The following is a 48,790-nucleotide window of genomic DNA, read 5'->3' as shown; positions in this document are numbered from 1 at the left end:
CCGCTAGCGCTAAATTCTGCGCGTTGCGCAGAATGCAAACCACGGAATTCCGCTAAAGCGGAATTCAACTGCATTTTACCACACTGCCTAATTCGCTTCGCGAATTAGGAGGCGAAAGGAAAGGAATAGAGATTTCCTTTCCTTTCGCCTCTCTTTGGAATTAGGCTACCCGTTTCGGCGGACTGCCATCAGGAGATGCCTGTACCTATCCCCGGAAGGGCTCGGTCCACTGGTGAACAATCCAGGCTTGAGCGGCTTCTGGATTTCTGTCTGCTGAAGGTGGAGCGTGACAGTCTCTCCAGTCACAGATTCCAGAGCGTCAAGCAAGAAATCTGGATTAAACGCGATGCTCTGGAGGTTCAGATCCTCCACCGAGCCGTAGACCACGGTTCCCGCCACGCTCACGCCCCTGGCACGGCTACGCTCTGCCTGCTCCAGGTCCGGAATCACGGTGACACCGGTAGGCCCGTACGCGACGGTGCAGGGAACGTTCTTGAGCCCCTTCGCCTGGAGGACGGCGCGCGCCTTCTTGACCGCGCGCACCATAGCCTCTCGATCAAGGCTGAGTGCAGCGTGGCAGGTCTCCGGGAACAGCTTGCTGTACTTCGGCAGGCAGTCCGGGAGGGGTGAGCCGGTGACCTGTACGTCTCCGAACGTCAGGGTCACGTACTGGTGCTCCTGCTCTACCCCGATGGCAACGGGGCCCTCGTAGTCACGCATCCGCTTGATGAGAGGCCTGAGGGTGTCCGACGGGAACATGCCCGATACCGGCTCCTTCGCTGCCTGCCCGTCCGTCTTCGCGTCGAGCTCCGCCACTGCGAAGCGGTATCGGTCGGTGGCTGCTAGGCGCAGCGTGGTGCCATCGAGCGTCATCTGGACGGCCATGAGTCCAGGGAGGGTGTAGTCGGCACCGGCCGCGGGGGTCACGCGCGCGAGCTGGGCCAGGAACTCCTGTCCCTCGACGACGGCGAGAGTCGGCGCTGCGGTGGAAAGGCTGGGGTACTCCCTCTGTTCGTAGGCCGTGACAGGCGCGGCCATGTCGGGACTGGCCAGTAGGCCGCCCTCGACGGTGACGGGCATCCGAGCTGCTGCTGTCGGCTTCTCCCCAGCTACGGTCGCGGCAAGGATCTTCTTGAGTTCCGCGTAGTCGAGCAGGCTCGTTCCTTGGCCTACCGTCTCCGCTTCCGGAATTGAGACCGAAACGACGGTCTCAATATTGGTTGCCTGGAGAGTGACGCCACTTTCGCCGGTTGAGATGAGTACCCCTCCGAGTGCCGGACGGTTCGGGCGTGCGGGAACTCCGAACTCAATGAGCTTCAATGCTCGGGTCAGGCTCTTGTGTGAGGTAGTGAATTTAGCCGGTTCCGTGGATGCGTGCATTTTTTCCCTGCCTGGAATTTGGGTTCTTGGTTCGTCGGCGGCCTGCCACTGGCCTACCGACTTAAGAACAGTATAGGGGTTGAATCACTGATTGTGGGGCGGCACTCCGAAATTGGACAACAAAAATCCGCGCTCCCTGGGGCGCGGCCCGTCGGGCGCCCGGCCCGTTTAGTGCGGAGCACTTACGGGCTGCGACCCCGGCAGCGCGGAGCGCTTCAAGTCGGGTGCGGAGCGCCCGACTTGAATGCCGGGGGCGCCGTGCGGAGAGCGCGGAGCGCTCGCTCGGGCGCGGAGCGTCCGGCCGCACAGTGAGCCGCGGAGCGGCTCACCCGCTGGCGTCCGACGGGCCGCGCCCCAGGGAGAAGGTCACCACCCGCACGTGACCGCACTCTGAAAGCCGCTATTTGGTAGATATCGGCCGATATTGGCTTGACATCGTGACCGAAACCCTATACTGTTTTCCTGTTGCTTCGCTATGTCTCATGCGACTCTTGGAATATGGGCGTTAGCATGAACGGCCATTGGCGGGCCACACCATGACCATCCGTCACGGAGGAGGTAGGGATGCAGGCCAGCGAACAGCCGACCATCGTCGGGGGTCCGCCTGAGGAAGACCCCCGCCCCAGCTGGAGCATGCCGACGCTCGCACGGACTGAGTGGCTGTTCCTCGTCGCCGTCATCCTCGGCGCTATGGCAGTCGGCGGCATCGGCCTCTACTCGTCCTTCGACAACGTCACCAAGCACATGGCGCGAAAGGGCTTTGAGCACCCCCAGCTCGTGCCGATCGCCATCGACATCGCGATCCCCGTTTTCAGCGTGGCCTACCTCTTTCTGGTACGCCTCAACATGTCACTGGCCTGGGCCAGGTGGATCTCCTGGGCCCTCACGGCCGTGACGATCTATCTCAACGTCACGAGCACCACGGAACTCGACGCCCAGATCGCACACGCCGCGCTGCCCTCTCTGTGGATCGCCTTTACCGAGATCCTCGCGCACGTCTATCGCGTCCAGATCGGCGAAGCCACCGGCACCCGCCACGATCCGATTCCTGCCATCAACTGGGTGCTCGCCCCGGCCGCCACCGCCCACCTCTGGCGGTACATGCGCCTGTGGAAGGTCACCTCGTACGACGCGGCCCTCAAGAAGAAGCAACAGCGCGTGCGGGCCATCACCGCACTGCGCCGTTGCTACGGGCGGGGATGGCGCGCCAAGGCCCCCTTGGAGCTCAAAGCTGAGCTGCGCCTTGGTGCGCTGACCGCGCGGCAGGTGTACGCCATGTACGAGCTCGGCGATGACCCGAAATCTGACGACCTTCTCGCGCTGGCTGTCGAGCGCGACACCGAGACCGCGAACCCCACTTCCATCGCTCCCCTCCCTGTACAGCGTCAACTGGAGATCCCTAACGAGCCCACGGCACTTCCCGTCGGAGCACACAACGTCTCCGTTCCCGACGGTGACGTCCCGTACGTCGCCAGCCACGACGTGCCCATCCACGACATGGACGGGTGGATCTCGGCAAAGGCCCGGGAAGAGCGCGAAGCAAAGGCCACGGAAGAGCCTCCGGTCGAGACCCGTGACGAGCGGGAGCAACGGGAGCAGACCGAATTCGACGACCGTCGCGAAGCCAACTACCAGGCCGCTGTCGCCGTCGTACGCGAGTACATGTCCTTGGGCGTGGAAGTAACGGGGCCTGCGATCGCCAAGGACCAGCGCGTGCCTGTCGGAGCCCGCACCGTACAGCGGTACTTTCCCCGCATGCAGAACGAGGGCATCCTCCCCCGTCAAAGCACCTCTTCCGACGCTCACCAGTAGGCCACCCCACTGCCAGACAGCGGTAGGCCCGGCGCAGCACCTGCGCCGGGCCTACCGCTGTCTGGCAGTGCCCAGCGGGATCCCCTGCACGGTCGGCGAGATGTCCCGCAGCAGCTCCAGCACCTGCCGGAAACGCGGCTCCGGCAGACCCGCCGGACAGCGCACATGCATCACGCTCGACGCCCCAGTCCCTCGCTCGGTCACAGCCCTCACCTCCACCCCCACATAATCGAACACGCGAGACGCGGGAGGCCCCTTCCGGACAATTAATGTCCAGTCACTAGACATGTCTAATAACTGGACGCAGCATAGTGGGGTGAGTACCGCACGAGAAACCGCGCTCGCCGCTCTGCGCGAGTGGTCCGTCCCCGGCCGCCGCGCCGACCTCGCCACAGCCGCCTTCGCCGCTGGCGCCACCGTTATCGAGATCACCGAGGCCGCCCGCGTCGGCAGCCGCCAGACCATCTACGACGACCTCAAATCCCGGGGCATCGACCCCCGCCACGACCGGCCCAAGGAGCAGCTCGCCATGACCGCACCCCTGACCATCGACGGCCTCACCGGCCTGGACGGCGACGCCGACGGCCGCGTCATCCTCAACGCCACCCACCGCTACCTCGACGAGCACCCCACCGGCGACGGCATCGGCGACTTCGAGGGCGGCCTGGTCCGCCTCCACGAGGCGCTGCGCGTCTACAACACGCTGCGCCCGCTGCTCGCCGCCGAGCAGCGCGCCCGCCAGGAGCGCGACCGCGCCCTGCACCTCGTCGACATCCGCTGGGAGGCGCTGAGCAGCGCCGCGAACTGGCACGCCGCCCACCACGCCTACGTCCTCGCCGTCGACAACGCCCGCACCGCCATCACCACCTGGACCCAGCACGCCACCACGGCCAGCGCGGACCTCCCGTTCCCCGGCCACGCAGTCCACGCGTACACCGACCGGATCCTCGGCGCGGGCCACCCGCCCCTCGAACCCCTCGACATCGACGTCACCGACGTCGCGGACGACCTGCGCGCCCAGCTCGACCAGACCCACGAGCACCGCCGTACGCTCGCCGCCGAAACCCTCGGCCTCACCCAGGCAGGCACCCGATGACGAAGCATCGCCACCAGCTCCCCGCCCTCCTCGACGCCGCCGCCAGCCTCCTCGACCGCCTGGAGGACACCGCCGGGTTACGTGCCGGGTTCCACCCCACCCAGGCCGAGGGGGTCCGCCTGCACGTGAAGACCGGACTCCCCTACACCGACGAGGTCGGTGCCCTGGACCGCATCGGCGCGGCGCTGAGCGCCCCCGTCGACCACACCCGCAGCGAGTTCATGGGCCGCGCCACCGTGACCGGCACCTGGTGCGGCATCGCCGTCCACGCCATCCACCTGTACGCCGACACCCCGCACATCGACAAACCGTGCACCCAGACGGCCGCCGAACTGGCCCGCCGCGTCCGCGCCCTGATCCCCTGGGTCCGGCACGACTGGACCCAGCACGCGCAGAGCGTCCACGTCTACGACGAGAACGGCACTCCCTGCGTCCACGTGGTCCTCGCCTCCGACGGCGACCTCGACGAGGCCCTCGCCGCGCTCCTCGACACCACCGGCCCCCTCCAGTACCGCCACGAGCGCAAGCACGACTACGTCGCGCACGGGTCCGTACTCCTCGACGACGGCACCGTCGTCACCGCATCATCGATCGAATCGCAGAGCACCCCGAACTGACCGCCACAGCAAGGCCGTTCACCACCACCCGCTCCGGAAAGCGACATACCGTGTTCGACCGATTCGCCATCGACGACGGGCGGCATCTACTGACGATCGTCATCGACGAGGACGCTTCCACGTCCTCCGGGACGGCCCGCTACCGGGCCCAATGCTCCTGCCACCGGATGCCCGCGCACCCCGCAGGAACCCGTGACCAGGCCCTCACCGCCCACCTCGCGCACCTCGGCACCCGCCTCGGGCCTCCCCGCGGCCCGGCCTGGCTCCCGCTCTGGGCCCGCCTCGCCATCCTGACCGTGGCCATGCTCGCGATCTGGGGTGCCTGCTACGCCACCGGGCGGATCATCGCCCACGACGTCACCGGCGCCACCAGCACGATCATCATCGGCGGAGCCCACCTCGCGGGCCTTGCCCTGGCCTTCGGCCTCATGGTCGCCGCCCGGCACTTCATCGCACCCACCCGCGCCTGAGCACCCGCGCAAAAGGGCGGTCGCAGCCATTGCAGCTGGCTGCGGCCGCCCTTCGCCGACTCTACGCACAACACGCCGGATCAGCTCCGCCCCGGTGCCGCCGTGTCCACCACCACCGCAGTCCGTTGACCGGCCATGGACCTTCTCGCCGAACTGCACGCCGAGCTGGAGCTCGACGTCGCGATCATCTGGGTGTGCCGCGCCTGCCCCGTACAGGGCCGACTCACCCACGCGTCCGTGGACGCCGCCCGCCACGACGCCGCCGCCCACGCCATCTGGTGGCACCGCGACACCCTCGCCCTCACCGAGATCGTCCTCCGCCTGATCCCACAGCGGGAAAAGGACCTCCGCGCCCGGGTGTCCCTCCGGGACTCCGGGTTCACCGGCGGCGACACCGCCGAGCCGGAGCTCGCGCTCGCACCCCCTCTGGAACCCCTCTACGAGGGCCAACTCTCCCCGATTCAGCAGGAACTCGTCTGCCGCGCCGTGGGATGCCCGGAGGACTCCCGCCACCGCCGCCGCCACCGGAACACCGGCCAGAGCACACCCCTCGCCACCCCGTGACGAGGCGGGCGCCTACGCTTGCCCGAACGCAGCCGGACGAACGAGGAGGACCGATGGCCAGTCGCGGCAGCGCTCCGGACACCGCCCCGCTGTGCATGATCCCGTGGGGCATCTGCCCCGACCACGGACCCACCCTCACAAGCAGCCGCACCGAGTCCTGGTGCCACTTCCCCGACTGCGGCCGCCGCTGGTCCTACGACCGGCTCGACCAGCCATGCGCCGAGCTCGCCACCCACACCATCACCGACCGCCACAGCGACGCCATCACCGCCTGCGCCGTCCACGCCTCCGAGGCGACGCAGATGCTCGACGGCGCCACGGTCGAACCCCTCCCCTAGATCACCGCCCCGGGCCGTCCTCCCCGACCGGCCAGGTGGCCACGAACCGCGCCAGCGCGGCACGCTGCCGCGCCTCCTCGACCAACACCTCGGCGAGCGCCTGGCGGTCGACATACGCCTCGACGGCGGCCAGGACCAGGCGCTGCAGCTCGTCCGCGTCCAGCGCCTCGACCTCCCACTGCACCGGGGCCCGCGAGTCGTACCCGTGACGGCGCGCCCAGGCCGCCCACCGCGGATCCGACGCCTTCCCCACCGTGGGTGGCAGCCCGTACTCCTCGACCTGAGCGCGGGTCAGCAGCACCCGCTCCACCCGCGCCCAACACCCCGTACGCGCCACCCAGTCCCGCTCGACGTCCTCGCCCGAGCAGTCCCAGTCCCCCACATACAGCAGCACCGCCGGACGCCGGTCAGCCGCCGTCCGCTCACGGACAAGCTGCGCGTACGGCTCACTCGCAAACCCCCGCACGACGAGCACCGGCACCCCCAACTCATCGACCCAATCGGCGATTTGGGCGCGCAGCGTGTCCTTCTCGCAGCACACATACAGCGCCACCGCCTGGCCTCGCGTGCGGTCCAGGCGGAACGATGCGGGCAGCGCGGCGAGCAGCTCGCCGGCCTCCGCCCACGCGGGCGGCACATGCACCCTGCGCGTGCTGTCGACGAGGTCGGGGCCCAGCCCCGCCCGCCGGGCGGCCGCGAGCTTCGAGGACAGCTTCCGGTACGCCCACGGGCGGTTGGGGATCACTCCCTCCCGCGCCGCCAGCGTGTAGAAGAGCTGTCGCAGCGTGACCGGAGTGCCGTACTCGGCCGCCACCACCCGCGCCCGCTCCACCACCTGATCCCACACGATCGCCACACAGGTACAAGTACCCGCCCCGAGGGGCCTCTTCGGCCCGTCCCGGAGCGTTCCCGCCGTTCCCTCTTGCGGGTGACGTCGCGCGGCGCTGCCGTGCGGAAGCCTGGGACGCTGTGACTCAGCGCTTCAAACGGAGTGCTCACTGCCTGGAAACGATCCACCGAAACCCGTCAGGGGGCCGCGCGTCACGGCTGGCCGAATCCCAGGGCGGCGTAGCCGTTGATGATGTCGAGGGCAGTGTTCACGGCCGCGCGTCGTTCGGTGGGCGGCATCCGCTCGCACTCGCGGTACATGCCGTCTGTGGTCCTGCCCTGGGCTGCGCGGGCCAGGCGGCGGAACTCCGGACTGCTGGCTTGGTTAGGCAGGTCGGGGTCGGTGTGGGAAGGCGGAAGATGACCTTCAACGTTGATGATCACGCCGCAGGCGAGTTCCACCACACGCGCCGTGGTCACTGCGTCTTCGACCAACAGCGTCAGCGTTACGTCCTGACACGAGACGCAGCCCTCGAAGACCGCACCGGTCACGGCCTCGAACAACGCACTGTCAGCCTGCCAACCGGCAGGCTGCGGCACAGCTTCCAAGCTCCACCCGCGATGCGCGTGCTCCTCCTGAGCACGCGGCTGACGCGGCTTACCCGGCTTCTCACGTCCCATGATGACCCCCCAGTGCGCACGGACAGACCATCTTGTCACCGTAGGACACCGCGCAGCACAGCACGGGCTATACCGCTCAACCCCAACTAAAGGAGGGCGGCCCGTGCATGGACCATGCCGCCATGCACGACGCCTGAGAACTCCTCTTTAGACGCGCTGCGTGCACGTCACCGGAACCTGGCCCCCGCGCACGAGCCTCCAATCCGAGCCGCTGCGGCCGCATTTGGTATAGGTGTCCCCGCCCCGATTGAACGTCGTCGCGCACGAGGTCACCTTGTCGCCACGGTGCAGGACATGGTCCACCGGATCACTGACCGACGCCGAGGAGGCCCCGCCGGACGGCCTCCTCACCGCCACCCGCTTCCCTGTGATCTTGTACGTGTGGCACTTCCGCGCCGCGACGGACGACACATCAACGGTGGCGTGCGACGCGGTGACGGGCACGGCCACCGGAGCAGCAACGGCGGCTGGAGCGGACAGGACACCGGCGGCGAACGCGGCGGCAACAGCCGCCCTAGTGATGATCTTTCGCATACCGCACCAACTCAGTGCCGGGGCGCCCGACACGGCCACACCGTCACGATCACTCCCACGCGGGACCCGCCTCAACGGTGCACCTTGATGCACGGGTTCCCGTTCGCCTTGATCGCGGCCGCGCACAACCACGTCCCGTCCTGGAATCGCCGGTCTAGCCGCCACGTCGCTGCGGCGCGGCCGCCGTACGCCTTCGGCTTCTTCCACCTGGTGCTCGACATCGTGACCACGCTGCCCGTGTGCGCGTAGACCTGGAACCGCTCGCCCCGGCGGATCCTCTCGCTGGACACCGTCACCCTGTCGACGTGCAGGCCCTTGCCCCGCACGTCGATCGTCACGCCCTCGGCGCTATCGCTCGCGCTCATCGGCGGCAAGGCCGACGCGGGAGCGGCGAGGAAGACAACAATGGCCGCAGCGGCGGCGGCCTTGATCACAATTCGCATGATCGGCCAACTCCCCCGCCAGCCAACAGTCACGGCCCCCCGCGCCGATCACCCGGACTAGTGGACCCACCGTGCGCCCACCACCCACACCGGCCCATCTAGGACACCGTGGGGGCCATGCACCGCCTGCTCACCCTGACCCTGGGACTCGCCGCCCTGACCATGTGCGGATGCGTGGCCGTCCCCCACCACCCCACCGCGCCCCCGCCCACCCGGTCCGCGGCCGCCACCACGCCGAGCCCGACCCCACCGGCAACACGCCCCGCGCAGCCCGCCGCGCGCGAGGCCCTTGTCACCATCCGGCGCCCCACCAGCCACCGCACGACCAAACCCGCCACACCACTACATCCGGCACCGCCACCCGCCACACACCGGACGGAAGCACCCCAGCCCGCACCAGCCCGGCCGCGCCCCGCAGCCCACCCCGCCGCACCGCCCGCCGCCGCACCACCGCCACGACGGCGAACTCCCACCCCGCATCACCAGCCAGCCCCCGCACGCCGCCCCGCCTCCACCCCCCGCTACGACATGAGCGACGTGTGCGCAGCGGCGGCCCGCGCCGGAGTCGACCCCGCGCTGGCCGCCATGTGCCGTAACTCCTACGGCAGTTGAGGAGCCGCGGCGTATGTTCAGCCCGGATCGATGAGGCAGGCCAGCTCGCGGCTGCCCTGCGTACAGACAGCCCGCAACGGCGAGCTCGTGGGGCACGAGCGGCTCCTACCGGTGCGCCCGCAGGCGCTGGCCGATCCACCCGGGCAACGGTGCCACTGGCACGTCGCGGACGACCACGTACGGCAGACCGCCGATGACGGAGCCGGGCCCGACCAGGTAGCCGCCGCTGCGGCGACCAGGACCGCGCACATCGATCCCGGGACCGAGCTCCGTGCGCCCGCCCGAGACGCTGCCGATGGTGCAGCCCGCAGGCGCCCGGAAGTACAGATGCTGACCCCCGCTCGGGGTGGCCACGGTGAACGTCTCGGGCACCGCCTCCCCGAGCCCGTCGGCCAGGGAGGCGAGGACACCAGGGCCGTCGTCGTCGCCGTGGACATCGAGATCCAGGGCGACGACGTGGGAGGCCCGGCACCCGACGCCGACTCCCCGCCCGGCCAGCAGGTCAGGCAGCCGCTCGGGGAGCAGGGTGGCCTGGCGCTGCCACCCGCGCTCGGGGACCCGGCCGCCGATCGGGAGTGGGAAGACCGCCAGGCCCCGCGAGACCGCCGTACGCGCGGCGGCGAGGACCTGCGGGCACTCAGCGGACCAGTGCCAGAGCTGCGCCGGGTTACGGCGGTGCTCGGGGCAGTCGTCGCGCTCGCCTCCCTCGGCGACCCCTCCGCAGCCGACCTTGGGGCAGGTGCAGGCTCGGAAGGCGCTGCCACCGAACGGCCTGCCGTGCCGCGCGTACCCGCTCGCGCTGATGACGGCCTGGACGTCGCGGACGTTCACGCGGCCTCGACCTCGTCGTCGTCCTCGTAGCAGCAGCACTCGCCGTACGGGTCGCCGCGACCCCCCGCCCCGCACTCCGGGCAGCCGTACGGGTCGTCGTCCTCGTCGTAGTCGCCGGTCGCGGCCCGCATCTCCGCATGCCGCCAGCCAGTGCACTCGTACTCGCACCCACAGCCCTTCTCGCACTCCGGGCAGACCATGCCCATCAGCCAGCCGCACCGGCCGCACAGGACCTGGTTGCGCGGGTCGGCCTGCTCCTGACGGAGGTAATCAACGGCCTCCTTGTACGTGTTGATGTCCACGTACTCAGCGAGGTACCGCTCCAGCGTCTCCCGCTCGTCGGCGTCGGGATGGTCCAACAACGCGATGGCACAGGCATGCTTGATGCCCAGCTCGGTCTTGAGCTCAGCAAGCTTCTTCTTTTTCGCTGCCATCTTCGGCATCTCAAGCTCTTTCCCGCGGCTCGCGGTGATCCCAGACTCACCGGCCGCTCAAGAGCGAGACCAGCGAAGGCGAAGCGTGGAGAGGGCGGCTCAGCCCCGAGGACCTTCGGTGTCGCTCGTCCGGTCTGGGCCAGACGAAACCGGGCCACGAGCCGGGCCCACGGTCAAACGACCGCAGACCCAACCCTAGCGGACTGGCCCCGTTCAGCGTCCGCGATCCACGAGGCGCGTCATCCCTCCACGCTTCGCTGCACGCTGTCATCGACGCCCAGCTCGAGGACGTCGGTGCCGCTGTCAGACTCGATGGTGACCTCGATGAATTCCTCCCCGTCGTCGGTCTCCCCGAAGTGGATATCGAGAACCTCGACGAGTTGGTCTCCCCCGTCGGGGAGCACGTGGTCGCCCACGTTGAGCTCGTACACCCCGACGGGCTCGACTTCAGGCTCCCCTGCGCCGAGCTCGTCGTCCTGGTCGACGTCGTCGAGGTCCGCGTCTTGGTCGACGTCATCGACGACGTCGGCCGGGGCGATGGCGAGCGCCGTGCCTCCGGACACGGGGCCGTGCGGTGGCTGCCCGCCAGTCAGCTCTCCGATGTTCCCGAGGAAGTCGAACGGGTCGGTCTGGTCGGCGTCCGCCTGCATGCGTGCAACGAGCTGCTCCCACACCTGACGGTCTTGGTCGGTGTAGTCCTCCTCATCGGAGGGTGTCAGGAGCCGAAAGACCTGTACTTCGCCCGGGCCGTGGTCCGTGGTGGCTGTGGCGCGGCCCGCGATGCTGGGGAGGTCGCGGCCGATGCGGCTGTCGTCCCACAGCATCGCCGCGGCTTCCTTGGTGGTGCGGTCCAGGCTGATCCGCATCCGCAGGGAGTCGCGGGCGAGGCCCGTCAGGAATTCTGCGTCGGGGCGCTGGATTCCCAGCACGATGTGGATCTCAGCGGTACGAGCCAGAACGACCATTTGCTTCCATTTGGAGAGACAGGGGTGCTCTCGCCCCTTGAGTTCCTTGTCCGCAGCTCGCATGGCCTGCCAGGACGCCTGAATCAGCTCCTTGAATACATAGAACTCATCCAGGACGAACAGAATTTTTCCGAATTCGCCCTTCCGTGCCGTCCGGTTCTTGATCTTCCAATAGCGGCTCATCATCTCGCCGTGTGACCGCGTGATCGCCATGGCGATCTCGTCGACTTCTGTGATCACTCGGACGCCCGGGGTCCCGACGAAATCGAGATACTCGGTCATCTTCGGGTCGCAGATGACAACCGGAACACCAAGGACTCGCGCGCCGACGACGAGATTTCGGATGAATACTGTTTTGCCGCCGCCGGTGGGACCGATGACGAGACAGTGCGGTTTCTTGCTGCCCAGCTTCCACGATTCGATCTGATTGTTTTCCAGGACCGCATAGGGAAGTTCATGCTTTCCAGGCTTGTGGAGCAGAGGGTAGGGCACATTGCTGGGAAATTCGGGGCGCAGCGTGAAACGCACACAGTCGTTTTCGAAGTCCCAGATGTCGCGCCATTCTCCGGGCAGTTTGGAATCGAGCTGCATGAGGACGCGCTGTCGGAAATTCAGCGACAGGTCGCGCGACGTCGTCGGGTAGCGGACTTCGATCATGGTGGGGGTGTCGCCGTCGAACGCGACATCGGTGACGCGGGCTGACGCGCCCATGATCGAGCAGACGACATCGGATGTGCGGCCGCGCAGGCGGGTGCGCTCGGGGGTGTCGTCGGCGGCGGCCGCGGTGACCGCAGTGTCGCTGTCGATGATCTGTGTCGCGTCAGGGGTCTGCTCGACGACAGCGACAAGGCGCCGCTGTGTCGGGTGCCATGTCGCGACAACCTTCCCGCCGAGCCGCTTGGCGATGATGTCGCGCACCTCTTGGCGGGCCTTGTCGTCGCGCTCCTTGAATGTGGCCGGGTAGCGGATGACGATCCGGGTGGCCAGTCCGCGCTGGCGCCTGGACCCCTTGATCTGGTCCGGCCGGAACTCCGGGCCGAACGCGGGCACGAGAGCGGCGTGCAGGTCGCGGATCGGGCGGGTGCGGCGGGCTCTGCGCACGGCGATGAGCGAGCCGAGTACGGCCACCAGCGCGCTGGTGATCAGTCCGGGGAGCCGGTACTGGGGTTGGTGCAGAAGCTGGGTGGCGGCAACGCTGATCATGGCGAGTCCCACGCCGTACATGACCGGACCGATCACGGGTGATCGGTCCGGGTCGGCGGTGGTGCTGGGCGCGGCCATGCGGGTTCCTCCTGTCGGTGACCTGGGGCGACGGCGCGCCCCTTCTCTTCGGGCTTGACAGCGGATGCTAAGCTGAGGCTCTGAATCGCAGCGAAGCGAGACTCTAAGGACTCAGCTTCCATCCACTTCCCGCCCTTTCGAGGCGGGATTTTTTCGTCACACGCTGCCCTCCTCCCCCTTCCCCCCTGCCTTGGGCCGCCTGGCTCGCGCGGGCTTCCTCGGGGGCTCTGAAGGAGTGCCTCCGGCCCCCTGGCGGCGCTTGAGGGCCCGCACCTGGGCGCCCCTCTGGGCACCTGTCGGGCTGGGCCCGGTGCGCAGCTTGTCGACGGCCGGGAACGGCTGGCCGCGGTTGTAGGTCCGCTCGAGGTAGCCCACGGTCGCCTCGATCGAGGCACGGACGAGCTCGGAGAGGTTGTGATAGCCGTCCGGCTTGAGCTGGGTGTGGTGCTGGGCCGCGCGCAGCCGCGTGATGAGCGAGGGGGGCAGGCTGAACGAGGCGGACTTCATCGCCTCGACCTCGATGCCGGCCTCTTCTCCCTCCGCCTCTGCGGACGGTGTCGTGGTGCGCTGTCGCCGCGCCGGTGCTGTCGCTGTCGCCGCGGGTGTCATGTCGCCCTGCCCTGTCGCTGTCGCGGCGGCGGGTCCGGTGTCGCTGTCGCCTCTGTCGCCTGTCGCGACACCCCCCTCTGTCGCTTGTCGCTGTGTCGCCATGTCGCTGTCGCGCGTCATGTCGTCATGTCGTCCGGGTCGTCGCTGTCGCGTGTCGCTGTCGTGGGAGGGTGTCGCCGGTTCCGCTGTCGCCTGTCGCCCTGACGCGTCATCGGACATGTCGCTGTCGCCGTCGGGCGTCCTTGTCGCGACGCCCGCGACGATGACGTCGACCGGGTCGGGTTCACGTCGTGGCTGGATTACCGCAGGCGCTTTCCGCATTTTGCTGTGCCTCGCTGTCGTTTCGTTTTCCTCAGCCCCCATCAAATACCCTCCGTCTTTTTCAGCAGACCGTCGTAATAGCTCTGGTAGGAGTCGGCGACGTCCTGGAGGTCTGTTCCGTACTCGCGGCACGGAGCGTGATAGCTCTCGATCGCCTCGGATACTCCGACCTTGCGCGGCACCGGAGGAATCAGCAGCTTGTCACCGAAAGCGTGTCCCATTTCTGCGAGCACTCTTTCGGCGTCCCTGTTTTTTTCGTAGGATGCGACGATAAAGCCCGCGATTGTGAGATCCGGATTTCCTTTTCGGGCAATTCTCTGCGCCGTGTAACGCATTTCTTCGGCCCCTTGCGCACCCCACATGGTGGCGCGTGCGGTGATGAAGAGCCATTCCGCGCCGAGGAGACCAGTGGCCGAGAGCTTCCCGATATCGCGTGGCAGATCGATGACGATGTCATCCACCAGGTCATCTATTTCGCCGGAGATCCTGGCATTCCTGAGAACCGCCATGCCCTCAGGAGTGATGTCTGCCTCTCGGTTTGCGAGGAATCGGTCAGCAGAGGCGACACAAATTCCCTCCCAGGCTGTCGGCACAAGGACATCGCGCAGCCCCAGCGGCGAGTCGGGCGACAGCGCGTCCTTGATCCCCACCCGTCGGCTGTCCGGCTCCAGGACCGCCGACCCGTTGCCCTGCGGATCAAGATCGAGAAACCCGACCCGGCGTCGCCGTCCGCCGCGCCTGCGGCGCGTGGCGGCGTATGCGATCTCCAGCGCGGCGGTGGTGCAGCCCGCGCCGCCCTTCCCTTTGCCCACGGCAATCCACATGCATGACCAGCTCTCTCCCCTGTGACTCCCCCCTTGGAGTTACAAGGGACACGATAGAGCTCAACACCTGACCTGCTAAGACCCGGTGACGACATGCGTTTACGGACTCCACAGACTGCGCCGGACGGCCTATCGTGGGACCCGCACGCCATATCCCGTTAGTCACATGGAACTTGACGGGACATCACTGAGCCGAAGGGTGTCACCCGATGTCAGTCACCACCCCGAAGGGAAACAAGCCCCGGCGATCACGCGCTCACCTGCGCCGCCGCGTGCTGACCGTCACCGCCGTCACGGCGCTGCTCCTCGCCGGTCCCCAGGCCGCCATGGCGCAGGCCGCCGTCCTGGGCGACCCGACCGCCGCCGTCACCGTGAACACCGGCGGACTCAACAAGCTGCTCAAAGACAACATCCTGCCGCTCGCCGTGCTCTTCATCGGCATCCTCGTGGTCGCCAACGGCCGCAAGAAGGACATCAGTTCGTCCCTGACGATGACCGGCATCGTGCTGCTCGGCCTCGGCGTCGTGGGCATCTCCCTGAACGCCATGGGCGTCGGCACCGCCATCTTCGGCCTCGTCACCAGCGGCGGGTGATCGCATGCAGATGCACAGCGATGACGAGGTGTACCAGGTCGACAACGTCTTCCTGGGCCCTCCCGGGTTCACCTTCTGGTGGCGGGCACGCCACCAGGCCTACGCCGTGGGCGCGGCCCTCACCGTGGTCCTGCTCATCGTCCTCAGCATCGTCGGGCTGATGGCCTTTTGGCCCATCGCCTTCGGGCTGCTCCTCGTGGTCGCCATCACCCGCCGGATCGGCGAGGACCTCACGTACGACCACGGCATCCGCAACATGCTGACCACCCTTTCCCACGAGGTCCGCGCACCACGGTCAAAGAAGCACCAGGCCACCACCGTCCGGCTGTCCATCCGAAGCCTTCGGCGGCGCAGCTACCTCTGACCGCGGCCTCACCCCTGACCTGCCCAACACCTGAGGGGAACACCGATCTTGAAGCGCACCAAGACCAAGAACGGGACCACCAATCCCGCCCCCGCAGGCCGTAAGCGCGGCCTGTTCACCAGCACGTCCAGCACTCCGGCCGCCCGCGACCGCGTCCAGAAGGCGGGGCTGCAGCTCACCGACATCGTGGGCAATCTGACCGTGACCCGGTCCGGATCCGTCACGGCCTGGTTCGTCGCCTCCCCCATGCGCTGGAGTTTCCGGACGAACGCGGACTGCAACGCCCTGATCGCCGGTCACGGGCAGCGCCTGGCCGAGCTCATGGGGCGCCGCATCCATCTGCGGATCACCCACCGGCCCTACCCAGTGGCCCGCTGGGCGGCCGCCCTGCACCAGTCGGTCATCGACCCTCTGCCCAATTGGTCGCAGTACCTGGCCGACGAGCAGCAGAAGGTGGCCCGGTTGCCCCTGGACGACAAGGTCGTCTACTACGGCGTGGAGGTCGGCCGGATCAGCAGCCTCGGTCTGGCCGTCCAGAAGCTCGTGCGGAACGCGGTCGACAACCAGCTCGCCTCCCTGCAGCGTGACATCAGCGACGTCACCCTCATCATGGCCGGGCCCGGCATGAACGCCGCCCCCGCCGAGGCCAGTGACATGGACTGGCTGATGACACGGTCTCTCGGTCTGGGACTGCCCGCTCCCCTGCACAGCCGTCCGACCCCGACAGAGACCTGGACCACCACCGACCTCGCCGAGTGGACCGACGGCATCGAGTGGACGTCTCCTTCGCCCTACTCGCCCCACATCACGGTGTCCGGGAACCGCAACGGCCAGCGCGTCGAACGTCTCGTGTCGGTGCTGACCATGGGCCGGATGGAGCTCCCGCAGATCCCCGAGAGCAACTTCGGGCCGTGGCTGCAGCGCCTGGACCAACTTCCCTTCCCCTACGAGGTGTCCGCGACCATCGAGGTCCGTGACTCGACCGAGGCGGGCAACGAGATCGTCAAACAGCTCGATTCCGTCCGCTACCAGGTCAAGCACCACCGCGAGCACCAGGTTGACCCTCCGCTGTCCCTGCAACGCCAGGCAGCCGCCGGGCGGCTCATCGAGGACGACATCCGCTCAGGCCCGACGGGCCTGAGCGCGCGCACCCGGTGCTGGGTCCGTATCGCTGTTGCCGCCCAGCGTGAGGAGGTACTCCGGGACCGGGTGAAGAAGGTCAAGGACAAGTACACGCCGCACGTCCTGATCGAGCACCCCAAGGGCCAGTACGCCATGGCCAGGGAGTTCATCCCGGGCGAGCCTCTCTCCAGCCAGGCCTACGTGCGGCGCATGCCGGTGCGCACGCTGGGCGGGAGCCTGCCCGCGGTCAGTGCCAGCGTCGGTGACCGTGAGGGCTTCAACTTGGGCTACACCTCCGGAACCGCGCGCCGTCCGGTGATGTGGCACCCCTGGCGGGCCCAGGAGCTGCGCGAGTCCTCCGGCCTCACCCCGATCGTCGGCACCCTCGGGTCCGGCAAGACGGCCTTGAGCGGCGCCACGATCTATCACTCGGTGACGATGGGCGTGCCGTTCGTGGTGCTGGACCCGTCCGGCCCGGTCGGGCGGATGTGCCAGATGCCTGAGCTCCGGCCGTACTCGAAGGCGATCGACCTGATGGCCAGCGAGCCCGGCAGCCTCAACCCGTTCCGCCTGGTGCCCGACCCCAACCCCTCGCACTACAGTGCCGAGGCCTACCGCGAGCACCCCGACCCGGCCAGCGCTGCGGCGCACGCCTACCACCGGGAGATGCAGCGTGCGGCCGGGCACCGGCGCACCCTGGCGCTCGACGTCCTGCTCTCCCTGCTGCGCCCTGAGATCTCCGCGACCCCGGAGACGCACCTGGTGATGACGAAGGCGTCCCAGGCCGCCGACACCTCGGTGCACGCCTCTCCGCACGGCATCATCGACGCGCTGCGCAAGGTGGGCGGCAGCCACCAGGAGCACGCAACCGACATCGCCGATCTGCTGCAGACCGCCAGCGAGCTCCCCCAGGGGCAGTTGATCTTCCCGGCGGCCGACGGGGACGACAGCTATCAGACCCGGCACTGGCGCCTGGTCGTCCTCAACCTCAGGGGCCTGTCCCTGCCCGACAGCTCCACCCCGCGCGTCGACTGGAGCGAGGAAGAGCGGCTGTCCATGCCGATGCTCTACCTGGCTGGCTGGTACGCGCAGCGCTCGATCTACGCCCGCGACCTCCACGAGAGGAAGGGCCTGCTGCTCGACGAGGCGCACGAGATCCAGCGCGTCTCATCCGGGCGTGAGCTGCTGCGCAAGACCGGCCGGGATTCCAGGAAGCACAACGTCCGCTCGCTGATCTCCACCCAGGACGCGCAGGACGTCATCGCGGCCGGTGTGGAGAACTGGGTCGACAGCTGCTTCGTTGGCCGCACTGTGGGCCAGGACGCCCAGCGTGCCGCCCTCAAGCTGCTGAAGGTCGAGCCGGGCAACGGCTACGAGGAGATGCTCGCGAGCCTGTCCGCGCAGGCCCAGGACGCCCAACAGCGCCGCGGCAACCGCGAGTTCGTCATGTCCGACGGCGCGGGCGGCATCGAGCGGATCACCGTTCCGCTGCGCCACCGTCCCGAGCTGCTGCGTGCCCTGGACACCACCGCCAACCCGCACCGCGACGCCCACGGCGCCGCCACGAGCAGCAGCAACCCCTGGGCCAACATCAGTCTGGACACGGGGGTGCGCGCATGAGCTCCCGACTGTCCCGCATCCGGCTGCGTCTGGCCGGTCGCATCGCCCCGGTGCTCGCTCTGCTGATGATGCTGCTCGTACCCATGATCGGCATCGCCGAGGCCACCCCGGCATCGAATCCCGTCGCCCAGGCCCCGGCCGACCGGGCGGACTGCGAGCTCCTCAAGGGCGGGCCCGCCTACAAGTACTGCATCGAGGGCGAGGACAAGAAGGGCGACGGCAAGGGCGACGCCAAGGACAAGGAGACGGAGAAGGGAGGCACGGACGAGGACAGCACGGGCTCCTCCGGGGACACGGCCGAAGAGGACGACCCGTGCAAGTACGTCAAGGGACCTGCCGAGGACCAGTGCCGGAAGGACAAGAGCAGCCCGCTGGACACCATCACCGGCGACTGCAAGGCCGCCCCTGACGTCGAGGCGCCCGGCGAAGGCATGCTCGGCTGGGTGGAGGAGGGGCCCAAAGCCGCCGACCTGCCCCCGACCCGCAAGCCGACGGCCGCGAACGCGGACGCCTACCTGTACGAGCAGTACGGCTATGCCGGTCTGCGCTGGAGCACCTACGACCTGGGATGCGGCGGGGCACTGCGCGACATGAACGCAGCCTCCGACAACGCCATCGCGAACAAGGTCTTCACGTGGGCGAAGTTCTGGACCGCGATCACGGTGAAGTTGCGGGTGTACGCCACGACGGACAGCGCCCTGAACGCGATGGACCCGGTCGTCGAGCGCGCCACCCGTGCCGTCCGTGACGCGGTGTACTCGCCGTGGATCGGCCTGTCCCTGCTGGCGCTCGGCATCGTCATCGTCCTTCAGGCCCGCAAGCGCAATGTGCCCGACGTGATGAGCCGGATCGTATGGGCGCTCATCGTCATGGCGCTGGCCACGGGCGTCGCCAGCTACCCGGTGGAGGCGTCCAAGTTCGCGGACACCGCGATCAACTCAACGGTGTCCGCGATCGACCAGGCCTTCGCCGACGTCGACCTGAACGGTGACGGCAACGACAAGCCCAAGAACGACGGCGGGGACGACGGGCTGACCCCGGTCACCTACAGGCCCGCTGTGGACCCCGACACTCCTGGCGCCCCCGGCAACCCGTCCTACCCCGACAAGGACAAGGACACCGGGCCCGCACAGAACACCACGCACGGCAACATGCTGGTGCACAGCGTGCTCTATCAGCAGTGGCTGCGGGGCGAGCTGGGCGACGACGACAGCAGGACAGCCAAGAAGTACGGCATGCAGCTGTTCGACAGCCAGGCCCTGACCTGGCGCGAGAACCAGCTGCCCCCCACCACTCGCTCCAAGGTCATCCAGCAGAAGAAGGCGAAGTTCGAGGAGATCGCCGAGAAGATCAAAAACGAGGACCCGAGCGCCTACGAGGCGCTCACCGGGAAGAAGGAGGGGCGCGTCGGCGCCTCCTTCATCGCCAACTTCCAGTCCTTCGCCAGCAACCTGTTCAGCATGATGGCGGACCTGATCATCACCGGCGGCAAGATCATGATCAAGTTCGTGGTGATCACGTTCCCCGCCCTGGCCGTCATCGGACTGCACCACAGGATGCGCGGCACCGTCCGCAACGGCCTGAGCGCCGTGGCAGCCGCCGTGATCAACATTCCGATCTTCGCGACCGGCGGAGCCATCGACGTCCTGATGGTCCGCGAACTGTCCGACGAGAGCGTCGACCTGCCGAGCTGGTTCAAGTGCGTGCTGCTGCTCCTGGTGACGTACGTGCTCTGGAAGATCTGCAAGCCCTTCACCCGCCTGAGTGCCATGGCCAGCCCGAATCAGAACTGGGTGGCCGACGCGGGCAGCGCGGTCGGCGCCCCTGGCCGACTCGCCCGCAAGTACGCGCAGTACTACGTGGTGCGGCGCGCCATGAAGGGCATCATGGGCGGCCGCGGCCGCAACGGCGCGGACATCGATGGCGACGACGCCGACGAGCTGCCCGGCATGGACGACCGCGAGCCCGGACCGGCGCAGCGTGATGACGGGGCACCGGACCTGGAGCACGGCGACGCGGGCAACCGCGGCGACTGGTGGGCTCCACAGGGCTCCGGAAGCGGAGGCGGAGGCGGCCCGCAGGGGGGCGGCACTGGCGGCGCGCAGGCCGCGCTCGACCCCGTCCCGCTGCACGCGGACTACGAGCCCGACGAGGGGCAGGACGCGCAGCACCCCGGGCGCCAGCCGTTCCCCGACACCTACCAGCCCGCCGTGCAGCGCCCGCACGCCGACGATGACGTGCTCGACGTCGACAGCTGGTATGTGGACGAGCCCATGGACCCGGCCGGTGAAGACAGCCCCGACCTGCCGCCCACGGGCGGGCGCCCACGGTGGAGCGATGACAGCGGCAGCATCCCCGTGCCGCCCCGCACCGCAAGCCCGGTGCAGACCACAGTCCCGGTGCAGACAGTCCCGGTGCAGTTGCCCCCCGCCCCTGCCAGCACCGCACCGACCGGCACGGCCTCGGAGTTGCCCGCGCCGCGCAGCAGCAGGCCCAGTCCGCGACCGGCCGACGGCGGCGGGGTCGCGGCGGCACTCCCGGCCCCAGAGGGACCGCTGGCACCGACCGCTCCGCAGGGCGACCGGCCGTACCTGCAGCCCGACGGAGGACCCACCGTCGTTCCGCCCTCCGTCGGTGAGGACGGCGGCCAGGTGTTCGTCATCTTCAACCCGACCAACGGCTTCGAGCTGCGCGACGAGCGCGAGCAGAGCCTCGACGACGAGGAGCAGTGATGGGTGACCTGGTTCGCCAGTTGCTGCACTGGCCGCTGTACAGCGTGCGCCGTCTGCTCGCCACGCTCACCGTGATCGTGGCGATCGTGATGGTCGTGATCCTCCTCAACTCCACCAGCGGGGACGGCCAGGAAGCGGCCGCCCCCGCCCCCGCACCGGCCTCCTCGGGGACCGGCGCCCCCTCGGCGGGCCCGGCCCCCTCCCCCACTCCGTCGGTGTCGGGCTCGCCGGACTACGGCCGGGCCATCGACATCGCCCGGGACTTCGTGACCGCGTGGGCCAGCCACCCCGACGACGCGACGAAGTGGTACGTGGCCACCGCCCAGTTCGCCACGGACCGGATGGCACGCAAGCTGACCAGCGTGGACATGCGCAACGTGCCCGCCAGGCGGGTGACCGGCACGCTGCGTCTGACCGACACCGGCGGCATCGGCCAGACACAGGTCGCTGTGCCCACGGACGCCGGACCGGTGTCCGTCACCCTCGTCGCTGACCCGACGGCCGAGTGGCGGGTCGATGACCTGCAGCCCGGCGCACAGACGGAGCGGTGAGCCATGGCCCGCCCGCTCCTCGTGCTCACCGCGGCCGCCGCCGGGGGCGCCCTGCTCATCACCACCCTGCTGTCCAGCGCCGCGACCGCGCCGCTCGACAGCGTCAATCTGGGCGATGTGGCGTGCGCCATCGCCGACAGCAAGCTCAACCCCAAGGGTCTCGGTCTCACCCCCGAGCAGACCCGCAACGCCGAGACCATCGTCTCGGTCGGCGCCCGGCTCGGCGTGCCGGTCCGTGGCCGCGTGGTCGCCGTGGCCACCTCCCTGCAGGAATCCAGCCTGATCAACAAGCCTCACGGCGACCGGGATTCGGTGGGCCTGTTCCAGCAACGGCCGAGCATGGGGTGGGGCACCCGGGAACAGCTCATGACGCCGACCTACGCAGCGGCGACGTTCTACAGCCGTCTAAACAAGGTCAAGGGCTGGCAGAACATGAAGGTGACCGAGGCCGCGCAGGCAGTCCAGCGGTCCGGGTTCCCCGACGCGTACGCCAAGCACGAGCAGAAGGCCGTGCAGCTCGTCGCGTCCTCGAAGTCGACACCCGGCGGGGTGCAGCAGATCAACAGCAGCTCCGGCTGCACCCCGCTCAGTACACCGGCCTCCGTGACCACCACGGGCTACGTGTCTGTGGCGATGGGCCAGGTCGGCAAGCCGTACAAGTGGGGCGGCACCGGCCCGGACTCCTTCGACTGCTCCGGATTGATCGTCTACGCCTGGCGGCAGAAGGGCTATCAGCTCAAGGTCCGCACCTCGCAGCAGATGCACGACGTGTCCGTGCCTATCCCGTCCGGCCGCGAGCGATCCGGCGACCTGATCTTCACGCGGTTCGAGTCCGGCGGGCCCGCGCACGTGATGATCGTGGTCCGCCCCGGTCTCGCCCTGGAAGCGCCGCGCACGGGTCTGGACGTGCGGGTGCGCGCGTACGACCCGGCCGCCGAGAACATGAAGTTCGGGCGCCTGCCCGCGAGTCAGATGGACCCGATCGCCGCGCAGGCATGACAGGGGGCACCCGCAATGGAACACGGCGCGCGCGCACGAGCACGCATCCGCGAGCAGCTCCTGGACGCCGGACGCGAGCACTTCAGCAACGGCACCACGGCCGAGGGCGACGCCGTCCTGGTGCAGCTGCTCAGACGGTTCAACCCGGACGACATCGTCGCCACGCTCGATGACCTGTGCCAAACGACGTGGCGCCTGCCCGACCACCGGCAGTAACTCGTGCGCAGAGCACCGGAGTTGAATCCGGCGCTCTGCGCACGTTGCTGTCCGGGGCAGACCAGACTGGGCGGGCTCACACTCCACCCGACACGCACCGTTCAGGGCATTGACAAGTGTTCAGGCTCTGAACACTATGGAGGGGTCGGGTATCCGCCCGGCCTCGCAGAAATGCGAGGGGCACGGCTCCCGCTTCCCAACGATCGCCGTACCCCTCACTCCGCAACTCACACGGAGGCACCATTGTCCATCACCCCCGTCCACACGATCCACGTTGTGCCCCAGCAAGCGCTCGACGGCTCGCGGATCCTGGCCGAACTCGCGGTTGACCCCGAGGAGTTGTCGGTGCTGAATGCCGCCGCCACCACCCTGCCCCCGCTCGCCGACGCGGTCCGCCGCGCCACCGCAGCGCCGGGCACGGAGGACGACGAGCTGCTCGCCGTGGCCCGCAGCGTGGGAGTGCTCATCGAGAGGACCCACTGATCCCATGACTTCCACCTCGCGCAGCTACCACGCACGCGCCGTCCTGACCGAGGGCGGACTGTGGCAGCCCCACATCGTCGAGCTGCCCGAGGTGGAGATCGACCCGCACCGCTCGCTCTCCCGCCTGGAGAGCGCCGTACGCCAGGCCATCGCCCGGCACGAGGACCTCGCCCCCGAGACCCTCGTGCTGGAGATGGACCACAGCACCGGCGACGCGGAGTTCGACCAGGCGCTCACCGACGCCCGGGACCTGCGGCGCGAGGCCGACCAGGTCGCCGAGCGTGCCCGCGCCGCCGCCGAGCCCCTCGCCAAGCGGCTGACACGGGCCGGAGTCTCGCAGCGCGATGCCGGAACACTGCTCGATCTCAGCGCCGCCTCGATCTCCGGCCTGATCAAGAAGAAGTAACGCACCATCACGGCCCACCGGGGACACACCCCGCCCGCCACCAACGGGCGGCCCCGGCAAGGCCACCGCACAGACCGCACACCCTGCCCAACACCAGGGAGAATCGTGTACGACTCGACACTCACCCGTGTCCCCACATGGGCGCACGGGCTGGCACACAGCCTCCAGGCCCTCGACGCCGCGGCCTCCCGCGCCCGTCACGCGTTCGACAGCGCCGACATCGCCGCCAGGGCACTGCGCACGGATGCCTCCGATGCCGACCAGGCCACCGATGCCGTCACCTCCGCGACCGTCACCTTCGACGGTTACCAGCGCACCCACATCCCGTCCGTCCTCAGCGAGATCTGCTTCTCCCATCAGGGCCTGGCCCTCTCGCTGTCCCGGGTCTGGCATCGTGCGACGTTCGCCTACGCCTACGGCACCAGCCACACCTTGACGGCCCTCGACCGCCGCCTGACCCCTCAGAACGCCACCGCGAACCAGAGCTCGCTGGTGCCGTCGCCGCCGCCGGGGTTCGGCATCGAGCTCCACGGTCTCTACGCCGTGGCGATCGACACGCAGATCGGCATCGGTGACCAGCCCTACGGCGCCGAGCCGTGGGCCACCAGCGCCCGGGCCTGGCACACGTTCGCCGACGCCGCTCAAGAGCGGGTCTGGTTTGAGCTCGCCGCCCTCGCCGACACCGACGTCACCAACGGCCGGTGAGCGCCGTGGTGAGTCCTGTGACGGTCATGTCCGCCGACGCCGCAGCCGAGTACACGCGCGCTTCCCAGATCGGCGCCGCGCGCGCCGTCGAGAAGCTCCTCAAGCGCGAGGACATCCCCCCGGTCAGCTCCTGGGAGATCACCGCCAGCGGCACGGTCCGCGGTCACCTCGCGCTGCCCGCCTGGTCCCCGTCCACCGCCGTCGGCGCCGTGCGCGCCGTGCGCGCGGTACACGGCGGGATGGTCCGCGTCCGCCGCCGCACCGATGGCGGACGCGAGCTCAGCACCCGCTTCCACTGCGCCCTGCGGCTGGTCGAACTCTGGGCTCTGGTCGAACAGCCGCGCCCCGCCGGGCCCACCGACCAGTAGCCGACCCTGGGCCCGGGCCTCGCTCGACCAAGGCCCGGGCCCAGGGCGTACCTGGTCCCGCATACCCCAGGCCGGGGCGCGTCTGCCCAACACACACCCGCCCCGGCCCGGTTCCTCACACACCGAATCCCACGGAGGACACCGCCGTGACCACAACAACCCTGTCCCGAACCCTCGTCACCGAACTCGCAGCCGAACTCGCCGCCAGTCCACTGCACTTGAACCCTGCTCCCACCCTCAAGACGACCGCCGCGGCCATCGCGGACCAGCTGCTCGGCTACGGCTCGCGGCACTCAGAGGAATCCTTCAACCAGGAGTTCGGCGACTACCCCGATCACGCGCTGGCCCGGCAGGACACCGCCCGCGCCCTGGTCACCGAGCTCGGCCCGGACACCCTGCGATCGGCCGTGACACTGGCCCTGCGCGGCACACGCGGCATGAGCACACAGCAGCCCTGGGCCGACGCCATCGCCCACCTGGGCAAGGGCGTCGAGAACCGCGACCGGCGCACCTCCCACCGCGGGCTGCTTCTCGTCCACTCCAGCCTCCTGGCCAACGAGGACCTCGTCACGGCGGCCGCGCACGAGCACCCCGACCTGACCTTCCCGCGTCAGGCCGTGGTGGCCACCGCCCGCCTCGACGGCTGCCACCGTGCCCGCTCCGACGAGGACGGTGCCGTGTGCTGCGCCCCGTGGGGCGAGGCCGACAGCTGGCACTGGGAGTTGCGCAACGTCCGTGCGCTGCCCACCCCGGTTCCCTGCACCGGTGCCGTGTACCTGTGGACCCCCGACGCGCACGTCCTGGTCGCCGTCCTCAGCCAACGGGAGAACGCCCGATGAGCGCCCCGGTCCCGCACCAGTGGCGGGAGGCCGGCGCCTCCGCCCGCCGTCACGCCCAGGAGATGCGCCGCACCGAGCTCCAGGAGATGCACCGCAGGGCACGCTTGTGGGCTCTGCCCTCCCTCGTGCTCGCCTACCTCGGCTACAGCATCGTCGACATGGTGGTCGCGGGCACACTGCCCCTGCTCGCCGCCCTGGCCATCCCGTGCCTGCTCCTGCGCCGGATCTATGAACCCAGCCCCGAGGTACGCCGCTGGCTGCTCGGCGCCGAGGGCGAACGGCGCACCGCCAGGACGCTGCTCTCCCTGACCCCGCAGCACTGGGTGGTCCTGCACGACCGCCGCGTGCCGGGGAGCAGGGCGAACCTGGATCACCTCGCGCTGGTCCCCGACGGCCTGGGCGCCGTCTACATCGACACCAAGACGACACGCGGCGGCGGCAAGGTCTCCGTCCGCGGCGGGGTGCTGCGGATCGGCCGCACCTCGTACAAGCGCGCTCTGCCCACCGTGAAGTGGGAGGCAGCCGCGGCATCCAAGGCACTGCAGGTCCCCGTCGCCGCCGTCATCGCCGTGCACGGAGCCAAAGTGCCCCGCCACGGGCTCCGCACCGACTGCGGCGTCCACATCGTCGCCGCGCACCACCTTCCCCAGACCCTCCGCAAGGTCCGTCACCAGCACGAGCCGAACGTGCTCACCGCGCTCGCAGCACGTGCCGAGGCCACCCTCCCGCGCTATACCGACTGACCGCCGCTGACGGCCCTTCATGAGGCCGCACCCCTTGTGCGGGTGCGGCCTCGTCAAGGACCGGGACAGCCGCCCGGCCCTCCCGCCGATCAAGGGAGCTACCGATGGACACCGCCCGCAGCATCGACGAGATCCAGGCGGATCTGCACGACTTCGCCGCCAGCCTCGCCCGCCTCGACACCTCCCCGCTGCCCTCCGAGCCGTTGCGTCGCGGTCACTTCCTGGGCCGCCGCACGAACCTCCTCGCCGCCCTCGCCGAGGCCAGCGAGGAGCTCCAGGAGGCGCACGCCTCCACCCCGGACCTGCTCGCCGCCGCAGCGATGACCGAGCTCATCGACCACTACGCACACCAGCTCGCCCTCGCCCGCCGTGCCGTCCAGGTCAATCTGCCGAGCGCCCTCACCGCGATCCGCGACAAGTCCGCCGCTACCCCGGAGACCCACGATGACCGCCTCTGACCGCCGCCCGTCCGCCGGGGCGACCGCTCCCCTGTCCGCCGTCATCGAGGCCATACTCCGCGAAACGTCTCTGCTCGGCCGCACCGCCGATGTATCCGGCGCCGCCGAGCGCATCATCCGGCACGTCGCCGCCCGCCTGGACCAGCACGACCTCGAGGCCTCCGAGCACCAGGCCGCGGCCGCCGCCGAGGCCGCACAGCTCCGTGAAGTCCTCGACTGTGCCACCGAGTTGAGCGTGCCCTGCCCCGATCACCTGCGTCCCGATGCCGTCGTCATCGCCCGCCGCGACCACGGCACCGGACGCTGGCAGATCTCCGACGGCATGCACGACGTCTGGACCGGCCGTCGCTGGCTCCCCGCCGTCTCGCTGACGGACGACACCATCTGGCGCTACGCCACCCGCAGCGAGGCGTACGCGGCCGCACGTGTGGCGGCGGCCGCCGAGACCGCCCGGTTCTACGCCCACCTGTACGAGATTCCGCGCGGCCACCCGCCGAAGGACCTCGTGGACGACGAGACGTACGACGAGTGGGTCGCCACCCAGATCGGCCCCCGTCAGGTCGGGGGCCGCTACCGCAACTCGTCCGGCGAATACGACGTTATCGATATCCGGCCCGGCCCTCTCCAGGGCTGGCCCATCTGGCAGATCACCGTCCGCGACGAGCACGGTGCCACCACCTCGCACTGCACGCCCTGGGACCGGTACCAGGACCAGGTTATCCAGCCGCCCGCCACCACCCCGACCGAGGGAGCAGCATGAACAACCCCAGCGCCGCCCAGCTCGCCGCATACCTCATCCAGGCAGCACGGACCGCCCGCGACGACGCCAGCCGCACAGACCACCCCGGATCCACCACGCTCGCCGACTCCGCCGCGAAGTGGGCGAAGGTCACCCAGGCACTGCACCTCGCGTACCAGGTGCAACTCAGCGCCGAATGCAAGATCTGCGCTGGCTCCGGCACCGTACCCGGACCGTGGTGCAACACCGTCCTCGCCGACTGCTCCGGAACGCCCGAGGGAGAACGGGACGACCACCACCGCCACCCGGACGCCTGCCCCAACCCCTGCCACGCTGCCTGAGGGGGCACTCGGAGAATCGGCACCCGCTGACACCCCCTGGTACTACCGTGCCGACATGGCTGCGGGTCACCCCACCGGAAGTAGGGGCGACCCGCAGCCAGTTAACAATCACAGCCAGGAAGGCACCGTTCATGACCGCAACCGCCCCCGTCCGGTGGATTCCTCCGGATCCGCAGCAGCTTCCAGAGTGGCGTGCGCAACTCGTCGACTTCACCGCGTCGGAACCGTCGAACCTCGCCATGCGCGAGGCGATCCGCGCGGGCCGCTGTTCCATCGTGCCCACCATGCGCAACGCGCCGATTGCGGCCGACACCCTCGCCGCGATCCTGCTCAACAAGGCAGAGCGGGCCCGACTCGAAGAGGCCGAGCTCTACTACGCCACGGCGGACATGACGGCCCTCGCTCTGGCCGCCGCCGCCACCCCGCCCCGGGAGCGGGTGAGCATCGACCGCCTGCCAGCCGAATCCGGGCTGATTGTGTTCGGCGAGCCCATCGGCGGTTACGTCGAGGACGTCGGGGCCGCCCTGGCGGGCACCCTCGCCGCCCGGCCGGGGGTCGATGCCAAGGTCACGACACCGATCGTGGCCGCGTCGTGGACCGCGTGGACCCCAGAGGACGTGGACGTCGAGGGCTCACCGGTGACGTGGGGCCACACCACCCGTGACGGGTACGCCGCGATTCCGCCCCGCACCCGGGGTATCTGGGTGACCTACTACAGCCCCCGGAACCTGTTCTCTGGCCTACCCCCGGAGACCGTGCTCGGCACGATGCGGGACGGATCAGTCATGACGGCCGGGATGATCGAGGCGGAACGCCACAACGTGGCGGGGGGGCCGCTCAACTGGGACAACGAGGTGTTGCTCATCGATGGCGCCGAGTTCGCCCCGGCGCGGCCCGACACCACCGACGTATGGACGCACACCCTCTACACCGCGTGGCAGCTCATGACGGCCGCGGGGGGCACCCGGTGGGCAGAGGTAGAGGAGATCCCCCGGGATCGGTCCGGCAGGAAGCGAGACGCCCGACAGGGCATCACGGACCCGTCGGCCGTACGCGTCATCAACGTCCACACCGCCCAACGGCCGCCCCGGGAAGCCGCCGCCGCCGACGCCGCAGCGAGCACCGGCCGCCGGGAACCGTCATGGTCCTGCCGGTGGCCGGTACGCCCGTACAGGCGCTCCACCTGCCTCAACCCCGGCGGCCACGCGGCCGGGGACTGCCAGCATGAGGACCGCATCGTTCCCGGACACATCAAAGGCCCACAGGACGCCCCACTTCGCACCGGCAGCACCGTGCACCTTTGGGACCGGCAGCCAGAAGCCAAGATGCAGGAGGGCTAGCGGGTGAAGGGCGAAAAACGGTGGGTCAGTACCACACTGCAACGAGTCCAAAAGCGGCTCGAAGGTGGATGCACAGAGTCAGTTCCGCACTGACTGCCAGTGAGGGCGGCGCCCTCCTGGAATCCACGGAGTTAGACAGGTATGAGCGATGACGATCTGCGGAAGCAGCTCCTGGAAGTAGCACTGACCGCTGCCGCTCGTTGCTGGCCGGTGCTCGCCCTGGAAGCGGGCGGGGCAGAGCCGGTGACGGATCGGATCATGACCGACCCTGACGAGATCAGTGGAGCGTGGGCGGTCGAGCCCTTCAACGTGGGAGTGGCAACAGGTCCTGCGGGCCTCTGTGTGATCGAGTTGCATGAGGCTGAGGTCGGCAGCGGCCTGGACCAGTTCAAGGAAGTCTGTGCGCAGCACGGGGAGTTGGTGCCACGCACCCGAACGGTTCGAACAGCGAGTGGAGGCAGCTATCTGTACTTCAGCGCACCTGGTGGCCGCAGGCTCTTCAGCACCTCAGGATCTTTGGGGACTCTGGTTGACACGCACTGCTGCGGTGGACACGTGATGGCTTCTGGGAGTGTCGTGAAGGGGCGCCGTTTCGAGACGGTGGGGCCCGCTCTCATCAACCCACTTCCGGGGTGGCTGTTGCGGCTCCTGTGAGAACCCATCGGTCATCGGTCGCGGGTTTCTAGCTAGACATGATCGACGCGCACTGGGCCACTGAACGGGAGTTCTGAGCGCAGTATCCCCCGCCCTCTGCTGCCGCAGCAGAGGGCGGGGGATACTGCGCTCATGGATGAGGAGTTGCCGCAACTGGAGGTCGACGGCGGCGAGTGGTACCGCAACGTTCCGCCATCTGCCGTCCCGATGCCCGCGGCCAACATGCCCGACCTCCACGGGAGGCCTGCCGTCGTCGTCGAGCCGGGCATCGGCGTCGTCCACGATCTGCGAGTTCTCGGCGACGCCCACCATGACACCGACGGCTCTTGGGCACACGTCGTGCCCGAACTCGACTACTGGCGGTCTCAGATCAGCCCAGGCCCCACGCACTCGCGCCGCGTCTCCCTGGATCACCTCTTCATCGAGCACCGTCTCTCCTACGATCCTGCCCCGCCGCGCAATGACCGCGCCCCCTTGGACCCCGCGAACGCGGTGCTTCGCCGCCTGGCGCCGCGCGCCGACCTTCCCGGTGTGCGTATCCCGATGCCCGCCCGGACCGTGACGCACCTGCACGGGCGCAGGATCATCCAGGTCACGCCCCTGGGGTTCTGCTGGGACCTGCGGGCCATCAGCGAGCCCTACCAGACCGACGAGGGTGACATCGCGCTCAACCTCACTTCGGCCCAGGAGTACTACCGGTGGGTCATCACCGGTGACAAACCCGCCGTCGTGCCTATCGGCCTGTACCTGCTGTGGACCGAATAGGCAGCCGCTTTACCCGTGGGCAACTGCCGTATGCTGCTTACCAGTTCAGAGCACGGAGGCCCGGCCACCACCCATGGCCGGGCCTCCGTGCTCTGTGGACTGGCTACAGCGTTCCGGCCTTCTTGACCCGCGCAAGAACAGCGTCGAACACAGCCGAGTCCTGCTCATCTGCGAATGCCTCAAGGAGCGCGACCAAGACCGTGTTGCGCGGGATCCGGCCGACCTTGAGCTTGTCGGCGATGGCGACTGCACGCCGGTCGACCGCCCGCTTCAGCTCGTCCGGGACAGCAGGAGCCTTCATTGTGGTCTTGGTGGGCCCGGCCTTCTCTATGGCGCCCGCCAGGCTCTGCGCGATGACCTTGGGGTCGTCCTCGTCGCTGAGGGCAAGATCCCCGGGCAGCAACTGGACCATCTCTCGCAAGGTCGCAGCAGTGACCTTGTCCGCGCCCACGGTCTGGACGACCATCTCGTACAGCCCGATCGCCGCCTTGAGCCCATGCTTGTTCTTCACGGGGACGATCTCTCGGACCTGCCCCTCGGGCGCGTTGTAGCCGCGGGCCGCGAGGACCTCGCCGAGCTCCCACCCGGCGCGCAGCTTGCTGCAGCGTGAGGACTTGATGCCATGCTCAAACCACGCCCACTCTTCGATGGTCTCGTAGCACCGGCCGAGTTCCGTCTTGTGCGGGAGGTTCCGGAAGAGCCTGCCGACCGCGATCGTGTCGAGCGACTTTCCGGCGATGAAGTACGCCTTGCTGAGTAGTTCGAGGCCAGCGTTGCATTCCTCGAAACGCCTCTCCTCCTCAGGCGTGAGGTCACCGTCACCAGCGGGCTCGACCGGGTCTGGGATCTTGTCCAGTCCCGGGCGGACTGCCTCAATCGCGCTCGCAACGGCCTGGGCGATCGCAGCGGCCTCTGCCTGCTCCCGCTGGCGATCCCGACCGGAGTCGACGGCCTCAAGGGTGTCGGCGGTTTCGCCGGCCTCGTCTTCGCCGCCCCAGCCGAGGTCGAAGTCGTCGTCGCTCACGCGGCTTTCACCAGCCCGGCATTCGCAGCGATGCCACGGAAGAACTGGGCCGTGTCCGTACGGGGCCTGAACTGGCAGACAGGGATGCCCTTGTTGCGTGCCTCCTTGATGTCTGCCGCGCGCACTGGCACCTCACCCAGGCACTTGACCGTGGGGTGGTTTTGCAGCAGCTCGTAGACCCTGGCGTCAAAACGGCCCATGGGCTTGGTGAGACGGCCGATGACCAGGCCGAGCACCTCGAAGTCCTCCCGCTGCGCGCGGGCCATGACCTTCCGCTGCTGGCCGAGCTGCTTCTTGAGACCGTCCATGGACCACTCGTCGACGTCGGTGTGGATGATGCTCTTGTCACAGCCGACCAGTTGGGAATCCGTGTCCAGGTCAAGGGCCGGACGCTGGTCGACGAGGATGTCGTCGAAGAGCGCGCGAAGCTTGTCGAGCATGACCTTGTACAGGGTCAGCCCGGTCCCGGTGTCCCTCAGATCGGTGGACAGGCCTGCCATATCGAGACTGGCAGGCATCACGTAGAGATTGCCGACCTTCGTCTCACGAATGAGGGGCTGCGGATCGAGGGCGTCCAGGACCACCTGCGCCTGTGTGAGGTCCTGGGGGCCCGGCGGCTTGATGCGGAATCCGGCCGTGAGGTTGCACTGCGGGTCGCCGTCGACAAGAAGAACGCGACGCCCGTGCTCAGCGAGCGCACCACCCAGGTTGATGGTCGTCGTGGTCTTTCCGACGCCACCCTTCTGGTTGCACATCGCGATGATTCGAGCTTCATCACCCGGCCGCATGCCGCCGATCACCTCGGTGGCATGCGCCTGGGCGCCGATCAAAGGCCCTGTTGAGGTTTCTGTCATGGGAAGGACGATAGTCAGACCACCCGCGAGTTCTGCGCAGCGCACCCCAATTCTCCCCGCGCGTGCACCTCGCGGCCTGACCCAGCCGACCGCACGACCCGATGCCGACCAAGATCATTCTTGCCCAATTGGGCAAGAATGATCTTGGTCGGCTAAGGGAGCTCCTCGACCTCGATGGACTGGCTGACCTTGTGCAGTTCTGCTGGCCGGGTGGTGAGCACAGGCAGGCCCGGCCGTCGAAGCGCGAGGTGGGCAGCGTGAGCCGTGCCGATGTCGACCTGAGCCATTGTCGCGAGCTCAGCGACCGCGAGTGCCGTGGGCCGATCAAGGTCATGGATGCTGAACGCTGGTGCATCCAGGGCGTGTTCAACCTGTTCACGTCGGGGAGCACCGAGGTCGAAGCCGACCAGGCCGACCGCGAGCGCAGTCGTCGGCACGTACAGAGCCTGTACCGCTTCCACTGCGTAGAAGACCCTGGCCACCATGTACGGGCCGCCCTGGGCAAGCTGTCGCACAGCTGTCGCATCGAGGATGTATCCGCCGATCATGCAACGGCGTCCTGGTCCGTCTCGCCCTTGTGCGCAGTCCTGCGGGCCCACTCAAAGGCCCTCGCCCACTCTTCGGGGTCGGAGGTCCGGGCATCGTCTGCCCAGTGCCTGATGATGCGCTCAGCACGTTCCTGACGGGCGAGATTCGCCTCCACCGAGTCCGAGACGTACGCCGAGACAGACTCGATCCGCCCGGCGTCCTGCAGCTTGCGCATAGCGGCGACGCTCTCGCTCTCAAGCGTGATGGTGATGCGTTCCTTGGCCATGCGGCCAGCATACGACCGTATGCAGATCGTAGGCAGAGCTTCGTGCGACGTACTGCCCGCCCCCGCATAAGGTCCGGCGACCCCGTCCATGGATGAGGGCCCCCGCCGTGAACGTCGGGGGCCCTCATCCATCTTGCCGCTTCACGCCGCCGTGACGAGCTCCTTGGCACGTTCGTTGAAGTCCGCCACCAGGCGATCGTTGCCGAAGGGGGTCATCCGCTGCTGAAGATCCTTGACCGCTTCCACGCAGCGGGAGCTCTTGACCTGCCGTGACAAGGCCAGGGTCCGTACGCCTGCCGCGTGTGCCGCTTCGAGGTCGCCACGCTGGAGATGTGAGACGGCGAGGACGGCCTGCGACATGGCGCCGCGGCGCGCCCTCTGCTGGCGTTGGGCATGGGCAATGGACTCCCGGGCGTGCACTTCCGCCTGCCCGGCGTCTTCGATGTCTCGGAAGACGTTGGCGTACTCGCCGTTGAGGTACGCGCCGTCGATGAACTGCGCCCATTCCTGTTCGTCCTCGGGACGCACGCGTTCAAAAGCAGCCTGGGACTTGGCGACCGCTTGGGCTGCGGCCCGCTTGTCGCCAAGCCGGGCCAGGGCGCGAGCCTCCAAGCAGTAGAGGTCAGCCAGGCAAGCTGGCGAGTTAGCCTTTGCCAGGCCAGCGCGCCCTGACTGGGCCAGGCGACGCCCTTCTGCTGGCTCTCCCAAGAGCGTGGCCTGGTCGGCCATGCCAGCGAGCACATGAGCACCCAGAGCCGCGTTGCGCGACTCGCGGGCCATGCGCAGGGACTGGACGAGGTAGCGCTGCGCCAGGGCATGCTCGCCATCGTCATATGCCATCCAACCCAAAAGGTACGTCTGCTCTGCTACGGCCTCGCACAGCGCAGAGCGCACCGGGTCGCTGCTGTCGGGATGTGTTCGACGCAGCAACGGGTAGATGTGCACGTTCATGTACGTCGCGAGCGTGTGTCGGCCGGTGCCCCCACCCTGCAGCACGTCCATCTCCTGGAAAGTGCCGAACATGTTCTTCACGGCCGTGACGTCTTCCAGGCGAACCCGCGGCCCAGGCTCCGGCTCCTGGTCCAAGGTGTCGAGCAGCCAGTCACGAGCTGGTCCCACTGCCGCGACAGCAGTGAAGGGCGCGGCGGCTAGGAATGTTCGTCGGTCCACGTCGGCTCTCCCCAGGTCGGCAACTGTCTCCACCGTAATCTCGTACGAGGCGTTGTAGAGCAGCGAGTTGTCGACGATCGGACTGTCCCCGAACCCCAGGTCGTACGTCGTCACGCGGTAACCGACTTCACCAGAGAAGATGTCGGCGAGGATCTGTGGCAGGGGTGAGCGCGGCATCTCGCCCTTGAGCCACCTTCGGACGCTCGATGCGTCAGACGAAATATGCGCCTCTCCACAGGCCTGACCTGCGGCGCAGACTCTGCGCGCGAGCTCCGAATTGCTGAGTCCGGATCTCACGAGCCAGTGCGCCAGGTGGTCGTTTGGCGTCCTCTTCACATTCAGGTCCTTGCCCTTCCGCGCGGGATGGGGATTCAACACCCTTCAACACCCCCTACCAAGGTACCGCCGGGCGGAAGTTGGCGGTTGTCTGAGGGCTGAACAGACCTTGATCGGGAGTAGGTGAGGAGCAATGCCGAACGGCACCGATGGCATCGCGAACGTGATTGCTCCGGAACCTGCTGAGTGCTGCCGGGTGGCCATGTCGTTCCCCTCCCTTGCAGTTTCTGCCAAGGCCACTCGCGCCTTCGTTTCAGAGGTTCTTGCCCACTGGGGGATCTCTGAGCGCGCCGAGGAACTCGTGTTGTGCGCATCCGAGTTGGCGACGAACGCCCTGACCCACGGCAGTTCTCACGACGATTCGTTCCTGGTCTGTGTAGCGCTCCAGAACGCCGGGCGCTGCATGCGTATCGAGGTCCATGACCGCTCGGAGCGCATGCCGAGGTCCCCCGAGCAGTCGCTGCTCGCAGGGGAGGGCCGAGGACTGCTGCTCGTCGACGAGGTCTCAGATGACTGGGGGGTGGAGCCGCGGATCAGCGGCAAGGTCGTATGGAGCGAGTTCCTGATCTCAGCGTCGGAGGCCAGCCCATGCTGACGAAGTCCGACGGACCGCGGATCAGCCCCACTGTCGCGCTGCTCACCTCGGTATCAGCCGCTCAATGGATCGAGGACACACCGAGCGGCCATGTCGCGTTCCTCTTGATCACGCATCCTCCGACTGGGGTCGGTGACGATTCCTCGTACGTCGAGGCTCGGATGCGAGGGCTGGCTGCTGCGCTTGGCCTTGCCCCTCCCAGCTCGATCATGCCGGACGTCAGCACTCGACTGATCACTGTGACCGACCAACTGGTGCTCAGCCTGGGCTCACTCACGTTCTGTCTGTCGATCCCTAACCCCGACTGGGCTGATTTCGTCCGTAGCGGGGGACCTATGGCCATCGTTGTCGGCCTTGATCCCCTGGAACCGACAGCTGAGCGCGCGGAGATCAGCACCTACCTGTCCACTCACGCCGTACACGACCGCCTGGTGCTCGGTAAGGCACGGCACCAAGCCAGCGAAGGAGAATCATGAGACGGCGGCCCGACCACCTGAGAGCGGACGACTACACGGGCGACGAGCTCAGCCAGATCCGCGACGCGGTGAGCATGACGACCAGCGAGCTGTCGACGCTCCTCACCGCCTGCGCCCCGGCGGGCCAGTGGGAGCCCACCGCGTCTGACCCTCTGGCCCAGTTAGCTGAGGCCGACGAGCTGCTCGACCGCATGTATCGGGCCCTGGGCCATGCCCGGCGTCACATCAATCAGGCAGACGACAGTGCCCTCCGCCGCTTCCTCAGCCGCGCCGCAGACTCCCCTTCTGTACCCGACGCTCTCACCTGAAGCGAGGGCCCAGACGGCTCCCGCCCGGCCTGAACCCTCCGGCGGTCGGGAGCTTGTTGAGCGGGGGTCGGTCTGCCCCTTCACCGCATCCGAGACCGACCCCCGCACCACCGGGTGATCCCCGGCTCCGCGTCTGCCCAACACACGACCGAGCCGGGGGTCCCTCGTCAGCGGACCACCATCCGCTGACGCCGGGCAGCCGCCCCGGTGCGCACACGTACGCCCCTGCTCCGCGTCTGCCCAACACACGACCAGGAACAGGGGCGTACTTGCGTGCCTCGACTGTCAACTAGCGAATCCCTCCATGCGCACCTCGTCGATACGGTGCAGCACGGCCCGCAAAGTGCCAGCCGCCTTCGTTCCGCCTGGCATGGTGGCGCTGATACGCAGCTCGTCGACGAGCTGCTCGCCGAGCCACACAACGCGTCCCTCGACCTCCTGAGTGTGGTGCCACATCGCGTAGGCACGGTGGATCGCACCCCAGTACGCGTCGCTGCCCAACTCTCGCCAGCCGCGGGCGGCTTCGAGGTAGAGCTCACAGGCCATACCCGCCAGGCCGACGCGGTAGGCGGTGTGGGCCCGCAGCTCCTTCGTCCGCCACACGTACGGGTGGGCGCTGCCATGACGCGCGACGACCTCGTCCTCCAGGTCGCGGGCCCGCCGCGTCGCCACCATGCCGAGGTCGTCGTCCAGTGCCTGGTTCACCGCCGCCACGTCCTGCGCGTACGCGGCAGCAACGGCTTTGGCGTCAGGATCGTCTGGCAGCTCCTGAGCGGCATCCGGTTCGAGTACTCCGTGCTCCGGGTCTACGACGAAGTGCCAGACGGCTCCGTCCGGGTCCGTCGCCTCGACGCGAACCGGCCTGCGCCGCTGTCGTGCGATCTGGGCGACGTGTTCCACGGCGGCCGCGCGCGCGTCGTCGAGCCCGCCGCCCTCTGCATTCATCTCTGTGCCGTCGACCCAGCTCCGGCCGTCCGAAGCCAGCGCGATCGTCACCATCGGCGTACTCATCTCGGTGCCCCCAGGGCTCAGTTGACCGTCTGCGGTGTTCCGCGGTGTGGGATGTCTGCCCGTCCGCCGGGAGGATCACATCATCTCGTCCGCCCTGCGGGAGACCCGCACCTTTGGGACTTCCGTGATGTTCGGGGCCTGGTGAGAATGGTGACGCCATTTCAAACACGGGTGGCGACACGCGGCAAGGGAGTCCCTATGATCGACTCCACACCGCTAGCCTTCAGGCTTACGTCAGTAAAAAGTTGGGGGTCGTGAGATGGACCAGGACAAGGTCGAAGAGCAGCAACCCGCGAAGCGGGAAACCTCTCGGGCAACGGCCGACCTGCCGCCACGCGAGTACGAATTCCTCGAGGAGGCACGCGTGCTCACTGCCGCGTCCACCACCGACCTCATGCGGGCCATGCTCCGCCTGCACGCCTCCGACGAGGAGTTCGCACAGCGCGTGGCCGCCGAGATCGCCCAGATCCGTCGGGAGAAGCTGGAGTCCCGTGACTCTGGCCGTACGTGGCGGCGCCGTCGTGGCCGTAATTCGGCACAGGCCAGTGGGGAGCTCTCCGTCGCATGAACCCCTGACTCATCGCGGACAGCCCGTGATGTGAGTGGGCCCGCACAAAAAATGCGAGGCCCCCGGCACCACCCGGAGACCTCGCATCCAGCTGACCGCACACCGATGACGATCCGCCTTTAGCAAGCAGGTCGTCCGCCCAATCACCACGAAAGGCATGTGTTCGGCCGGGTAGCAACCGGCCGGGTGCGCGTCTGCCCAACATTGTGAGAGTAGCAATGACTGCCTCGTACGCCGAGAGTGCCGGGTCATACGACCGATTTGTTTCCGCATTGACCGCTGCGGGATCACGCATCGCGACGCAGCGACAGCACAAGGTCAAGGCGACATGCCCGTTCCACGACGATGTGGAGCCGTCCCTCGCCGTCGACTACAAGCCAGCCGACCGCAAGACCGTCGTGTACTGCCACGCCGGGTGTGCCACTCAGGACGTCGTCAGCGCTGTCGGCCTGGAGCTCTCGGACCTCTACGACGACCCGATGCCCGAGGATCGCAAGACGAGTTGGCGGGCGATCCCGCGCGCCCGCAGCGGACGCGACGTCAAGGCGGGCACGCTGTCGAAGGCCACCCAGAAGAAGGACCCCAAGCCGTCCTGTACCGGCCGCTACGCCGAGGTGGACCGCTACGCGTACGCGGACGTCGACGGTGTCCTCGTCGGGCACAAGATCCGCCGCGAGTGCACCGGGTGCCCCACGTGCCGGGCCGACGGCGCAAAGCCGGGCAAGCGGATCTCTTGGGAGCGGACCAGCGCGGACGGGCTCGGTACTGAGCGGAAGATGCCGGAGGCGCCGCCGCTGTACCGCGCCCCGGAACTGGCTGCCGCGCCCAAGGGGTCCACGGTCTACCTGGGGGAGGGGGAGAAGGTCGTCGCGGCCGCCGAGTCCCTCGGCCTGCTCGCCACGACCAAGCCGGGCAGTGCGAGCTCCCGCTGGAACCCCGACCACACCGTGCTGCTCGCCGGGCAGCACGTCGTCGTCCTCGCCGACCGCGACGAGCCCGGATACAAGGCCGCCCGCGAGGCCAGAGACGCTCTGCTCGCCGATGCCGCCTCGGTCCGCGTGCTGCAGACGCCCATCGAGTCCAAGGGCGCCGACCTGGACGACCACGTCGCCGCAGGCCTCACCGTCGAGGACCTGGTGGCCGTGCCCGACCTCGACGACGCGCAGATCCTCACCCACCCCACCGCGGCCGCGCCCGCGCCGGTCCGCGTCGAGGGCGAGCCAATCCCCGGCGACGACGGGCGGCCCAACCGGCGTGACGAGTACACGGTCCGGCATGGCGAGCTGGTCCGCGTACTGCGCAAGCAGATCGGCCAGGACGAGGACGGCCTCCCCCAGATCGAGACCACCTTCGACACCGTGCTCGGCTGCGCGGCGCACATCGTGCGCATCGAGACCCGCGACGTCGGGGATGCCGACGCCGACCGCCCCGCCAGACCCTCCGCCCGCCCCGAGGACGACGACGGCCAGGAGGACGACGAGGTCATCGAGCAGCGCCCCACCACCGGCTACGTCCTGGAGCTCATCCACCCCAAGCACTTGGATCAGCCCGTGCTCATGCGGGTGAGCCGGAAGGCCTTCGACGATGGGTCCTGGCTGCACGACCTGCCCTGGCCCAACGTCTTCTTCCGCCGCACCCGCACCGCCATCGCGCAGATCGCCACCGCCATCAACGCCGTGAGCAGCGAGGCCGAGCGCGTCCCGGTCTACGCCGCCACCGGGTGGCGCCGTACCGAGGCCGGACAGCGGATGTACGTGCACGCCGACGGCGGGATCACCGCGCACGGGCACGTGCCCGTGCGCACCCGCTTCCCCGGCCGCCTGTCCCTGATGGGACTGCCCAGACCCAGCGCCGACCCGGCCCAGGTCCGGCAGGCCGCCCTGGCCGCCCTCTCCATCCCCGCCCACACCCCCGAGTACGCCACCGTGGCCATGCTCGGACTCGCCTTTCGCGCGCCCTACTTCCGCTGCCCCAGCTCGATCTGCCTCACCGGCCTGCCCGGCTCCGGGAAAACGGGCGTGGGCACGCTGGTGCTACGGCTCTTCGCGCCCGAACTCGACCGCAACGAGAGCCTGTTGTCCATCAGTGACACCGGCTCCACCCAGTTGGGCACCACGGAGGTGCTCTACCGGATGAAGGACGCCCTCGTGATGGGCGACGACTCCGCGCCGGACCGCTCCGTGAAGGACGCCTCGGTACGCACCTCCCGCATGGGCCGCACCCAGTACAACGGAGAAGGCCGCGTCAGGCTGAAGCAGGTCGACGGCGAGCTGGAGCTCGACGACCAGCGCGGTCCGCGCGGCTCCCTGATCCAGACCTCCGAGGTGCTCGCGTCCACCGAGTCCGCTCAGCAGCGCATGCTCACGATCCAGATGTCCCGCGCGGAGATCGACATCGATGAGCTCGCGCGGCTGTCCGACCCGGAGTTCGCCCGCCGCTGCGCGCTGCTCACCGCGTCCTACATCCGATGGATCGCCTGCGACTACGAAGCGCACTGCGCCACCGTCCGCACGCTCGCCAACTCCTACGCCTCGCAACTGCGCCCCTACTGCGGCGACCGGCCCGCCGAACACCTGGGCCAGTTCGCGACCGGCTGGCACATGCTGCTGCGCTACCTGACGGAAGTCGGCGCCGCGAGCGCCGAGGAAGCGGCAGACTGGTGGGCGCGCGCTTGGTCCGCGCTGCTCGACGCCTGCGACCGCGAGCGCAACCTGCTGGAGAACCAGACCATGCACAAGCGACTGCTCGGCTACCTCACCACCGCGTTCAACGGGCGGCACGCCTACCTCGTGGGCCCGGACGGGAAGTGCCCGGCCAACCCTGACACCGCGCTGCGCTACGGCTGGAGTGTCGGAGACAACTCCGCCGAAGATCCCGCCAACCCAAGCCGCCCGGTGCTGCGTGCCGGTGGCGTACTGCTCGGTGTGGTCACCACCGTCACCCGCGCGGACGGCACGCAAGAGGAACGGGTCTGGCTCGACCACCAGCAGGCCACCCGTATCGCCCTGCGCATGGCCGCCGAGCTGCAGGAGACGTTCACCACCACGGCCAACGTGCTGACCGAGGCACTGCGCCAGGCAAAGATCATTGAGGTGGAGTACGAGACCGCGAAGAACGGCAGGTGGGTCAAGGCCCGCCGTGCGATGCCCGGCGGCCGCCGCCGAGTGTGGGACATGCCCGCCTCCGCCCTGGATCTCAACGACGGCGACGACGGCCCCGGACAGGAGCCGGGTCCTGAGCGCCCTCCCGTACCGCCGACCCCGCAGGCCGACCCGCTCTTCGACCTCTCCGCCCTCACCCCGGCCCCCGCCCCTGCGCAGGCCAACACCCCTGCGCAGAAGGCAACTTCACCCAAGCCCGCGGCCGCCACCGCCCTCACTGCCCCGGTGCCAGCGGAGGCCACGGTCGGGCAGTCGCCCCCCCCTGCCCGGCAAACCGTTGACGACGCCGTCACCCTGCCCGAGCCCGAAGTCGTCCAAGAGCCGGTGCCCTCCGGCCTCGACGGGGACGACGTCGAGCACCAGGACGTGACCGCCGTACGGTCGGGGGCGGATGCGCCGCCCCTCGACGAGCTGCTCGACGGCCCCGACGACGGCTCACCCGACCACGGCGAGGACGATGCACCCTCTGCGGCGACCACCCCGTGGCGGGCGGCGGCCGCCGTCGCCCACACCGACGGCCTGCACCTGCCCGACGGCACCGTTGTGCCGCTCCCGCCCCTCGACGAGCTGCACGCCGGACGCCTCGCCGAGCTCGTCGACGAGCTCGGCCTGGGCCACGGAGGCGCGGCGCGCGGCTCCGGCCCCTCCAAGAAGTGGCGCCCGGACGACGGGCAGATCTACATCAGCACCGAGCTCACCGAGGCGCTCGCGCTGCCCGTCCCCGAGGACGGCCCGGCCGATGAGCGGCGCGCCTTCCTCGCCGAGCACGTCGACCACCCCTTCCTTGCCCGCGCCCGCGAGGCGGGCTGGAACGTGAACAAGTGGGGCTCTCCCACCCGCATTTGGCGCGAGCGCCCCGGCGGCGGCCGCAACCTCAGCGCGCAGCTCGTCGTCGTCCCGCACATCGCGCTCACCACCCGCTTCCTCGAGGACGCACCGGAGCCCGCGCTGCTCGCCCAGCGCCTCCAGCAGCTCGCCGACACGATCGGCATCACCTACCGCACCACTCCGGGCGTCACCGGGCACGAGCTGCTGCGCGCCACCCGCCCCAAGAAGGGCCGCCGCGCCGCCCCGCTGGAGCGTGTGGAGATGCCGCCGGTCCTGATGGAACGGCGCAATATGTACGTGGCCAAGGTGTGGGACCGCCAGCCCACCAAGGAAGAACTGCGCAAGAAGTTCGTGCTGCTCTTCGACGCGCGCGCCTCCTACCTGTCCGTGTGCGGTTCTCTGCAGGTCGGCCGCGGCCGCTGCGAGCACCGCGAGAACGCCAAGTTCGACCCGAACCTGCCGGGTCTGTGGCTGGCCCGCGCCCCCAAGTGGGAGCACTGGGGAACCTTCGACCCGTTCGGGCCGCGCAAGGACGACGGCAGCCCGCGCTGGTACCAGACGCCGACGCTCGCCTACGCGCACAAGGACCTCAAGGCCGACATCGAGGTCGTTGAGGCATGGGTGTGGCCGGACCACTACCGGATGCTGGAGTCCTGGTACCGCCAGCTCGCCAGCTCCCGAAAGGCTCTCGCGCCCGGCGCTGACGAGATGGTCGCCGCGACCTTCAAGGACGTGTACACCAACAGCATCGGCCTGTTCAACAGTGATCATCTGCGCGGGAAGCCGGAGTTCGGCACCCAAGACTCCGACACGTTCCTTCCCAACGTGCAGCAGGCCGCGCTGGCAGCCCAGCAGGCCAACCTGACGCGCACCATCATGCGGGTGGGCGAGGCCCACAACCTGTGGCCGATCGCGGTGAAGACCGACATGCTCGCGTACGTCACCGACGACCCCGACTTCTACACCGCCGTGCCCGGCCTGAAGATGGAGAAGGATCTCGGAAACTTCAAGCCGGAAGGCGCCGCGCACGCCGAGGAGATCTTCGCCCATCTGCGTCCCGGAAAGCGGTGGTTCCCCACCGCGAGCGCGTTCACCCCGGCCGAAGAGTGGGGTGAGGTCTGATGGCGATCCGCAACCAGGGCGAAGTCTTCTGGCGGGCCTGGATCGGGAAACTCCCCGACACCATCCGCGAGCGCGTCGGCCTCGTCGGCGTCGATGACGCCGCCCGCATCGCAGGCGTCACCCCGCGCACCATCAAGGAGTGGCTGCGCGACGAGGACAAGGCGCTGCCCAAGACCGTCGACCAGGCCATCAAGGAGATGGGCAGCGTCGACGAGGCCGCCCGCGCGGCGGGCGTCAAGCCGCGCACCATCAAGGACTGGCTGCGCAATGAGCGCCGCGGCCTCACTCCAGGCAAACGCCAGGCCGAACACATCGACAAGCTCACCGGCGCGGCGCAGCAGAAGCACGTCGCCAGCCAGAAACCGCGCGGCAACAAGGCCAAGCTGCACCGGGGCGTCGTCGCCTCGCCCAAGGCCCGCCAGAGCGCCATGAGCTCCCGGCGCGCGGCCCGCATGTCCAACAGCGGGGCGCATCTGCAGATGGCCGCGAAGGTCGTCATCGACACCGGCCGTCGTAAAGACGAGCGGTGGCGGGACATCAACATGAACTTCCGCGACGACGTCATGGCCGAACCGACCACCGCATTCCTCAACGGCGACGACGCCGCAGCGATGAGCAAGCTGTCCGAGGCCTTCGGGGAGCACTACGCACCCGGCACCGGCTGGCAGTTCAACGAGGTCCGCTCGATGAGCATCGGCGAGTTCAACCCGGGCCATGGCGGTGTCTTCCCCGACCCCGACCAGTACTGACACGCGGAAAGAAGGAGAACAGACATGACGGCTGTGAGCTGGTCCGGAGAGTGGGAGTGCGGCGACTGCGGGGCGCGCGGCGACGGGCAGTTCGAGGATGAGTGCTACGTCGCATCGGATCACGAGTGCGACGAGGACGCCTGAGACAGCAGCGCGCGGTGGCCGTCCCCGGTGCCCGGGGGCGGCCACCGCCGTACGGGCACGAAGAAGGCCGGTGCCCTCAGTCCGCCGAAGCGGGTGGCACGGGCACCGGCCAAACCAAGATCAAACCCCGTAAGGGAGATCTCCTCGCCACTCTATCGGTGTTCCCTCCCCGATACGGACGGCCACCGACACCCGTGGCCCGGCCGCGCGCCCCCTTGCCCTGCGTGACCAAAGCCCGATACCGTTTTTCGTACCGTTTTCCTCGGCGGTCGCCCGGCAAGGAGGCCCATGCCTCTCCAGCCTCCCCGGCCCACAAGTCCCCCTCACCGGAAGGCATTTCAATGATCCGTGCCGGGCGCAAAGAACTGGTGCGCACCCTTTCCGAAGTCGCCCAAGCGGCCGGCAAGTCCCTGGGCACATTCAAGAATCAAGGCCTGCACAGACGCCCCGGACACCCTGCGCCCATCAGCTCGGAGCACGCCAGGGTGCTGCTCTTCGACAGCGAGCAGCACGACGCGTTCCTCCGCGGCGATCCCGTCCCTGTTCTGCCGGGCGCCAACTCGCCTGACGATCTCCTCGACGCCAACGAGGTCGCCGAGCTCGTCGGCGTCTCGCCGCGCTCGTGGGAGACCTACCGGGAGGATCCCGCCCTCAAGAACGCCATGGTGACGGTCAAGTCGGTCCCGCACTGGCCCCGGTCGGCAGTCACCACGTGGAAGGCCAACCGGCCTGGAGAGGGGGCCGGTGGGGGCCGCCCCCGGGGCACCGGAGACCTGATGCCCCGCGAGGAGCTCGCCCCCCGGGCCGCCCTGCTCCTGGACCGCCGCCCGGACATCACCGCCGACCAGGCCGCCGACGAGCTCGGGGTCCATCCTGACACCGCCCAGCGCGCACTGACCGCCCTCCGGGCGCAGCGGGTACGGGACCTGCTGGAGTCGTCGGGGGAAGAGCTGACGGATCGGCAGGTCGCCGAGCGACTGGGCTTCCATCTGCGCGCGGCCCGCCATGCGCTGGCAACAGCCCGCGCGCAGCAGCGGGCAGCGGCAGCCGCCCCCTACGTCGAGGCGGTCCTGAGCGCCCTCCAGCAGGCCGGTGTGCCCGTCCTCGACCATTCCGGTCCACAGGTACGCCCCGGGGCCGCCTGCGCCGCCGTCATCCGCCTGGGTGACGAGGCGCGGGACGCCGCGCTCGTCTGGGACGAGCGATACGGCTGGCGCACCGCTCCCGCCACCGTCCGCCTGGGCAGGGAGCAGCAGCCCCCCACCGGCACCGGCATCCGCTACTTGGCCTCAGGCATCCGGCCTGAACCCGCCGACGTCGTGGCCGCGGTGAGCAGTCGCCGAACCTGACCCACCCGACGTCCAGCAGCACCGTGGTCTCCCGCCGCCAGCGGGAGACCACAGCCATTTCCCGTCTCGGCGGGTGGTGGGGGAGCAGCATCAACTCCGGCGCAGCACAACGGAGTTGGGAGCAGCACTCACTCCGGGGTGGCGGGGGTGGCGCCGCACCCCGCCGCGCCAAGGGCGGCCGCTCCGCGCCCACCCGCGTGCCGCCCGACGCTCCGCGCCAGACGGACCGGCCGCTCCGCGCCCTCACGCAGTCCGGCACCCGCGCGGCCGCTCCGCGCCCGCCCGTGCGCTCCGCGCTGCCGGACCGGCCTCCCTCCCGGGAGGCCGCGCGGCGAGGGTGCGGCGCCACCCCCGCCACCCCGGTAGGCCAGTAGGCCACCCCGAAAACCACGCCCTGACCAGCAACAACGCCCCACCAGACCCCCCATGGCCTACCGGCCTACCGGCCAGAAAAAAGGGCCCCCAAAGATCGCGTGTCTCCCCACATTTGTGACGGAAACCCGATACTGTTTTACATGTCGGAAGGCAGTGGCAGCCCACCGACAAACCAAGATCACCACCAACCCCAAAGGGGACACCCATGACCTCTGCACCCACCCACCGTTTCGAGCTCTCCCTCACGGTGAGGATCGAGCCCAACGGCCTCCTCGTCGAGCAGCTCACCGCCGACCCCGCCCGCACTGTCGACCTCGACCACGCCCTCTCGGGTGACGCCCCGTACAACACGCTGCCGCTCATCGACGGCGTCGAGCTGCACCACCAACCGGCCAGCGACCAGGCCCGCAACCCGGTGGCATCCTTCCTCGCCTGCTACTACGGGCACCCCGGGTTCGACATCCGGGGGACCGCCCTCATCACCGGCGACAGCAACGAGAGCGACACCGCCCCCGCCATCCCCCGCGACAGCGCGCTCACGATCCTCCACACGCTCCGCGAGATCTCCCACGTCCTCTACGGCAGCGCAGTTCGCGGGTGCCTTTCCTCGGACGCCTGACGCCCTCCAGGGCGGCTGCCGCCAGCGCGGCCGCCCTCCCGCGTCACGCCCCCACCACGAAAGGCGCCACCGTGACCTCCACCACCGAACCCACCAAGCCCCCCTACTCCATCGGCCCCAGCGACGAGTCGTGCAGCCGCCGCGTCACCACCCTCGACGGCGCGCACCTCGGCCGCATCTACCGCTGGCATGGGGACTGGCACGCCGTCTCCTTCGGCCACACCACCACCCAGCACCCCACCCGCGACGCGGCCGCCGCCCACCTCGTCGCCCTGTCCGACGGCACCGCACCCCCGGAGCCGATCAAGACCACGCCGACGCCGCAGACCACCGCACGGCCCAGTCACCCCCACCTGCTCCATCCGCGACTGCGGCCCACCCCCCGCAACATCGCATCGGCCTCTACCGCGCTGGCGCGCCTCGCCGAGCTCGCCTGGAAGCCGCTGGAGGGCTACCCCGGAGCCGACAACCGCTGGCGCATGCAGTGCCTTCTGTGCGGCTGGCAGGGCGACCGCTTCTGGTCCCACCTCAGGGGCCGCAACCAGGACCGCACGCCGCGCCCCAAGATCCGGCACAAGGGCTGCATCCCCATCGACGAGCACGCCAAGATGATCAGCGACCTCACCCGCGAGCCCGCCGCCGCCTGCCACTGCGTGTTCGCGCACCCGACCACAACCGACGAGGCTGCCGAGCTGCTGGGGCTGCTCACCTACAGCCGCCGCATCAATGACGGCCAAGGGCTGCTCATCCACCTCACCCGGCTGCTCGGACCCTGCCCCGCGGCCGCCGCCCGCGCCAAGGCCCTCAGGGAGCTCAGCGGCACCCCGAAGGCATAACACGCCCCGCCGGGACGGCAGTTGACTCTGCCGTCTCGGCGGGTGGTGGGGGAGCAGCATCAACTCCGGCGCAGCACAACGGAGTTGGGAGCAGCACTCACTCCGGGGTGGCGGGGGTGGCGCCGCACCCCGCCGCGCCAAGGGCGGCCGCTCCGCGCCCACCCGCGTGCCGCCCGACGCTCCGCGCCAGACGGACCGGCCGCTCCGCGCCCTCACGCAGTCCGGCACCCGCGCGGCCGCTCCGCGCCCGCCCGTGCGCTCCGCGCTGCCGGACCGGCCTCCCTCCCGGGAGGCCGCGCGGCGAGGGTGCGGCGCCACCCCCGCCACCCCGGTAGGCCAGTAGGCCACCCCGAAAACCACGCCCTGACCAGCAACAACGCCCCACCAGACCCCCCATGGCCTACCGGCCTACCGGCCAGAAAAAAGGGCCCCCAAAGATCGCGTGTCTCCCCACATTTGTGACGGAAACCCGATACTGTTTTACATGTCGGAAGGCAGTGGCAGCCCACCGACAAACCAAGATCACCACCAACCCCAAAGGGGACACCCATGTTCGACGAGACCACCAACAGCTTCGCCGTGATCATCAAGCCGACCGGCGAGTTCGAGATCATCGAGTGGCCCGAAGGCACCCCCAACCAGATGCAGACCGCATCCCAGGCCATCGGCTGCACCCTCGTACACCCCGTCGACCTCCCCGACCTCACCATGTGGCTCTCCTCGAAGCCGCTCACCCTGCCCTACAACCGGCCCGCGACCCGCGTCTGCGCCACCCTTCAGCCCATCTACCAGGGCTACCACGGCACCGCCCTCTTCACTGGCGCGCCCGACTACCAGGGCATCACCCAAGGGCTCGGCAAGGACCGCGCGCTGGCCCTCATCGAGACCCACCTGCTCGTGCTGGACGCCGAGGTTCCCACACAGCGCACCGCCACCAACTGACTCACCCTCACCTCCCGCCCCGGGGCCTAGCCCCACCCGAGGCCCCGGGGCCCTCACTAAAGGAAGGGAAGTCAAATGCAGTTCACACTCATCTGTGACTGGGTCGACGAAGTGATGGCCCTTCTCGACGACCGATTCATCATCGTCGTCGAAAGCCCCGATTACGACACCGCCCTCCTCAGAGGAGCAGAAGCGACCCTCGCCCATTACCCACAACTCGGCGAGATCCACACGCCTAGCACCCTTTGGCAGGGCGACGACGGGGCATTCGTGACGACCGCCCTACGGGGCGACTTCTCAAAGTCAGTAATCGGCCACGCGCAGTGCGACATCTTCTACGCCTAGCAAGCCACCAGGGAGGAACAGACACATGACCGCTCACCCCGCCCCCGGCGCCGAGTACCCGTACGCCGTCTCCGACATCGCCCACCAGGCCGCCAAAATCCTCGGCCACCGATGGGGATCAGAATCTGGCTACTGGGGCACTACTGGACAGATCCACACTCCCCACGGCGACACCGTACACATCGGCATCGACCACGAAGGGGATCTTTACGTAGACGGCCCCATCCCCATTGAACCCGTCTACCTCGAATCCGAAACCGCACCGCAAAACCTCGAAGAACTTGAGGCCACCGCAAAGACCGTCGCCGAAATTATTCGCGACATCACCTAACCCTCCACTCCCATGAAAGGAGTTCCCTGAATCCGCAAAGCGGATTCAGGGAACTCCTTTTTGCCACAACCAAGAAGGGGGCGGGAATTGAATTCCGCTTTAGCGGAATTCCGCTATTGGCTTCCTGCGCGAAGCGCAGGAATTAAGCCTAGCGG

The 48,790-nt window shown here is 68.8% G+C and carries 54 protein-coding genes; 38 read left to right on the top strand and 16 right to left on the bottom strand.

Going from position 1 to position 48,790, the window contains the following annotated elements; genetic code table 11:
- Window positions 1–165: 165 nt before the first annotated feature.
- Window positions 166–1,320 carry a DNA polymerase III subunit beta family protein gene (locus tag AC068B_RS40800; protein WP_478676520.1) on the bottom strand — a complete coding sequence of 385 codons (1,155 nt, stop codon included), beginning with the start codon at window positions 1,318–1,320 and terminating at the stop codon, window positions 166–168.
- Between the two features lie 624 nt (window positions 1,321–1,944).
- Between AC068B_RS40800 and AC068B_RS40795 the strand changes: the two genes are divergently transcribed.
- The 6 genes from AC068B_RS40795 (at window position 1,945) to AC068B_RS40770 (ending at window position 6,277) form a co-directional block, all read left to right on the top strand.
- Complete coding sequence (locus tag AC068B_RS40795) at window positions 1,945–3,192, top strand: DUF2637 domain-containing protein (protein WP_478676519.1); 1,248 nt, start codon at window positions 1,945–1,947, stop codon at window positions 3,190–3,192.
- Window positions 3,193–3,508: 316 nt separating this feature from the next.
- The gene (locus AC068B_RS40790; RefSeq protein ID WP_478676518.1) at window positions 3,509–4,288 is read left to right on the top strand and encodes a hypothetical protein; all 780 of its coding nucleotides are present in this window, start codon (window positions 3,509–3,511) and stop codon (window positions 4,286–4,288) included.
- Window positions 4,285–4,905: a hypothetical protein gene (locus AC068B_RS40785; RefSeq protein WP_478676517.1), complete on the top strand. Its 621-nt coding sequence runs from the start codon at window positions 4,285–4,287 to the stop codon at window positions 4,903–4,905. The genes AC068B_RS40790 and AC068B_RS40785 overlap by 4 nt, the downstream gene beginning before the upstream one ends.
- A gap of 50 nt (window positions 4,906–4,955) precedes the next feature.
- Window positions 4,956–5,375, top strand: coding sequence for a hypothetical protein (locus tag AC068B_RS40780; protein WP_478676516.1), 420 nt, complete (start codon window positions 4,956–4,958; stop codon window positions 5,373–5,375).
- A gap of 135 nt (window positions 5,376–5,510) precedes the next feature.
- Window positions 5,511–5,939, top strand: coding sequence for a hypothetical protein (locus AC068B_RS40775; RefSeq protein WP_478676515.1), 429 nt, complete (start codon window positions 5,511–5,513; stop codon window positions 5,937–5,939).
- Between the two features lie 53 nt (window positions 5,940–5,992).
- A complete protein-coding gene (locus AC068B_RS40770) occupies window positions 5,993–6,277 on the top strand; it encodes a hypothetical protein (RefSeq protein ID WP_478676514.1) in 285 nt (94 codons plus the stop codon).
- 1 nt (window position 6,278) lies between these two features.
- Here AC068B_RS40770 and AC068B_RS40765 read toward each other — a convergent pair whose 3' ends face one another.
- The 4 genes from AC068B_RS40765 to AC068B_RS40750 all read right to left on the bottom strand — a co-directional run bounded on the left by AC068B_RS40765 (window position 6,279) and on the right by AC068B_RS40750 (window position 8,763).
- Window positions 6,279–7,133: a hypothetical protein gene (locus AC068B_RS40765; RefSeq protein ID WP_478676513.1), complete on the bottom strand. Its 855-nt coding sequence runs from the start codon at window positions 7,131–7,133 to the stop codon at window positions 6,279–6,281.
- 185 nt (window positions 7,134–7,318) lie between these two features.
- Window positions 7,319–7,786 carry a hypothetical protein gene (locus AC068B_RS40760; RefSeq protein ID WP_478676512.1) on the bottom strand — a complete coding sequence of 156 codons (468 nt, stop codon included), beginning with the start codon at window positions 7,784–7,786 and terminating at the stop codon, window positions 7,319–7,321.
- A gap of 147 nt (window positions 7,787–7,933) precedes the next feature.
- Entirely contained in the window at window positions 7,934–8,320 is a 387-nt protein-coding gene (locus AC068B_RS40755; RefSeq protein WP_478676511.1) for a hypothetical protein, read from the bottom strand.
- Window positions 8,321–8,391: 71 nt separating this feature from the next.
- Window positions 8,392–8,763, bottom strand: a complete 372-nt coding sequence (locus AC068B_RS40750; protein ID WP_478676510.1) for a hypothetical protein — start codon at window positions 8,761–8,763, stop codon at window positions 8,392–8,394.
- Window positions 8,764–8,880: 117 nt separating this feature from the next.
- Between AC068B_RS40750 and AC068B_RS40745 the strand changes: the two genes are divergently transcribed.
- Window positions 8,881–9,375, top strand: a complete 495-nt coding sequence (locus AC068B_RS40745) for a hypothetical protein (protein WP_478676509.1) — start codon at window positions 8,881–8,883, stop codon at window positions 9,373–9,375.
- A gap of 105 nt (window positions 9,376–9,480) precedes the next feature.
- Here AC068B_RS40745 and AC068B_RS40740 read toward each other — a convergent pair whose 3' ends face one another.
- The 5 genes from AC068B_RS40740 to AC068B_RS40720 form a co-directional block, all read right to left on the bottom strand.
- Window positions 9,481–10,206, bottom strand: coding sequence for a bifunctional DNA primase/polymerase (locus AC068B_RS40740; RefSeq protein ID WP_478676508.1), 726 nt, complete (start codon window positions 10,204–10,206; stop codon window positions 9,481–9,483).
- Window positions 10,203–10,640 (bottom strand): hypothetical protein, encoded by a 438-nt coding sequence (locus AC068B_RS40735; RefSeq protein WP_478676507.1) that lies wholly within the window; start codon window positions 10,638–10,640, stop codon window positions 10,203–10,205. The genes AC068B_RS40740 and AC068B_RS40735 overlap by 4 nt, the downstream gene beginning before the upstream one ends.
- 239 nt (window positions 10,641–10,879) lie before the next feature.
- Window positions 10,880–12,886: an FtsK/SpoIIIE domain-containing protein gene (locus AC068B_RS40730; RefSeq protein ID WP_478676506.1), complete on the bottom strand. Its 2,007-nt coding sequence runs from the start codon at window positions 12,884–12,886 to the stop codon at window positions 10,880–10,882.
- A gap of 156 nt (window positions 12,887–13,042) precedes the next feature.
- Window positions 13,043–13,495, bottom strand: a complete 453-nt coding sequence (locus AC068B_RS40725; RefSeq protein WP_478676505.1) for a hypothetical protein — start codon at window positions 13,493–13,495, stop codon at window positions 13,043–13,045.
- A gap of 362 nt (window positions 13,496–13,857) precedes the next feature.
- Window positions 13,858–14,640, bottom strand: a complete 783-nt coding sequence (locus AC068B_RS40720; RefSeq protein ID WP_478676504.1) for a ParA family protein — start codon at window positions 14,638–14,640, stop codon at window positions 13,858–13,860.
- 209 nt (window positions 14,641–14,849) lie between these two features.
- Here AC068B_RS40720 and AC068B_RS40715 point away from each other — a divergent pair, with 209 nt between their 5' ends.
- The 19 genes from AC068B_RS40715 to AC068B_RS40625 all read left to right on the top strand — a co-directional run bounded on the left by AC068B_RS40715 (window position 14,850) and on the right by AC068B_RS40625 (window position 30,678).
- Window positions 14,850–15,233 carry a hypothetical protein gene (locus AC068B_RS40715; RefSeq protein WP_478676503.1) on the top strand — a complete coding sequence of 128 codons (384 nt, stop codon included), beginning with the start codon at window positions 14,850–14,852 and terminating at the stop codon, window positions 15,231–15,233.
- 4 nt (window positions 15,234–15,237) lie between these two features.
- Window positions 15,238–15,597 (top strand): hypothetical protein, encoded by a 360-nt coding sequence (locus AC068B_RS40710; RefSeq protein ID WP_478676502.1) that lies wholly within the window; start codon window positions 15,238–15,240, stop codon window positions 15,595–15,597.
- A 48-nt stretch (window positions 15,598–15,645) separates the two neighbouring features.
- A complete protein-coding gene (locus tag AC068B_RS40705) occupies window positions 15,646–18,339 on the top strand; it encodes an ATP-binding protein (protein WP_478676501.1) in 2,694 nt (897 codons plus the stop codon).
- On the top strand, window positions 18,336–21,071 hold the full coding sequence (locus tag AC068B_RS40700; RefSeq protein ID WP_478676500.1) for a hypothetical protein: 2,736 nt from the start codon (window positions 18,336–18,338) through the stop codon (window positions 21,069–21,071). The genes AC068B_RS40705 and AC068B_RS40700 overlap by 4 nt, the downstream gene beginning before the upstream one ends.
- Complete coding sequence (locus AC068B_RS40695) at window positions 21,071–21,622, top strand: hypothetical protein (protein ID WP_478676499.1); 552 nt, start codon at window positions 21,071–21,073, stop codon at window positions 21,620–21,622. Before AC068B_RS40700 ends, AC068B_RS40695 begins: the two co-directional genes overlap by 1 nt.
- A 3-nt stretch (window positions 21,623–21,625) precedes the next feature.
- Window positions 21,626–22,621, top strand: coding sequence for a C40 family peptidase (locus tag AC068B_RS40690; RefSeq protein ID WP_478676498.1), 996 nt, complete (start codon window positions 21,626–21,628; stop codon window positions 22,619–22,621).
- A 15-nt stretch (window positions 22,622–22,636) separates the two neighbouring features.
- Entirely contained in the window at window positions 22,637–22,837 is a 201-nt protein-coding gene (locus AC068B_RS40685; protein ID WP_478676497.1) for a hypothetical protein, read from the top strand.
- A gap of 276 nt (window positions 22,838–23,113) precedes the next feature.
- Window positions 23,114–23,320, top strand: a complete 207-nt coding sequence (locus AC068B_RS40680) for a hypothetical protein (RefSeq protein WP_478676496.1) — start codon at window positions 23,114–23,116, stop codon at window positions 23,318–23,320.
- Between the two features lie 4 nt (window positions 23,321–23,324).
- On the top strand, window positions 23,325–23,726 hold the full coding sequence (locus tag AC068B_RS40675; RefSeq protein WP_478676495.1) for a hypothetical protein: 402 nt from the start codon (window positions 23,325–23,327) through the stop codon (window positions 23,724–23,726).
- 105 nt (window positions 23,727–23,831) lie between these two features.
- Window positions 23,832–24,431 carry a hypothetical protein gene (locus AC068B_RS40670; protein WP_478676494.1) on the top strand — a complete coding sequence of 200 codons (600 nt, stop codon included), beginning with the start codon at window positions 23,832–23,834 and terminating at the stop codon, window positions 24,429–24,431.
- Complete coding sequence (locus AC068B_RS40665) at window positions 24,428–24,799, top strand: hypothetical protein (RefSeq protein WP_478676493.1); 372 nt, start codon at window positions 24,428–24,430, stop codon at window positions 24,797–24,799. Before AC068B_RS40670 ends, AC068B_RS40665 begins: the two co-directional genes overlap by 4 nt.
- 146 nt (window positions 24,800–24,945) lie before the next feature.
- Window positions 24,946–25,638 (top strand): ASCH domain-containing protein, encoded by a 693-nt coding sequence (locus AC068B_RS40660; RefSeq protein ID WP_478676492.1) that lies wholly within the window; start codon window positions 24,946–24,948, stop codon window positions 25,636–25,638.
- Window positions 25,635–26,381 carry a nuclease-related domain-containing protein gene (locus tag AC068B_RS40655; protein WP_478676491.1) on the top strand — a complete coding sequence of 249 codons (747 nt, stop codon included), beginning with the start codon at window positions 25,635–25,637 and terminating at the stop codon, window positions 26,379–26,381. Before AC068B_RS40660 ends, AC068B_RS40655 begins: the two co-directional genes overlap by 4 nt.
- 104 nt (window positions 26,382–26,485) lie before the next feature.
- On the top strand, window positions 26,486–26,839 hold the full coding sequence (locus AC068B_RS40650; RefSeq protein WP_478676490.1) for a hypothetical protein: 354 nt from the start codon (window positions 26,486–26,488) through the stop codon (window positions 26,837–26,839).
- Window positions 26,826–27,599 carry a hypothetical protein gene (locus AC068B_RS40645; RefSeq protein ID WP_478676489.1) on the top strand — a complete coding sequence of 258 codons (774 nt, stop codon included), beginning with the start codon at window positions 26,826–26,828 and terminating at the stop codon, window positions 27,597–27,599. Before AC068B_RS40650 ends, AC068B_RS40645 begins: the two co-directional genes overlap by 14 nt.
- A complete protein-coding gene (locus AC068B_RS40640; protein ID WP_478676488.1) occupies window positions 27,596–27,919 on the top strand; it encodes a hypothetical protein in 324 nt (107 codons plus the stop codon). The genes AC068B_RS40645 and AC068B_RS40640 overlap by 4 nt, the downstream gene beginning before the upstream one ends.
- Before the next feature lie 131 nt (window positions 27,920–28,050).
- Window positions 28,051–29,259 carry a hypothetical protein gene (locus tag AC068B_RS40635; protein ID WP_478676487.1) on the top strand — a complete coding sequence of 403 codons (1,209 nt, stop codon included), beginning with the start codon at window positions 28,051–28,053 and terminating at the stop codon, window positions 29,257–29,259.
- Between the two features lie 141 nt (window positions 29,260–29,400).
- Window positions 29,401–29,913, top strand: coding sequence for a bifunctional DNA primase/polymerase (locus tag AC068B_RS40630; RefSeq protein WP_478676486.1), 513 nt, complete (start codon window positions 29,401–29,403; stop codon window positions 29,911–29,913).
- Window positions 29,914–30,045: 132 nt separating this feature from the next.
- Window positions 30,046–30,678 (top strand): hypothetical protein, encoded by a 633-nt coding sequence (locus AC068B_RS40625; protein WP_478676485.1) that lies wholly within the window; start codon window positions 30,046–30,048, stop codon window positions 30,676–30,678.
- A 103-nt stretch (window positions 30,679–30,781) separates the two neighbouring features.
- Here AC068B_RS40625 and AC068B_RS40620 read toward each other — a convergent pair whose 3' ends face one another.
- The 5 genes from AC068B_RS40620 to AC068B_RS40600 all read right to left on the bottom strand — a co-directional run bounded on the left by AC068B_RS40620 (window position 30,782) and on the right by AC068B_RS40600 (window position 34,717).
- Entirely contained in the window at window positions 30,782–31,702 is a 921-nt protein-coding gene (locus tag AC068B_RS40620) for a hypothetical protein (protein ID WP_478676484.1), read from the bottom strand.
- Complete coding sequence (locus tag AC068B_RS40615) at window positions 31,699–32,556, bottom strand: ParA family protein (protein WP_478676483.1); 858 nt, start codon at window positions 32,554–32,556, stop codon at window positions 31,699–31,701. Before AC068B_RS40615 ends, AC068B_RS40620 begins: the two co-directional genes overlap by 4 nt.
- A 152-nt stretch (window positions 32,557–32,708) precedes the next feature.
- Entirely contained in the window at window positions 32,709–33,104 is a 396-nt protein-coding gene (locus tag AC068B_RS40610) for a hypothetical protein (RefSeq protein ID WP_478676482.1), read from the bottom strand.
- Entirely contained in the window at window positions 33,101–33,370 is a 270-nt protein-coding gene (locus tag AC068B_RS40605) for a hypothetical protein (RefSeq protein WP_478676481.1), read from the bottom strand. Before AC068B_RS40605 ends, AC068B_RS40610 begins: the two co-directional genes overlap by 4 nt.
- 141 nt (window positions 33,371–33,511) lie before the next feature.
- The gene (locus AC068B_RS40600) at window positions 33,512–34,717 is read right to left on the bottom strand and encodes a transcriptional regulator (protein WP_478676480.1); all 1,206 of its coding nucleotides are present in this window, start codon (window positions 34,715–34,717) and stop codon (window positions 33,512–33,514) included.
- A 292-nt stretch (window positions 34,718–35,009) separates the two neighbouring features.
- Between AC068B_RS40600 and AC068B_RS40595 the strand changes: the two genes are divergently transcribed.
- The 3 genes from AC068B_RS40595 to AC068B_RS40585 are packed head-to-tail and all read left to right on the top strand — an operon-like array spanning window position 35,010 to window position 36,255.
- Entirely contained in the window at window positions 35,010–35,471 is a 462-nt protein-coding gene (locus AC068B_RS40595) for an ATP-binding protein (protein ID WP_478676479.1), read from the top strand.
- The gene (locus AC068B_RS40590; protein WP_478676478.1) at window positions 35,465–35,947 is read left to right on the top strand and encodes a hypothetical protein; all 483 of its coding nucleotides are present in this window, start codon (window positions 35,465–35,467) and stop codon (window positions 35,945–35,947) included. The genes AC068B_RS40595 and AC068B_RS40590 overlap by 7 nt, the downstream gene beginning before the upstream one ends.
- Complete coding sequence (locus tag AC068B_RS40585; protein WP_478676477.1) at window positions 35,944–36,255, top strand: hypothetical protein; 312 nt, start codon at window positions 35,944–35,946, stop codon at window positions 36,253–36,255. Before AC068B_RS40590 ends, AC068B_RS40585 begins: the two co-directional genes overlap by 4 nt.
- A gap of 285 nt (window positions 36,256–36,540) precedes the next feature.
- Here the strand turns inward: AC068B_RS40585 and AC068B_RS40580 are convergent, their stop codons facing one another.
- On the bottom strand, window positions 36,541–37,266 hold the full coding sequence (locus AC068B_RS40580; RefSeq protein ID WP_478676476.1) for a hypothetical protein: 726 nt from the start codon (window positions 37,264–37,266) through the stop codon (window positions 36,541–36,543).
- Between the two features lie 259 nt (window positions 37,267–37,525).
- Here AC068B_RS40580 and AC068B_RS40575 point away from each other — a divergent pair, with 259 nt between their 5' ends.
- The 9 genes from AC068B_RS40575 (at window position 37,526) to AC068B_RS40535 (ending at window position 48,635) form a co-directional block, all read left to right on the top strand.
- The gene (locus AC068B_RS40575; RefSeq protein WP_478676475.1) at window positions 37,526–37,834 is read left to right on the top strand and encodes a hypothetical protein; all 309 of its coding nucleotides are present in this window, start codon (window positions 37,526–37,528) and stop codon (window positions 37,832–37,834) included.
- Between the two features lie 272 nt (window positions 37,835–38,106).
- On the top strand, window positions 38,107–42,945 hold the full coding sequence (locus AC068B_RS40570) for a hypothetical protein (RefSeq protein ID WP_478676474.1): 4,839 nt from the start codon (window positions 38,107–38,109) through the stop codon (window positions 42,943–42,945).
- Window positions 42,945–43,694, top strand: coding sequence for a MerR family transcriptional regulator (locus tag AC068B_RS40565; RefSeq protein WP_478676473.1), 750 nt, complete (start codon window positions 42,945–42,947; stop codon window positions 43,692–43,694). The genes AC068B_RS40570 and AC068B_RS40565 overlap by 1 nt, the downstream gene beginning before the upstream one ends.
- A 629-nt stretch (window positions 43,695–44,323) precedes the next feature.
- Window positions 44,324–45,187 carry a DUF6292 family protein gene (locus AC068B_RS40560; protein ID WP_478676472.1) on the top strand — a complete coding sequence of 288 codons (864 nt, stop codon included), beginning with the start codon at window positions 44,324–44,326 and terminating at the stop codon, window positions 45,185–45,187.
- Between the two features lie 580 nt (window positions 45,188–45,767).
- Window positions 45,768–46,181, top strand: coding sequence for a hypothetical protein (locus tag AC068B_RS40555; RefSeq protein ID WP_478676471.1), 414 nt, complete (start codon window positions 45,768–45,770; stop codon window positions 46,179–46,181).
- Window positions 46,182–46,252: 71 nt separating this feature from the next.
- On the top strand, window positions 46,253–47,017 hold the full coding sequence (locus AC068B_RS40550) for a hypothetical protein (protein ID WP_478676470.1): 765 nt from the start codon (window positions 46,253–46,255) through the stop codon (window positions 47,015–47,017).
- Between the two features lie 549 nt (window positions 47,018–47,566).
- Window positions 47,567–47,959 (top strand): DUF3846 domain-containing protein, encoded by a 393-nt coding sequence (locus AC068B_RS40545; protein ID WP_478676469.1) that lies wholly within the window; start codon window positions 47,567–47,569, stop codon window positions 47,957–47,959.
- Between the two features lie 75 nt (window positions 47,960–48,034).
- Window positions 48,035–48,304, top strand: coding sequence for a hypothetical protein (locus AC068B_RS40540; RefSeq protein ID WP_478676468.1), 270 nt, complete (start codon window positions 48,035–48,037; stop codon window positions 48,302–48,304).
- Between the two features lie 25 nt (window positions 48,305–48,329).
- Window positions 48,330–48,635 (top strand): hypothetical protein, encoded by a 306-nt coding sequence (locus AC068B_RS40535; RefSeq protein ID WP_478676467.1) that lies wholly within the window; start codon window positions 48,330–48,332, stop codon window positions 48,633–48,635.
- Window positions 48,636–48,790: the final 155 nt, after the last annotated feature.

This window comes from Streptomyces sp. NPDC042371, assembly GCF_056437465.1.
Note: the sequence above shows the minus strand (reverse complement) of the source record. Positions and strands in the feature narration are given on the sequence as shown.

What these genes read in the sequence shown, in the direction of transcription:
- AC068B_RS40785 (WP_478676517.1), top strand. Translation starts at nt 4,285, where the DNA reads ATGACGAAGCATCGCCACCAGCTCCCCGCCCTCCTCGACGCCGCCGCC.
- AC068B_RS40775 (WP_478676515.1), top strand. Translation starts at nt 5,511, where the DNA reads ATGGACCTTCTCGCCGAACTGCACGCCGAGCTGGAGCTCGACGTCGCG.
- AC068B_RS40595 (WP_478676479.1), top strand. Translation starts at nt 35,010, where the DNA reads ATGCCGAACGGCACCGATGGCATCGCGAACGTGATTGCTCCGGAACCT.
- AC068B_RS40745 (WP_478676509.1), top strand. Translation starts at nt 8,881, where the DNA reads ATGCACCGCCTGCTCACCCTGACCCTGGGACTCGCCGCCCTGACCATG.
- AC068B_RS40540 (WP_478676468.1), top strand. Translation starts at nt 48,035, where the DNA reads ATGCAGTTCACACTCATCTGTGACTGGGTCGACGAAGTGATGGCCCTT.
- AC068B_RS40760 (WP_478676512.1), bottom strand. Translation starts at nt 7,786, where the DNA reads ATGGGACGTGAGAAGCCGGGTAAGCCGCGTCAGCCGCGTGCTCAGGAG.
- AC068B_RS40580 (WP_478676476.1), bottom strand. Translation starts at nt 37,266, where the DNA reads ATGAGTACGCCGATGGTGACGATCGCGCTGGCTTCGGACGGCCGGAGC.
- AC068B_RS40615 (WP_478676483.1), bottom strand. Translation starts at nt 32,556, where the DNA reads ATGACAGAAACCTCAACAGGGCCTTTGATCGGCGCCCAGGCGCATGCC.
- AC068B_RS40535 (WP_478676467.1), top strand. Translation starts at nt 48,330, where the DNA reads ATGACCGCTCACCCCGCCCCCGGCGCCGAGTACCCGTACGCCGTCTCC.
- AC068B_RS40720 (WP_478676504.1), bottom strand. Translation starts at nt 14,640, where the DNA reads ATGTGGATTGCCGTGGGCAAAGGGAAGGGCGGCGCGGGCTGCACCACC.
- AC068B_RS40555 (WP_478676471.1), top strand. Translation starts at nt 45,768, where the DNA reads ATGACCTCTGCACCCACCCACCGTTTCGAGCTCTCCCTCACGGTGAGG.
- AC068B_RS40635 (WP_478676487.1), top strand. Translation starts at nt 28,051, where the DNA reads ATGACCGCAACCGCCCCCGTCCGGTGGATTCCTCCGGATCCGCAGCAG.
- AC068B_RS40650 (WP_478676490.1), top strand. Translation starts at nt 26,486, where the DNA reads ATGGACACCGCCCGCAGCATCGACGAGATCCAGGCGGATCTGCACGAC.
- AC068B_RS40715 (WP_478676503.1), top strand. Translation starts at nt 14,850, where the DNA reads ATGTCAGTCACCACCCCGAAGGGAAACAAGCCCCGGCGATCACGCGCT.
- AC068B_RS40600 (WP_478676480.1), bottom strand. Translation starts at nt 34,717, where the DNA reads ATGCCGCGCTCACCCCTGCCACAGATCCTCGCCGACATCTTCTCTGGT.
- AC068B_RS40730 (WP_478676506.1), bottom strand. Translation starts at nt 12,886, where the DNA reads ATGGCCGCGCCCAGCACCACCGCCGACCCGGACCGATCACCCGTGATC.
- AC068B_RS40755 (WP_478676511.1), bottom strand. Translation starts at nt 8,320, where the DNA reads ATGCGAAAGATCATCACTAGGGCGGCTGTTGCCGCCGCGTTCGCCGCC.
- AC068B_RS40750 (WP_478676510.1), bottom strand. Translation starts at nt 8,763, where the DNA reads ATGCGAATTGTGATCAAGGCCGCCGCCGCTGCGGCCATTGTTGTCTTC.
- AC068B_RS40565 (WP_478676473.1), top strand. Translation starts at nt 42,945, where the DNA reads ATGGCGATCCGCAACCAGGGCGAAGTCTTCTGGCGGGCCTGGATCGGG.
- AC068B_RS40725 (WP_478676505.1), bottom strand. Translation starts at nt 13,495, where the DNA reads ATGACACCCGCGGCGACAGCGACAGCACCGGCGCGGCGACAGCGCACC.
- AC068B_RS40695 (WP_478676499.1), top strand. Translation starts at nt 21,071, where the DNA reads ATGGGTGACCTGGTTCGCCAGTTGCTGCACTGGCCGCTGTACAGCGTG.
- AC068B_RS40710 (WP_478676502.1), top strand. Translation starts at nt 15,238, where the DNA reads ATGCAGATGCACAGCGATGACGAGGTGTACCAGGTCGACAACGTCTTC.
- AC068B_RS40575 (WP_478676475.1), top strand. Translation starts at nt 37,526, where the DNA reads ATGGACCAGGACAAGGTCGAAGAGCAGCAACCCGCGAAGCGGGAAACC.
- AC068B_RS40610 (WP_478676482.1), bottom strand. Translation starts at nt 33,104, where the DNA reads ATGATCGGCGGATACATCCTCGATGCGACAGCTGTGCGACAGCTTGCC.
- AC068B_RS40795 (WP_478676519.1), top strand. Translation starts at nt 1,945, where the DNA reads ATGCAGGCCAGCGAACAGCCGACCATCGTCGGGGGTCCGCCTGAGGAA.
- AC068B_RS40690 (WP_478676498.1), top strand. Translation starts at nt 21,626, where the DNA reads ATGGCCCGCCCGCTCCTCGTGCTCACCGCGGCCGCCGCCGGGGGCGCC.
- AC068B_RS40605 (WP_478676481.1), bottom strand. Translation starts at nt 33,370, where the DNA reads ATGGCCAAGGAACGCATCACCATCACGCTTGAGAGCGAGAGCGTCGCC.
- AC068B_RS40700 (WP_478676500.1), top strand. Translation starts at nt 18,336, where the DNA reads ATGAGCTCCCGACTGTCCCGCATCCGGCTGCGTCTGGCCGGTCGCATC.
- AC068B_RS40655 (WP_478676491.1), top strand. Translation starts at nt 25,635, where the DNA reads ATGAGCGCCCCGGTCCCGCACCAGTGGCGGGAGGCCGGCGCCTCCGCC.
- AC068B_RS40645 (WP_478676489.1), top strand. Translation starts at nt 26,826, where the DNA reads ATGACCGCCTCTGACCGCCGCCCGTCCGCCGGGGCGACCGCTCCCCTG.
- AC068B_RS40625 (WP_478676485.1), top strand. Translation starts at nt 30,046, where the DNA reads ATGGATGAGGAGTTGCCGCAACTGGAGGTCGACGGCGGCGAGTGGTAC.
- AC068B_RS40770 (WP_478676514.1), top strand. Translation starts at nt 5,993, where the DNA reads ATGGCCAGTCGCGGCAGCGCTCCGGACACCGCCCCGCTGTGCATGATC.
- AC068B_RS40545 (WP_478676469.1), top strand. Translation starts at nt 47,567, where the DNA reads ATGTTCGACGAGACCACCAACAGCTTCGCCGTGATCATCAAGCCGACC.
- AC068B_RS40640 (WP_478676488.1), top strand. Translation starts at nt 27,596, where the DNA reads ATGAACAACCCCAGCGCCGCCCAGCTCGCCGCATACCTCATCCAGGCA.
- AC068B_RS40630 (WP_478676486.1), top strand. Translation starts at nt 29,401, where the DNA reads ATGAGCGATGACGATCTGCGGAAGCAGCTCCTGGAAGTAGCACTGACC.
- AC068B_RS40685 (WP_478676497.1), top strand. Translation starts at nt 22,637, where the DNA reads ATGGAACACGGCGCGCGCGCACGAGCACGCATCCGCGAGCAGCTCCTG.
- AC068B_RS40675 (WP_478676495.1), top strand. Translation starts at nt 23,325, where the DNA reads ATGACTTCCACCTCGCGCAGCTACCACGCACGCGCCGTCCTGACCGAG.
- AC068B_RS40585 (WP_478676477.1), top strand. Translation starts at nt 35,944, where the DNA reads ATGAGACGGCGGCCCGACCACCTGAGAGCGGACGACTACACGGGCGAC.
- AC068B_RS40590 (WP_478676478.1), top strand. Translation starts at nt 35,465, where the DNA reads ATGCTGACGAAGTCCGACGGACCGCGGATCAGCCCCACTGTCGCGCTG.
- AC068B_RS40735 (WP_478676507.1), bottom strand. Translation starts at nt 10,640, where the DNA reads ATGGCAGCGAAAAAGAAGAAGCTTGCTGAGCTCAAGACCGAGCTGGGC.